This is a genomic window from Paenibacillus polymyxa M1 (assembly GCF_000237325.1).
Classification (GTDB): Bacteria; Bacillota; Bacilli; order Paenibacillales; family Paenibacillaceae; genus Paenibacillus; species Paenibacillus polymyxa_C.
On record NC_017542.1, the window covers coordinates 1,168,186 to 1,225,856 of the forward strand.

At 46.7% G+C, this 57,671-nt stretch carries 36 protein-coding genes (2 of these 36 only partly in view); 26 read left to right on the forward strand and 10 right to left on the reverse strand.

Translation table 11 applies throughout. From position 1 onward, the window contains the following. Window positions 1-1,105, reverse strand: partial view of an erythromycin esterase family protein gene (locus tag PPM_RS05075; RefSeq protein ID WP_013369655.1) — the 5' portion only. The gene continues 212 nt to the left of window position 1, outside the view; only the first 1,105 of its 1,317 coding nucleotides appear in the window; the start codon lies at window positions 1,103-1,105; its stop codon lies beyond the left edge, outside the window. A 276-nt stretch (window positions 1,106-1,381) separates the two neighbouring features. On the opposite strand from PPM_RS05075, the gene PPM_RS05080 reads away from it, so the two are divergent. The 4 genes from PPM_RS05080 (at window position 1,382) to PPM_RS05095 (ending at window position 11,572) form a co-directional block, all read left to right on the forward strand. Next, on the forward strand, window positions 1,382-5,407 hold the full coding sequence (locus PPM_RS05080; protein ID WP_013369656.1) for a DUF5695 domain-containing protein: 4,026 nt from the start codon (window positions 1,382-1,384) through the stop codon (window positions 5,405-5,407). 135 nt (window positions 5,408-5,542) lie between these two features. Beyond that, a complete protein-coding gene (locus tag PPM_RS05085; RefSeq protein ID WP_043886092.1) occupies window positions 5,543-6,841 on the forward strand; it encodes an alpha-glucosidase/alpha-galactosidase in 1,299 nt (432 codons plus the stop codon). Between the two features lie 481 nt (window positions 6,842-7,322). Next, window positions 7,323-8,255, forward strand: a complete 933-nt coding sequence (locus PPM_RS05090) for a copper amine oxidase N-terminal domain-containing protein (protein WP_013369658.1) — start codon at window positions 7,323-7,325, stop codon at window positions 8,253-8,255. 17 nt (window positions 8,256-8,272) lie between these two features. Beyond that, on the forward strand, window positions 8,273-11,572 hold the full coding sequence (locus PPM_RS05095) for a DUF5704 domain-containing protein (protein ID WP_043885886.1): 3,300 nt from the start codon (window positions 8,273-8,275) through the stop codon (window positions 11,570-11,572). 278 nt (window positions 11,573-11,850) lie between these two features. Here the strand turns inward: PPM_RS05095 and PPM_RS05100 are convergent, their stop codons facing one another. From PPM_RS05100 to PPM_RS05110, 3 genes are all read right to left on the reverse strand, one after another. Continuing rightward, on the reverse strand, window positions 11,851-12,852 hold the full coding sequence (locus PPM_RS05100; RefSeq protein WP_014599517.1) for a DUF5643 domain-containing protein: 1,002 nt from the start codon (window positions 12,850-12,852) through the stop codon (window positions 11,851-11,853). Between the two features lie 62 nt (window positions 12,853-12,914). Then, window positions 12,915-14,117, reverse strand: coding sequence for a DUF4179 domain-containing protein (locus PPM_RS05105; protein WP_013369661.1), 1,203 nt, complete (start codon window positions 14,115-14,117; stop codon window positions 12,915-12,917). After that, complete coding sequence (locus PPM_RS05110; RefSeq protein ID WP_013369662.1) at window positions 14,089-14,673, reverse strand: RNA polymerase sigma factor; 585 nt, start codon at window positions 14,671-14,673, stop codon at window positions 14,089-14,091. The genes PPM_RS05105 and PPM_RS05110 overlap by 29 nt, the downstream gene beginning before the upstream one ends. A 366-nt stretch (window positions 14,674-15,039) precedes the next feature. Here PPM_RS05110 and PPM_RS05115 point away from each other — a divergent pair, with 366 nt between their 5' ends. Further along, the gene (locus PPM_RS05115; protein ID WP_013369663.1) at window positions 15,040-17,571 is read left to right on the forward strand and encodes a rhamnogalacturonan lyase; all 2,532 of its coding nucleotides are present in this window, start codon (window positions 15,040-15,042) and stop codon (window positions 17,569-17,571) included. 344 nt (window positions 17,572-17,915) lie between these two features. Here the strand turns inward: PPM_RS05115 and PPM_RS05120 are convergent, their stop codons facing one another. Next, entirely contained in the window at window positions 17,916-18,956 is a 1,041-nt protein-coding gene (locus PPM_RS05120; RefSeq protein ID WP_013369664.1) for a substrate-binding domain-containing protein, read from the reverse strand. 512 nt (window positions 18,957-19,468) lie between these two features. Between PPM_RS05120 and PPM_RS05125 the strand changes: the two genes are divergently transcribed. The 10 genes from PPM_RS05125 (at window position 19,469) to PPM_RS05170 (ending at window position 34,800) form a co-directional block, all read left to right on the forward strand. Continuing rightward, entirely contained in the window at window positions 19,469-20,431 is a 963-nt protein-coding gene (locus PPM_RS05125; protein ID WP_013369665.1) for an ABC transporter permease, read from the forward strand. A 15-nt stretch (window positions 20,432-20,446) separates the two neighbouring features. Continuing rightward, complete coding sequence (locus tag PPM_RS05130; protein WP_013369666.1) at window positions 20,447-21,328, forward strand: carbohydrate ABC transporter permease; 882 nt, start codon at window positions 20,447-20,449, stop codon at window positions 21,326-21,328. A gap of 62 nt (window positions 21,329-21,390) precedes the next feature. Beyond that, window positions 21,391-22,980 carry an ABC transporter substrate-binding protein gene (locus PPM_RS05135; RefSeq protein ID WP_013369667.1) on the forward strand — a complete coding sequence of 530 codons (1,590 nt, stop codon included), beginning with the start codon at window positions 21,391-21,393 and terminating at the stop codon, window positions 22,978-22,980. A gap of 26 nt (window positions 22,981-23,006) precedes the next feature. Beyond that, window positions 23,007-24,464 carry a glycoside hydrolase family 32 protein gene (locus PPM_RS05140; protein ID WP_013369668.1) on the forward strand — a complete coding sequence of 486 codons (1,458 nt, stop codon included), beginning with the start codon at window positions 23,007-23,009 and terminating at the stop codon, window positions 24,462-24,464. 41 nt (window positions 24,465-24,505) lie between these two features. Then, a complete protein-coding gene (locus tag PPM_RS05145) occupies window positions 24,506-27,763 on the forward strand; it encodes a GH32 C-terminal domain-containing protein (RefSeq protein WP_013369669.1) in 3,258 nt (1,085 codons plus the stop codon). Between the two features lie 285 nt (window positions 27,764-28,048). Further along, a complete protein-coding gene (locus PPM_RS05150; protein ID WP_013369670.1) occupies window positions 28,049-29,731 on the forward strand; it encodes an ABC transporter ATP-binding protein in 1,683 nt (560 codons plus the stop codon). Beyond that, window positions 29,712-31,550 carry an ABC transporter ATP-binding protein gene (locus PPM_RS05155; protein ID WP_013369671.1) on the forward strand — a complete coding sequence of 613 codons (1,839 nt, stop codon included), beginning with the start codon at window positions 29,712-29,714 and terminating at the stop codon, window positions 31,548-31,550. The genes PPM_RS05150 and PPM_RS05155 overlap by 20 nt, the downstream gene beginning before the upstream one ends. 355 nt (window positions 31,551-31,905) lie before the next feature. Beyond that, window positions 31,906-33,105: an MFS transporter gene (locus PPM_RS05160; protein ID WP_014599519.1), complete on the forward strand. Its 1,200-nt coding sequence runs from the start codon at window positions 31,906-31,908 to the stop codon at window positions 33,103-33,105. Then, window positions 33,098-33,742, forward strand: a complete 645-nt coding sequence (locus tag PPM_RS05165; protein ID WP_013369673.1) for a TetR/AcrR family transcriptional regulator — start codon at window positions 33,098-33,100, stop codon at window positions 33,740-33,742. The genes PPM_RS05160 and PPM_RS05165 overlap by 8 nt, the downstream gene beginning before the upstream one ends. Window positions 33,743-33,888: 146 nt before the next feature. Continuing rightward, window positions 33,889-34,800 carry a helix-turn-helix domain-containing protein gene (locus tag PPM_RS05170; RefSeq protein ID WP_013369674.1) on the forward strand — a complete coding sequence of 304 codons (912 nt, stop codon included), beginning with the start codon at window positions 33,889-33,891 and terminating at the stop codon, window positions 34,798-34,800. 108 nt (window positions 34,801-34,908) lie between these two features. Here PPM_RS05170 and PPM_RS05175 read toward each other — a convergent pair whose 3' ends face one another. From PPM_RS05175 to PPM_RS05195, 5 genes are all read right to left on the reverse strand, one after another. Further along, window positions 34,909-36,309 carry a sugar porter family MFS transporter gene (locus PPM_RS05175; protein WP_013369675.1) on the reverse strand — a complete coding sequence of 467 codons (1,401 nt, stop codon included), beginning with the start codon at window positions 36,307-36,309 and terminating at the stop codon, window positions 34,909-34,911. A gap of 225 nt (window positions 36,310-36,534) precedes the next feature. Beyond that, entirely contained in the window at window positions 36,535-37,872 is a 1,338-nt protein-coding gene (locus PPM_RS05180) for a response regulator (RefSeq protein WP_013369676.1), read from the reverse strand. Continuing rightward, entirely contained in the window at window positions 37,847-39,298 is a 1,452-nt protein-coding gene (locus PPM_RS05185) for a sensor histidine kinase (protein ID WP_013369677.1), read from the reverse strand. The genes PPM_RS05180 and PPM_RS05185 overlap by 26 nt, the downstream gene beginning before the upstream one ends. Next, the gene (locus PPM_RS05190; RefSeq protein ID WP_013369678.1) at window positions 39,295-40,293 is read right to left on the reverse strand and encodes a substrate-binding domain-containing protein; all 999 of its coding nucleotides are present in this window, start codon (window positions 40,291-40,293) and stop codon (window positions 39,295-39,297) included. The genes PPM_RS05185 and PPM_RS05190 overlap by 4 nt, the downstream gene beginning before the upstream one ends. Window positions 40,294-40,346: 53 nt before the next feature. Continuing rightward, window positions 40,347-41,192 carry a Cof-type HAD-IIB family hydrolase gene (locus PPM_RS05195; protein ID WP_013369679.1) on the reverse strand — a complete coding sequence of 282 codons (846 nt, stop codon included), beginning with the start codon at window positions 41,190-41,192 and terminating at the stop codon, window positions 40,347-40,349. A 267-nt stretch (window positions 41,193-41,459) separates the two neighbouring features. On the opposite strand from PPM_RS05195, the gene PPM_RS05200 reads away from it, so the two are divergent. From PPM_RS05200 to PPM_RS05250, 11 genes are all read left to right on the forward strand, one after another. Further along, complete coding sequence (locus PPM_RS05200) at window positions 41,460-42,974, forward strand: alpha-glucosidase/alpha-galactosidase (protein WP_013369680.1); 1,515 nt, start codon at window positions 41,460-41,462, stop codon at window positions 42,972-42,974. A 585-nt stretch (window positions 42,975-43,559) separates the two neighbouring features. After that, window positions 43,560-45,713: a glycoside hydrolase family 6 protein gene (locus tag PPM_RS05205; RefSeq protein WP_013369681.1), complete on the forward strand. Its 2,154-nt coding sequence runs from the start codon at window positions 43,560-43,562 to the stop codon at window positions 45,711-45,713. 175 nt (window positions 45,714-45,888) lie between these two features. Then, a complete protein-coding gene (locus tag PPM_RS05210) occupies window positions 45,889-46,824 on the forward strand; it encodes a nucleoside hydrolase (protein ID WP_013369683.1) in 936 nt (311 codons plus the stop codon). A 165-nt stretch (window positions 46,825-46,989) separates the two neighbouring features. Beyond that, window positions 46,990-49,665: a PAS domain S-box protein gene (locus PPM_RS05215; protein WP_013369684.1), complete on the forward strand. Its 2,676-nt coding sequence runs from the start codon at window positions 46,990-46,992 to the stop codon at window positions 49,663-49,665. A 163-nt stretch (window positions 49,666-49,828) separates the two neighbouring features. Then, window positions 49,829-50,218 (forward strand): GntR family transcriptional regulator, encoded by a 390-nt coding sequence (locus PPM_RS05220; protein ID WP_013369685.1) that lies wholly within the window; start codon window positions 49,829-49,831, stop codon window positions 50,216-50,218. Further along, window positions 50,211-51,113: an ABC transporter ATP-binding protein gene (locus PPM_RS05225; RefSeq protein ID WP_013369686.1), complete on the forward strand. Its 903-nt coding sequence runs from the start codon at window positions 50,211-50,213 to the stop codon at window positions 51,111-51,113. The genes PPM_RS05220 and PPM_RS05225 overlap by 8 nt, the downstream gene beginning before the upstream one ends. Beyond that, window positions 51,088-53,184 (forward strand): multidrug ABC transporter permease, encoded by a 2,097-nt coding sequence (locus PPM_RS05230; RefSeq protein ID WP_013369687.1) that lies wholly within the window; start codon window positions 51,088-51,090, stop codon window positions 53,182-53,184. Before PPM_RS05225 ends, PPM_RS05230 begins: the two co-directional genes overlap by 26 nt. A gap of 176 nt (window positions 53,185-53,360) precedes the next feature. Next, window positions 53,361-54,125, forward strand: a complete 765-nt coding sequence (locus PPM_RS05235) for a class I SAM-dependent methyltransferase (protein ID WP_013369688.1) — start codon at window positions 53,361-53,363, stop codon at window positions 54,123-54,125. 151 nt (window positions 54,126-54,276) lie between these two features. Next, window positions 54,277-55,731, forward strand: a complete 1,455-nt coding sequence (locus tag PPM_RS05240; RefSeq protein WP_013369689.1) for a PstS family phosphate ABC transporter substrate-binding protein — start codon at window positions 54,277-54,279, stop codon at window positions 55,729-55,731. Between the two features lie 157 nt (window positions 55,732-55,888). Continuing rightward, on the forward strand, window positions 55,889-57,181 hold the full coding sequence (locus PPM_RS05245; RefSeq protein ID WP_013369690.1) for a WD40/YVTN/BNR-like repeat-containing protein: 1,293 nt from the start codon (window positions 55,889-55,891) through the stop codon (window positions 57,179-57,181). A gap of 13 nt (window positions 57,182-57,194) precedes the next feature. Next, window positions 57,195-57,671 carry the 5' portion of an aldo/keto reductase gene (locus PPM_RS05250; protein WP_013369691.1) on the forward strand. The gene runs 387 nt beyond the window's last position, so the window shows 477 of its 864 coding nt (coding positions 1-477); its start codon is at window positions 57,195-57,197; its stop codon lies beyond the right edge, outside the window.

Sequence of the window (57,671 nt, forward strand, 5' to 3'; positions counted from 1 at the left end):
TTATCATGCCATCTCGGCCGCCTCCCGCCTGGTGCATGTAATACTCCCAGCTTTCTGGCTGTCCGGGCGGGACGGTCATTTTCTCAACCGGAGATCCCCAAGCTCTTCCAGCCAGTACCTCGCCCTGATAGGTCCCGAAGCCAATGGCAAACACCCGATGTTCTGGATCCTCCCGCAGCAGCTGACCCACATTAACCATGCCATCCGCCATCATATCCGTTGCCCGCGCATCACCGATATGCGTATTATGCTCCCAGACAATGGCTTTTGCCGAGGCCCCGTAATAGGACATGATTCGCTTCAGGGATTCAACCATATGTTTGTCCCGTATATTCCAGGACTGTGGGCCGCCCCGGACCATCGTACGATAGTAGGCCTCCGAGCTGGAGGTGACGAGCATGTTCACCTCTGCATTCAGCTCTTCCTCACTTCCCGGATACGCCATGCGCCGGCTCTGCATCTGCTGTAGCAGCTCAACCACTTCTTTCTCACAGCTCTCCGAGAGCAGTCCTGCCGCAATGCCATAAGACTGATGGTCCCTGCTATATGGGTCGAAACAGGCGTATGTCTTGCGGGCCTGTTTCAGTTGGGGAGAATTGGTCTCCTCCAAATAACCGATAATCTCTTCCATAGATTCCCATAACGAGTACATATCAATGCCATAAAATCCAACCTTCGCACGGACACTGCCGCCGCCGTGATTCGCCTCATTGTACTCCTTGAGCCACTCCGTGAAATCACGAATGTCCGTATTTGCCCACATCCATGTCGGCCAGCGGGTAAAATCACCCAGTGCATCGGCTGCCGAGGAATCGGCCCCCTCCATCCCTTTAACATACCGGTTCACCCGATAAGCAGAGGGCCAGTCTCCTTCCACACCGATAATGTTAAAACCCTTGCTTGTAATTAGCTTCTTCGAAAGCTCGGCCCGAACTCGGTAGAAATCAGAAGTCCCATGGCTCGCCTCACCGAGCAGCACAATATCTGCATCTCCGATGGCCTTAACCATGCGGTCCAGATTCTCCATTCCATCCAATGGGATAAATAATGCATTCAGCTCTTTCAAATAAGCGTTTTGCTCTGGTGGATTATCATTCGAATTCATGAAGTTGTTCCCTCCTACAGACGGTATGAGTGAATTATTTCCGATTTGTCCATTCATTAATCCAAAACATGGTGTCTGTTGGTATGAATGATTTATCCCCCGATTAGGTTGAAATCCTATATAAATCGGTTGAAAATGTTGATTTTACCAATGGACAAGGCTTTGTACAATAGAGTTGTAGCGCTTACATTTCCAAGGAGGTTGCGGCGAAATGAAGAGACTTCAGCTGATTGACAAGCAAATCAGGACCCCGAGATCGAAAAGGAGGCCGTGTTGATGAAATTTAAGGGAATATTGGCGGCGTTTTTGTTTTTAACCACAGCGTCTGTGTTGTTTGGGACGCATACAGCAGAAGCCCATGAACTATCTAATGACAAGCTGACGATTCATACAGGCGAGCATGGCGAGATTTCATCTATCCGTATCAAGGGAGATGCTTTTCCGACCGAATATGTCATGAACGCAACGGTGACACCTGAGCAGAACACGGCAGATCATCAGTGGCTAGGGGAGCTGATGTTCACGTATCGACTGGATGGAGGTAGCTGGACGAAGGCATGGACGAATAAGTCGGCAGACGCGCGTAAGATCACGACCAGCGGCAACCGCGTTACGGTCACGTACGAGAACTCAAGTAACGCAGAAGGCATACGCAATTTTAAAGTTATTGAAACCTATTCGGCGGAGTCGAATGGTTCGGTACTGTGGAATATACAGGTACAGAATACCAGCGGCAAAAAATTGGAGATTGGCGATTTTGGATTGCCCCTACCTTTTAATGAACAGTGGACTTATGGTGATGCAATTTACGAAACGAGAGTCGTGACGCATTCCTTTGTCGGCAATAACAGCTCCTATATTACAGCTGGGCGTCCCAGCGGCATCGGGTCTTCCCTGCTATTGATCCCTGATTCCACAACAGGCGCTGGGTTTGAGTATCAGGACCATTGGCGGGATGAAGAGCATCCGGGTAGCAAGTGGGCCTGGAACCCGGCCAACGAAGGCAAGTGGTTGGAGGGATTGAATGTATTTTATATTCATTCCAATGTCATCAAGTCTACCAACCGTGGGTATTTGCCCAATACAAGCCTGATCCTGAATCCAGGACAAAGCAAAAACTATGGCTTCAAGTTCCTGGCCGTAAAGGACGAGCATGATGTAAAAGATACGTTGTATCAAGAAAACTTGGTGGATACTACAGTTGTACCAGGCATGATTGTGCCTACGAATCAAAAGGCGAAGGTGGATCTGCGTACCAAGCAAACGATCAACAAGGTGACCTATCCAGACGGAACCGTTATTCCGCAGACGGATAGCAAGGCTGGAGGACATCAGATTTATGAACTGAAATTTACTAAGCTGGGCCCGAACTTCATAACGGTAGAATACGGCAATGGCAACAAAACGGTTTTACAATTCTATGCCATTGAGCCGATTGATCAGGCGCTGCAACGGCACGCTACCTTTATGGTAGACAAAACCCAGTGGAACGTGCCAGGTGATTTGCGCGATAAGGTATTTGACGATTGGATGATGCATACCAAATCCAAACGCAACATTTTCAACGGCTATTGGGGCTGGGGGGACGATTGGGGTCTGACCCACGGACAGTTCCTGGCTGAAAAAAACACGCTCTCTCCAGTCGCCAAAGAGGTGCGGGCTGTAGACGATTATTTGGAGACGGCGATTTGGACGAATCTGATGAATGGACATCATGAAGATTATTTAATTCATGATTTCCTGATGCCGGAGCCCAATGATACACCGACCTATCGGGGATATGCATACCCGCATGTATACAACACGTATTTCAGCATGTATAAGATTGCCAAGGAATACCCGGACCTAGTCACTTACAAGCATCCGAAGGAAACCTATTTGCTGCGGGCTTATAACATTTTCAAAGCATTGTATGAAGGACCCGTTGCGTACAACTGGGAAACAGGTTTGATGGGCGAGCTGACCACACCGGATATTATTCAGGCCCTTCATGATGAAGGCTACGATGATGAAGCGAACGATCTCAAGGAAAAAATGGATCGCAAATATAACAATTTTAAAAATACAAAGTATCCTTATGGTTCTGAATATAGCTACGACAATACAGGCGAAGAGGCTGTATATACGTTAGCCAAGCAGAATATAGATACAGAGGGCGAACAAAGTAAAGCCCTGGAAATGATGGGTAAAATCAATGCCAAAACTCGTGCATCACGCGGTCATATGCCTGTATGGTACTACTATACCGATCCGGTGACGATTACCGGGGAGAACTGGTTTAACTTCCAGTACACGACTTCACTTGCGGGATATGCGATGGATGACTGGATTCGTCATCATGAGGACAATCATCGTGAGGAACAACAACGGTTGTCCTATGCTGCCAAAATTGCCAATGTCGGAGCGATTAATTCCGGGCAAATCAGCTCGGACCCTGAGGACATCGGGGCGGTCGCATGGACGTATCAAGCAGAAAAAGGCAATAACGGTACAAACGGTACCGGCGGCGGTAAAAATGTTCCGCTCTTTAACGGCTGGCGCGGCATGAGCGGTGAGGCTGACCTCGGATTGTTTGGTGCACTTAAAACCTTAAGCGCGGATATCGCGATTGATCCAATTTTTGGATTGACGGGCTACGGTGCAGAGGTGAGTAAAAGCGGTAACGTGTATACGATCAAGCCGCTGGACGGTTTGTTCAAACGAGTCAACCTGATTACGGAAAAGCTGTATATCGAGCTGGAAAAGGACCAGTATACAGAAGCCAAGCTGGCAACATCCAAGGATTATGTATGGCTCCAATTGAAAAATCAAACGCCGGGCCAAGCTCATTCTACGTACGTTACATTTGATGGCTTAAAGAAAGGAACGTACCTGGTTAAAGTGGGTGGTCAATCACAAGGCAAGTTTAATGCGTATGCACCAACCAATAAGCTTAAGTTGGAAATGGGTACAGCATCCTCTTATACAGTAGAGCTGACACCCACCACACCTGATCCCAACAAAGCACCTGTCGTTGATGCAGGCAAGGATTCCAAGGTGAAGCTGCCGGATCAGATTATTCTGAAAGGTACAGCTACAGATGATGGACTTCCGCAAGGAAAGGTGACCAGCGAGTGGAGTCTGGTTGAAGGACCACAGAACGCGAAGGTCACATTCAGCAGCAAAACATCACTACGCTCGAAGGTGAACGTTTCTGAACCAGGAACGTATATATTCAAGCTGACAGCCAGCGACTCCCAGTTATCAGGAGAGGCTAAAGTAACTGTGATAGCTGAACCGGCGGCACCGTTACCTGAACAGCTTGCCGTTTACAAGTTCGACGAAACCAGCGGTGCTGTTGCTGCGGATTCATCGGAAAGCGGCAATGATGCTACCGTTAAGGGAACTGCGGCATGGGCTGCGGGGAAAAGAGGCAACGCTGTGAGCCTGAACGGCAAGGACAGCTATGTGCAGCTTCCGGCGGGGATTGTCAGCCGGGCACAGCAATTGACCGTATCCGGCTGGGTCAAAGCGAACAGCCTGAGCGACTATGTGCGGATTTTTGACTTCGGCTCCGGGACCAATGAATATATGTTCCTGACTCCTAAAGCCGGGAACCGGATGCTATTTGCCATTACGAATCAAGGTAACGGGCAAGGACAGGAGCAGACGATTGATGCCCCTGTATTGCCGACAGGCGTATGGAAGCATGTTGCAGTCACGCTTTCGGGCTCCACAGGTATTTTGTACGTGGATGGGAAAGAAGTGGGACGCAATACCAACCTGACCTTGAATCCAACCAGTCTGGGACAGACGAAAAATAATTTTATCGGTAAGTCCCAGTACCCTGATCCGTATTTCAATGGTCTGGTGGATGAATTCCGGATCTATAGCCGTGCTTTGAATGCAAACGAGGTGGCAGGTCTGGCCTCCGGTACAGCACAGAGTCTGACGGCAACTGAGAACATCACTGCGTTAAAAGAGGTGAATGTAACAACTCATGTTGGTGAAAAACCTGAACTGCCAAGCGTAGTGGAAGCTACGTATGGAGAAGGCTCCACCAAATGGGTGGCTGTGGAATGGGAGGATATAGACCCTGCACAATATGCTGCTCCAGGTTCGTTTGAATTGAAGGGCAAAGTGGAAGGGACAGAGTTAAAGGCAATGGCCAAGGTGACTGTGATTGAGGCAGGGGCAGTGGCTTCACCGGTAACTCCGATTAGCCCGGAGACTTCAGTAACCCCGCCAACTACGACATCCCCGGTAACATCTGTCTTACCGTCTCGGCTTATCAGCCCAGCTAAATCAGTGGGAGTATCCTGAATAAGAGGCAACAACGCATAGTCATGGCTAATCTTTCCCATCGTCACTTTCTTCCTGCAAAGGGGGAGAGGGGCGATGGGTATCCTTGCATTTGAGGTGCACAGCTGCGAACAAAATGTGAATGGGGGACAAAGTATGAGCAAGATTACATTTTTGGGTGCAGGCAGTACGGTGTTTGCTAAAAATGTGCTTGGCGATTGTATGTTGACACCTGCTTTGCAGGGTTTTGAACTGGCGTTGTTCGATATTGACCCTGTTAGGCTGAAGGATTCGGAAAATATTTTATCCAATTTGAAAAAAACAACGGGGAGTACCTGTGTGATCCGCTCCTACACTGACCGCAAGGAAGCACTGCGTGGAGCGGCCTATGTAGTAAATGCCATCCAGGTGGGCGGTTATGATCCGTGTACGATTACAGATTTTGAGATTCCCAAAAAATACGGACTGCGCCAAACGATTGCTGATACGGTTGGTATTGGCGGTATTTTCCGCAATTTAAGAACGATTCCGGTGATGCTCGATTTTGCGGCAGACATGCGCGAGGTGTGCCCGGATGCACTGTTTCTCAACTATACCAATCCGATGGCTGTGTTGACGAACGTGATGAACGTACACGGTGGTGTCCGTACAGTAGGGCTGTGTCATAGCGTACAGGCGTGTATACCCGAGTTGTTCAAAAGCCTCGGCTTGGAGCGGGAAGGTGTAAAGGCAAAGATCGCAGGCATCAATCATATGGCGTGGCTGCTCAAAGTGAGCAAGGATGGGGTGGATTTGTATCCTGAGATTAAAAAACGGGCTGCCGCCAGGCAGCGGGAAAAGCATCATGATATGGTACGCTTTGAAATGATGCTGAAATTCGGCTATTACATTACGGAATCGTCCGAGCATAACGCAGAGTATCATCCGTATTTTATCAAACGGGCATATCCTGAGCTAATTGAACGCTTCAATATTCCTTTGGATGAATACCCGCGCCGCTGCGTGAGCCAGATTGAACGCTGGGAGACAATGCGTGAGGAACTTTTGGGCGATCAGGATCTGCGCCATGAACGGTCGAATGAATATGCTTCTTATATATTTGAGGCAATCGAAACCAATCAGCCCTTTGCCATTGGCGGGAATGTGATGAATACAGGTTTGATTACCAATCTGCCGAAGGAAGCCTGTGTAGAGGTACCTTGTCTAGTCAATCGTAATGGGGTTACACCGACCTTTGTCGGGGATTTGCCGCCTCAATGTGCTGCACTGAACCGGACGAATATTAATACCCAGCTGTTAACGATTGAAGCTGCAATGACGGGAAAAAAAGAACACATTTACCACGCCGCTATGCTGGACCCGCACACCTCGGCTGAATTATCCATGGATGATATCGTTTCTCTGTGCGACGACCTGATTGCAGCGCACGGGACGTGGCTTCCAGCTTATGTGTAAGGGAGGCAGATGAATGGGGGGCAGGGGGCGCCAAAAGTTCGCCGGGATTCCTGCTTTGTGAGAAAAAAGTAACGTTTGATTTTTAGTCTGTTATGATTTATGATGTAAGAAATATTGGATGATGCTAGAACAATCCATAGGATATGAACTGATATTTACATAGTTTTTGCGCGTGAAGCACACGGGCTGTTTCTTCCTTCATAGGGGAGAGGCAGCCCTTTTTTGTTGAGATTTTGCGGAAGATATAAGTTAAATAAGGAGGCCATTCTATGATTTAGAGGGAGAGGTTTCTCATAGGAAATGATTTTTAGAGTAGTTATATTAGTTATTTTTCTTATAGATTTTGTAATTGGGAAACCCTATAATATATAAGTTGTATCCAGTATTTTCCGAAAGTGGGGATGCGATAAGTTTATAAGTTTATGAGATTAGAGATGATATACATAGTTTGAAAGTTTAAGCAGACAAAGGGGATCGAGAGATGAGTATGAAAAAATGGGTGTTGAGTTTGACCGCAGTCGCGTTGCTATGGGGCGGGACAAGTACGATTCCAACGACGGAGGCGGCAAGTAGCACCAAACCAATTGAAGTCTTATTAAATGCAAAAAAAATACAGTTCCCGGATGCCAAACCTTTTCAAGATGGTAACGATTATGTAATGGTTCCAATCCGGTTTGTATCCGAGGCATTGGGTGCTAAGGTGGGCTGGGAGAAAACAGGCGGCCAATTAGCTGTGTCGATAAAAAATGATGCACATGCCGTTAATATGACAGTGGGGCAAAACACCGCTACCGTGGATGGGCAAACCAAAACGTATGAAACGAAGATTATTTTGAAGCAAAACCGTACTTTTGTACCACTGCGGTTAGTGAGTGAGGGTTTGGGACAGACGGTAGAATGGGATAAGGTCAGCCACTGGGTCTGGATTGGGAAGAAGGAAATCGCTGCGTTAGAGGATACAGGGCATCAGGCAGTGAGTATTGAGCCGTATAAAAAGGCGTTTACAACAAAATCGTATCTTTTAGAAAATGCAGATGGCGAAAAATACAGTAAGGTACTAATTTTTAAATCATCTGACTTACCAGTGAGGCTTCTGCGTGATTTATATTCCATTGAGCCGTATACTAACGACAAAGGCACAACATATATGAAAATGAGGGTTAGAACTACTTCTTCAGCAGGTGGAATTTTTTATATCACAAACAATAATGAAATCAGATATCGCTATCCTGTACTTGATCTAACTAGCAACAATGGAGATGGAACAAAAACGTTGTATTACCCTATTTATTCCTCAAGAGATGAATTGTTTGATAAAGTTAAAAATTATAAATCATTCAAAATAAATGATATTAAATATATTGGGTTTGATGGCTGGTCAGATAAATATATCCCGTTGATGGTGAATTCATGAGAAGGAAATTAGATTGTATGAAGAAGACCAAACACCTTCTGATTGCACTTTTGGTGGGGTTACTGTTATTTTTTCAGTTCCCACCATTCTCTTTTCCTACTAACATGGTGGCGGCAGATACAGAAATCACGCCACTCTCTTATTTTCCAGATAAGAACAATCGTTACTTTGTTGGGATGATGTACTTTGATATGTGGAAGAACACCGCTGGGGAATGGGTAACACAAAAAAAACAACCGAATAAACATATGTATGGGGAAGCTACCTTTACGTACAAATTTCAATTTCCAGGTCGTAAAATTAAAAGTGTCGAAGCGAGTTTATATGAACCTAAAATAAATAAAGAGAATCTTGACTATAAAAAGTATTTCTCAAAATCAAGATCCGATAACTATGAAGATTATCGACGAGCTATCAGTGGTGATTCAACGAGCAATAGTAGCAAAACAAGTAATGAAATTCGTCCCTTTCAAAAACAAGGTATTGGTACCGACACTACAGTTATCCCCGTAACCGTAAATATGCTTCTGGATGCGGAAGAACCTTTAAATATTAAAGACGAGTCTTGCCCTACCTGTGCCAAAGAAGTAGAAGCTTGGCGCATTTACCAGCCCATCCTGTTCAAAATCGAACTAGAGAGCGCACTCATCGTCAAGCATTTTACAACTGACGGAAAGTCACTTAACAACGTATTTAAACCAATAGAAGATGAGCTAAAACCTAATCAACCGTATGATTTCACCCCGCCAACCAATCCGAAATATGAGTATGTGGGTTACAAGAAAAGCACGACAGGTAAACCGCCAAGCGGAGATATTTTGCCGGGGATTGTACCTGGGTTTACCTATGACGGTTCTTTTGAACAGTTTACCGCTTACTTGTATTACAAAGAAGCTCAGGGCTGTCCGAAGCCTGGAGAAAGCCAAGAGGGAGCGCCCTCAAATTGCCAAGATAATGAACAGCCAACGAAAGGTGTTGTCTGCTCCCGTCCCGTTCCAGGTCTGCGCTTGGAAACTGCCGAGTTGGACCCAGTAGTATCTGCCGTGATCAAAGCGGACCAGCGTGGTCGGGAACGATTTGACGTATCCAAAGGTATTCCTACCTCTGAAAGCCTGTACGGTCATGTGCAAGCCAAGAGATACCTTTTTCAACATAAGTTTGTGAACATGACGGGTCAGTGTACATATACGGTGAACGTAAAACGGGAATATCGGTTGACCTGGCGGCCTAAGAAAAAATCTCGCCGGAATGAGACGGTGAAGCGAACTTATACTTACCAAATCGTCCGTCCGTACTCCTATTGGAAAATAGACAATTTGGAGGTATATGGTATCAAAGAGGCTACGCTCCGAAACTATGCGTTACCCAATGAAGCAATCACCCTGCGTCCGCAATCCTATACTCCCCCTTCTTATATTGCGGCGACCCAGGGTAACTTTTATCCGCTCCCTGCACCAGGGACAGTGGATGGAGGTAGTCGTAGCAAAAACGGCGGCAGCAGCAAGCCCAGTGTGCCTGATGATCGCAGTGTACTGAAATCTAAGGCAGAGGAGGCAGTTAAGGAAATCGAAGTGGAGAACGATACTTTGACCTTTGAAAACAAGATCATTATGAATCCAGAGCGCGTCAAGGTAAATGGCCCTAAACCAGGTGTGATTCCCTCTTCCGGAGCAATTGGGGCTGATGTGCTGTACAGTCCGAATCATGTGATTGATAAGCATAAGATGAATAAGCCCAACACGCCCAGCAGTGGTGACATCACTTACGCTATTCTCAAAGGAAATATCAATGGAGGTGCGGATAAAACGTTGCCGATACAGGGGATCAATACAGTGACTGTCCACACTCCCGTAGTGAATCTGTCTACAGTGTCGGATGATGCTGCTCATAATCAGAAAACCCAACCTACGAAGGGACGATCCGCACTTATTTTGGAGCGTCCTTTCCGAGTCACGATTTCGACAGCAGGTCCGCATTTGAATATTCCCGGCTATGGTGATCGGGAGTATGCCAAATATGTACGAACCAAGCAGGTGCGCTTTCCATTCGATGTGTACGACAAAGGAAAGACGCATTTTTATCCGCGAGGTACCTGGATCGACATTCCGGTACTACAGCTGGACACAGACTTTTATTTGCCCGTATGGGTCGATGAAGGCAATTATACAGTCGAGTTCCGCACCATTGCCGAAAATGCACCGGATGGATTCACCGAGCAGCACCATGCCAACACAAATCTCGCTCATCATGTTGCCAATGATGTGGTGAATATTGAGGTCATCGGACGGATGTATGATTTTCATATCACGGATATTGCAGATTACCATTGGGAGCGTGTATTTCGACTGCAAAAAGGAAGCCCACTGCATAGTGGCCTGTCCTATTGGACAGGGCTTGGCAATATTGACGGGTTGCCTAGAGGGAACCCGGAGCCCTTCACATTGCCCATTCGCCCCGGCAGTCATCCATTTGAAGGTTACGCAAATGTGGCGGTCAAGACAGGCTATCATTTCAAGTTTGACCTCAAAACCAAAGGCAATATGTTCAGCGCCCGGGATGGAATTCGCATTACCCCTTCATTTTATTGGGTGAGCAAAAATGGGCGACAGCGGGAAGAGGTAGATCTGTATACACATGCAGGCAGTCAAAAATTTATCCGTGTAGGATCGGCGGAGGACCGGGAGAAGCGATATGTTATTTTGAATGAACGACTACGCAATGTCCCTATGGAGGAAATGCAGAATACAGCAGCCTACCAATATCAACATGGACTGAGTGAAGCAGAGCGGAGTCAGTTAACGCTGGAACGTTATGTGGCGCTGTATGCCCAGCGTATCACACGCAGCAAGACCTGGGTTGGACGCTACGACTGGCTGGTGCTGCCTGCGGCTGTACGTACCTTGATCGGTCCTAAGACAGACCTGCCGGAGGGGGTGGATGCCGATCGTGCGAATGCGGCGATTCAGCGCTGGTATGGCGAGTATAGTCTGCCTGCCGATGTGTACGCGGTCACCAAAGGGACGGATTTACGTAATGTAAGCCGAGAGAGGGAGTTAAACGAACATACAGATCTATTCAAGAAGACAGGCTTTATAGTGGTTCGTTTTAATTTGGAATCGCTCCGTCAGGGGGACACCGAGCATCCACATTTGCAATATATCAATGGCCCGCTTTTGAACCAATGGCAACTGGAAGGATATCGCAGAGAGATAAAGGACCCATACGGACACACCTTTCATTTACAGGATGGGGATATAGTATTTTATCATGCAGACCAGTCTAGTCGGGACGACTTCAATTCCTTTGTCCCTCACTAATTAGGAGATATACCAATTAAGGGTAAACTAAACCTATCCTTGACGATGTTGTACAAGCTTGACAAGCTCCTGTGTAGAGCGCTCGGTCGCTTTCCAGCTTTTTTACCGATGCTCCCTTACTGTGCAGGTGCAATGTGAGCGGATAATTGAAGCCACTCAGCACTAGTATAATCAGTAGAACCAGTAAAGTAAGCAGGGGAAGGAATGGCTTAACGTAAAGTAAACAAAACGAGCAAGCCTGGATTCTCTTTTAGGCTTGCTCGCTTCTTGCATCGACGTTATTGGGCTGGCACGGGAATGGTCATTTCGAGTTCCTTAATGTATGTTTTATCTCCGTTTTTATATTTCCCGTCGGCTCCCTTGCCTTGACCGACAACACTCCAATTAGAGGGATCGACTGTAAATGTATATGGTTTGATCGTCACATATTGGGGTTTGCTGCCTATAGCACTGTACAGCTCATCAATATGATACTTCGTTCTAGGCTTGCTATGATAGAAGCCGACTCTCCGTTGCTGAAGCGTTTTCCCCTGATCATCTACGATGTCATAATACATCATGGATGGAGCGTACTTTCCTGTCTGCTTGGTAGATGCAGGCACTTGACCTTCGCTGTCTAGCACCAGCCGGGTTGTACGGGAGGTAAGATCGAGCTGTTTGACTGTATAACTGAAATCCCCACTCTTTTGGGTTTTATTTGGCTTGATACTCACCATATTACCGTCCTTTTTAACAGGGACTTTAAACTCAAAAGGCTTGCTGATTCTGGTAACTCCTACCTGGATAGTCATTTCAAACTCGTCTGGAAGTGCATCCAACTGATTGTATTCAGCTTCTACGGCGTTCTTTTGAGATACTTTATCTCCGAACATGCCCAAGCTTTTAAATTCCTTTCCATCGATCAGAATTTCAGGCCTCTTGATATAGCCCTTCTTTTGATCTTTCTCAGGAACCATATATTTCTTGAGGTTTTTACTGGCCTTGGCATCTTCTGGGAGGTACAGGCTCATGACTCCCTCAGGTAAATTTTTGCCTTCACGTTCGATGGAAAAGGACAAGCGTGTGCCATCATACAACACATCGCCAAGCTTCAGTGTAACCCCGTCTTGCGTCAGGCTCAGATTGGAAGAAGCGGCTTGTGCGGGTTTCGTGTTACTAGCGGCTGCTGCAATGGGTGACATATATATTGGTATTGCTGCTCCCGTTCCCAATATTGCGAAAGCCGATGTTGTAAGTATTACTCGTTTTAGAAATGCAGATTTTAAGTTTGTCTGTTGCATTAGACACATGTTCCTTTCGTAGAAATTGGTGTTATGTGAAATTCTGTATGAATCATTTGTAATTAGTTATTCAGAGGAATCTTCATTTCGAGTTCCTTGATGTACGTTTTATCACCTCTTTTAAGCTTTCCATCAGCTTCCTTGCCTTCACCAACAATGCTCCAATCAGCCGGCTTGACGGTCAAGGTGAAGGGCTTAATCGTTACGTATTTCGTATTCGGCTTAAGAGCATCATACAGCTCATCCACATGGTATTCTGTCTTAGGCTTGCTGTGAAAATAACCGAATTGGCGCTGCTTAAGCATGTCGCCCTGATCATCTACAATGTCGTAATACATCATTGTTGGCGCATACTCTCCCGTTTGCTCCGGGGAAGCAGGTACTTCACCTTTACTGTCCAACACCAGACGAGTCGTTGCTGAGGTGGATTTCAGCTCCTTCACGGTATAGCTGAAGCTGCCGCTGTTTTTTGTTTCATTCGGCTTGACAGTAATCATGGTGTTGTCTATTTTCACCGGAACCTTGAATTCATAGGGTTCATCAACACCCGTCATCGAAGTTCTGATTGTCAACTCAAACTCGTCCGGCAGGGAGTCCAACTTCGTGAACTCCCCTATGACTGAATTCATTTTTTTCGGATCATCACCATACAATTTTAGGTGAGAGTCTATATTTTTTCCATTAATCAAGACTTCGGGGAAGTATTTAAAGTATCCCTTAAGCTGATCCTTCTCAGGCACTTTATGCTTCTTTAACCATTCCTTATCGCTACTTTCAGTTTTGACATCTGTAGGCAGATAGGGACTCACAGAGCCTTCCGGCATATTCTCGCCTTGACGTTCAATAGAGAAGGACAGGCGTGTACCGTCGTACAGCACATCACTCAAGGTCAGTGTAATCCCGTCATGAGTTACAGTTTCATTAGGGTGACTGAGAATGCCCTTATCTACAGCAGTCTGAATTTCATCTGCACTCAAACCATAAAAAATACCGCCGATTCCGGGAATTTGCTTGAGTGTGGCCGCCATTGTGGGTGATACAAACCCGGCGCCTACCACTCCTGCCCCTAATATGCCAATTACGGATGCCGCCAGAACAGCCCGTTTTGCAAATTTCGATTTCGTCGTCTTTCTTTGCATGGCTCTTTTTTCAATCTCCTTCATAATTTGATCACTCATACTGCCTCTGGGCATGACTGATTCATTGATCCAATCCTCCAACTGGTCCATTTCGCGCTCATAAGGTGGTGTTGGGCGTTTGTCCATTAACAAGTCCTCCTTTGCTTCTGTGGTCCAGCAGCTTGCGCCGAAGCCGCTCATATTTTTTGCGGATGGTTGCCGACTTCAAACCCATGATGTTGCTAATCTCCTCAAAGCTGTATTGCTCAACAGCCTTCAGCAGCAGAATATGACGCTCTTCCGGTGTAAGATAAGTCAGGAGTTCTTCAATTACGCTTTTATAAGGTGATACTTGGACGATTGGATCTTGTTCCTTAACTTGTTGAACCAGTCTGAGCCAGCGGCTGTGCTTCTTTTTGATGTTCATTAAGTGATGGTAGGCCATTTTGTATAGCCATGCCGAGAAGCTGGTTTGTCTGCTGTATTGATGAAGATTCTCATAGGCTCTGATGAAAATGTCCTGAACAGCGTCCTCTGTGGCTTCATGATTCTTCAAAATATAGAAGCAGTAGGTGTACATCTGCCGCTCGAATTGTCGAATAATGATTTCGTAAGCCTGCTGTTCACCAGCCTTGACGCGCTCTACGGCCAGCTCAATCTGGCTGTGTTTATCCTGTTGATCCCCGGGGATGGTTGCCTGCAAGAGCTCACCTCCTTGTATTTATGTCTATATAACAATCGCAACGGGGCGTTTTGTGACATCATTTTTGTGAAACCTTGATAGGTATGTATGTTTTGATCACAGCTCGTCCATTTTATCATCTTATGATATTCGGATATATTCACTTCAACTAACATAGTCGGTTCACGAAATGGACTGTTAGTAGTGGTTAATGGGGACATTTTATTGAAACGAACAACAACACGGATTTGTGTAGAGAAATGCACGGATATTTAAACGCGTTTGGAGGAACGGCAAAACTATAATAATAAGGAATTTAAATTATGTAAGCGCAATCATTTTGGGTGTTTGCTTGTCATCACAATACAATTGAGGAGGACGAATTGGATGGCTCAAAGGAAAGGCGCATGGCGAAAGGGAACCTTGACCGCCGCGTTGGCAGCAATGCTGGCGATGACGGGTACGACTGGGGGAGTGGCTGCAGAAGACTTGTCCGAACCCACGCTGCAGGCAGAATCATCAATCGCAGTAGAACAGAATCGTAGCGGCAGCATTCAGTTGGAAAAGCTGGATCGCGGACTGGTGGCTGCGGCGACGCAAGAGGGTGTATTTTTAAGCTGGCGGTTATTGGCCCAAGAAGTGAACGGCTACGGTTCAACAGGGCTGACAGGAGCGGACTTTAACGTATACCGTGATGGCAAGAAAATCGCAACGGTGACGGACAGCACCAATTATCTGGATAAGGAAGGAACCGGAAATGCGGTGTACAGGGTCGCTTCAGTCGTTAAAGGGAAAGAGAAGGATCGCAGTGCCAAAGTGAAGCCATGGCAGCAGGGTTATTATGAGCTTCCTCTGCAAAAGCCTGCTGATGGCGTAACACCCGCAGGTGAATCCTATACGTATTCGGCCAACGATATGAGTGTGGGGGATGTGGACGGAGACGGCCAATATGAATTTTTTGTAAAATGGGACCCATCCAACTCCAAAGATGTATCTCAGAAGGGTTATACCGGAAATACGTATGTCGATGCGTATACGTTCGAGGGCAAGCTACTGTATCGAATTGACCTCGGTGTGAATATTCGCTCAGGTGCGCACTATACACAGATGATGGTGTATGATTTTGACGGCGATGGCAAAGCCGAGCTGATGTTCAAGACGGCTCCAGGGACCAAAACGATTACTTTTGATAAAAAGGGCAAACCCAAGAAAGAAAAATATATTACCCTGCCCCGTGAGGATCGCAAAGCTGGAATTACACATAAGGATGATTATCGTTTGAGCCGCACGGATTATTATGAGCATGTGGTGAACATGTTTATGAATTGGACGAAGTATGAAGAAGTGGTCAAGGGGCAGTGGCCTGCTACGCTGGAGGAGTGTTTTGGTATTGCTCCAAAGTACAGCTACCCGTTATCCCGAAAGGATGCGGAAAGCCTGACGGATTACTTTATGGATGTGTATGCTCCTGTGCGGAGCGACAAAAACAAGCTGAGAGAATTTGAAGGCTTCATTGTGGATGGGCCGGAGTATTTGACCATTTTCAAAGGAAAAACGGGGACTGAGCTGGAGACGATTCGCTATGAGCCAGAGCGCCATGACGACGGTCTTATGTGGGGAGACTATGCTATGGCCCGGATTGAACCTGCTAACCGCGTGGATCGGTTTCTGGCAGGGGTAGCATATCTGGACGGACGTAAACCATATGCCGTATTTGCACGTGGCTATTATACGCGTTCCACCTTGGTCACTTACACGTGGGATGGTCGTCATCTCCAAAAACATTGGATGGTGGACAGTGGTTGGGCGCCAATGACCAATCCGTTTAATGATAGCCCACACGGACGGGATGGAACGGACCCGAAATTCGGCACTTTGACTACACAAGGAGCACATTCGCTGAGTGCGGCAGACGTGGATGGAGATGGCAAAGACGAAATTGTATATGGCTCCGCCACGATTGACCATGATGGTAGCCTACTGTACAGCTCATTTGATGTTATGCCTCCTGAAAGCGCAATTCCGGGCCAAACCGCCAGATTGGGACACGGCGACGCGCTGCATGTGACCGATATTGACCCTGATCGGCCAGGAAAAGAAATCTTTATGGTGCATGAAGGCGGCACCTATGCTCCTTATGGTGATTCGCTGCGGGATGCCAAAACGGGCAAAGTCCTCTACGGTGGATATTCCGGCAAGGATACAGGCCGTGGGATGGTCGGTGACATAGACCCGGATCAGCGAGGACTGGAGACTTGGGCCATAGGCTTGTGGACCGCTGCGGGCAAACAATTGGATACGAAGATGCCGGGTACCAATATGAGTATCAAATGGGCGGCTGATATGACCACACAAATCGTGAACGGGGCGATCGACGTAACCCCAACCATTGAAGATTGGAAACGAGGCACATTACTAACCGCATCAGGCACCAAAACGAACAATTATACCAAAGGAACGCCATCGTTGGTCGCTGACATTTTCGGAGATTGGCGTGAGGAAATGCTTGTCCGTACAGCGGATAGCTCAGCGATTCGTATCTATTTGAGTACCGAGCCCACAACGCATAAATTGTACACGTTGATGCATGACCCGCAGTATCGTGCGGATGTGGCGCGTCAAAATACCGGCTATAACCAGCCGTCCTACACAAGCTTTTACTTTGCATCCGATATGGATTGGGCGAACGTGCCCATTCCCAAGCTCTACACACCAAGAGCCTTGATGAATGAAGAGAGCAGTGACGAAGCGGATGAGATAGAGGCAACGGAGGTAGATGAAAAAGAAGTCGATGAAATGAAAGTTGAAGAAACGAGCATCGATGAAACGAAAGTTGATGAAACAGAAATAGGAGCGAAGGAAATAGAGGGAGAGTCAGTAGCTCCAGTAGTTCCTGTAGTTCCAGCAGAGGGTCTATAAACGACTAGCTGAAAACTAAGACTCTATCTCCGCATCCATCAGTTTAATAGACTTTGAAAAATGGCAAGTCTCTGATGATTTAGAGGCTTGCCATTTTGTATTATTAAAGTTGAAGAGTATAGACGGTTTATCTAAGGTCTGTATGGATGGTTTTTAGAACATCTTCAAAATAGCAATCTGCTGAAAGCAGCGGAGAGGACGAACGATTGCGAAAAAGCGTCAGGGTCGCCTTTGTATCCAGATTTTTACCACTAAGCTATTCAATAAAATCCAGATACAACAGCGATTGGAGCAACGTTCCGTTCGCGGAGCGTTGCAAGAACACCTTTTTTTACACTCACCAGCTACTGCAATGTCGGAGTCGATTCTCTAAATATCGGCTCTGTTCTGATATGCGTAATCTGATAAGGTCTGGAAGGATCTTTGACCCGTGCCAATAGCATCTCAGCCGCCGTAATCCCCATTTCGTTGTTGTAGATATGCACAGTGGATAAATGAGGCTCCACAATCCGGGATTCAGGAGCGTTATCAAACCCAAACACAGCAATATCTTCAGGGATTTTCAAGTTTTTATTTTTGAGCGCTTTCATGACACTGACGGCGATAAAATCATTGGCGCATACGAACGCGGACGGAAGCGCGCTCATACCCTCCAATTGTTTATCCATCCAATCTGATTCGGAGAAAAAATTTCGGTCCTGATCAACGATGCAGCAAGATAAATCCACACTTAGGCCTGCTTCGATTAAAGCACGGTTATATCCAACCCACCGCTCGTTGAAGCTTTTGCAATGTTTATAATCCCCAGCAAAACCGATCCGCGCAAATCCACGATCAATCAGGCTTTTGGTAACAAAATAAACGCTATGTTCATTTTCCATCAACAATAAATCCGCTTTCAAATCAGGACAAAAAATGTCCACCGAGCAATCAATAAAGATTGTGGGCAATCCCAAACTCGTAACGAGCTCACTATACTGTGGATCGAACATTTCAATACAAATGATTCCGTCAACCTTGGAGGCTTCAAAATTATTAGGAAGTGTTCCCGCTTGGGTTTCGTTTTCCCGCACAATATGAATCGACAAATTATACCCTTCTGCACTTATTCTTTTTTCCAGCCCACTGATCAGAAAGGAGCCAAAATGCGAGCTGTTCGGCAGATTGCATGTAAACAGGGCAATGTTACCTTGGTTCCTAGGGATGATGCTGTCTGTTTCCACATAGGCAAATTGCTTATATTTGAGCTCGATCGCTTTTTTAATGACCTTGTTCCGAGTATCAACCGGGATGCTGTCACTACCGTTAATCGCTTTGGATGCGGTGTTTCGGGAGATTCCCAAAGCATCAGCAATGTCTTGAATGGTGACTTTTTCTTTCTTCATAGACAGGTTCCACCTTCACTTAATAAATGGATTGCCTGAGAGGTACAGTTGCCTCTGACAGCTCTCCGTTCAGACCTAAAATGTATCCTAAATGTATAATAGTTCGCATAAAATAGCAATGTTAACATTGCAAATGAATAAATTATTTTTACATTTGTGAAGTTTGCTTAATAGCCTATATTTATCTTCACCGGATCAACAAATGAACTGAAATTCAAATTTATATAAGCTGGATAAAAAAATGCTCATTGAAACAGAGAGGGGAGATTAGTGCCGTATAAGTGAAGCGGTCATTGTGAATGGGGAAATTTCATATTTGGATTATAGGGTGTGATTATTTTGTTTTTTGTTACAAAGGTTCAAATTGACAATATTATTTTGGTCAAATGTAAATAAATTATTTTACAAAAGTTGTTGACGAATGATAATTCGATTTGGTAAATTGAAGATGAAAATTGTAAGCCTTTTCAAATGTGTTATACAGACGGCTATTACAGATGGGGGGAAGGCAAATGGCCAACTTGGCTAAGGCAGCTCAGAGAAATGTCGCACTGGGGGAGCAAAGGACCATTCGCAGTAAATTAGACTATATTCGCAAGAACTATTTTCTTTACGTACTGCTGGCGCCTGCGCTGATTCTTACGATTCTTTTCAAGTATGTTCCGATGTACGGGGCGATTATTGCTTTCAAGGATTTTAGCCCGCTCAAGGGGATTTGGGGAAGTGACTGGGTTGGACTGAAATACTTCACTAAATTTTTAGACTCGCCTAATTTTACAGATATTTTCTTTAATACGCTGAAACTGAGCTTCTATGGACTTGTACTCGGATTTCCTGTACCGATCCTGTTGGCGGTCATGCTGAATCAAATCCGCAAGGCGGGATTGAAAAAGAATATCCAGCTTGTTTTGTACGCTCCTAATTTTATTTCGGTCGTTGTCATTGTGGGTATGCTGTTTATTTTCTTGTCTCCGACAGGGCCCCTGAATCAAATCATTGCGTCGGTGACCGGCAATCCTGTGATCTTTATGACAGAGCCTGAATATTTTCGCTGGATTTATATCCTGTCTGGAATTTGGCAGGGGGCGGGGTGGTCTTCAATCATTTATGTAGCTGCGCTAGCTAATGTTGATCCCGAGCTGCATAATGCAGCAAGTCTGGACGGAGCCAACCTGCTTCAGCGCATATGGCATATTGATTTGCCGACGATTAAACCCATTATGGCGATTGTTTTTATCTTGGCAGCAGGAGGAATCATGTCGATCGGGTTTGAGAAGGCGTATCTCATGCAGACATCCATGAACTTGCCTACTTCTGAAATCATTCCTACCTATGTGTATAAAGTCGGCTTGCAATCCGGCAATTACGCCTATTCTGCAGCGGTCGGGCTGTTCAATTCGGTGATTAATGTGGTTTTGCTGCTGACTGTTAACTTTATCGTCAAGAAGCTCAATGAGGGAGAAGGGCTTTATTAGGAAAGGAGCCTCTTTATGCATGTCAAACATTCTAATCTGGACCGCTTCATCCTAGGTGTGAATTATATTGTGCTCACTCTAGCTGTATTGATTATCGTAGTTCCCTTAGGTTATATCGTCATAGCATCGTTTATGGACCCGACCGTTTTGTTAAGCAAAGGGCTATCCTTCCGTATTTCGGATTGGAGTGTGGAGGGTTATCGGAAAATTTTGTCCAACCCGGCGATGCTCCGTGGATTTGCCAATTCGGTGTTCTATTCTTCATGCTTCGCCTTGATCTCTGTGACGGTTTCGATTTGTGCTGGCTATGCCTTATCGGTGAACAGCTTGGTAGGGCGGAATTTCTTTATGACATTGTTTATCATCACCATGTTTTTCAGTGGAGGGCTGATTCCAACTTACCTGCTGGTCAAAAATTTAGGGATGCTGGATACCGTATGGGCCATTCTTCTTCCCGGTGCAATCAATGTGTGGGATCTGATTTTGGCCCGAACGTTCTTTAAAGGTGTACCCAATGAATTAAAAGAAGCTGCCAACGTGGACGGAGCCTCGGACTGGACCATATTTTTCAGAATCGTGCTCCCGCTGTCCAAACCCATTATTTTTGTCATTGCGCTATATGCCTTTGTCGGTCAGTGGAATTCTTATTTTGATGCCATGATTTATCTGGATAATGCACAGCTGCATCCACTTCAATTGGTGCTGAGATCCATCCTGATCCAAAATCAGACGATGCCTGGCATGATTAGTGATCAATTGGCAATGGCAGAACTGAAACGTCTTTCGGAAATGATCAAATATTCATCAATTGTCATCTCCAGTCTTCCGCTACTTGTGATGTATCCCTTTTTCCAAAAGTATTTTGAAAAGGGCGTTATGGTCGGCTCCTTAAAATAAAAGATGCCGCGCACTTCATTGCTACACGTGCATTTTACCTTTATCCGATGGAGGTCATCCAGATGAAAACAGTCAAAACTGCCTCATTTGCCGCACTGGCGGCGATCTTAGTTCTTTCCGGCTGCGGCAGCAGCAATTCCTCTAATGAGAGCGATGCAACAGATGTGAATGGAAAAGTGACGCTCAACTTTTTAACCCAAAGCTCTCCACTCGCTCCGGCAGACCCGAACGACAAGCTGATCAACAAACGGCTGGAAGAAAAAACAGGCATTCATATCCGTTGGAAGAATTTTACCAGTGATCAGTTTGTGGAAAAAAGGAATCTGGCTATTGCCAGCGGTGATTTACCGGATGCAGTGTTCGACGCGGGCTACTCGGATTACGATTTGCTCAAGCTGGCCAAAGACGGTGTCATTATTCCGGTGGAGGATTTGATTGAACAACATATGCCGAATTTTAAAAAGGTATTGGAGCAATCCCCGGAATATAAAGCGATGTTGACTGCGCCGGATGGACATATTTATTCCTTTCCGTGGATTGAAGAATTGGGAACAGGAAAAGAAGCGATCCAGTCCGTAGATGATTTGCCATGGATTAATGTGGAGTGGCTGAACAAGCTGGGCTTGTCCATGCCGACAACGACCGAAGAGCTGAAGCAGGTCTTGATTGCCTTTAAAACAAAGGACCCCAACGGCAACGGGCAGGCGGACGAGATTCCGTTATCGTTTATAGACAAACCCGGCGGCGAGGATTTGGCCTTTTTATACGGGGCGTTTGGGCTTGGAGAGAACTGGGATCATACAGTAGTGACGAACGATGGGAAAGTCGTTTTTACGGCAGCGGATAACGGATATAAGGAAGCCATCAAATATATTCATGATTTATACAAGGAAGGGCTGGTGGACATAGAGTCTTCCCAGCAGGATTGGAACACTTATCTGGCCAAAGGGAAGGATCACCGCTATGGTCTGTACTTTACATGGGATAAGGCTAATATTACAGGCCCGAATAAAAAATACGATCTCATGCCGCCGCTGGCTGGACCGGATGGACGTGTGAATGTTACACGGACGAATGGCATCGGCTTCGATCGCGGGCGCATGGTGATCACCAGTGCTAATAAGAAGCTGGAAGCGACCGCCAAGTGGATTGACCAGCTGTATGATCCGATCCAGTCCATACAGAACAACTGGGGAACTTATGGGGATACGAAGCAGAAAAATATCTTTGAGTATGATGAGGCAAAGGGAATGTTGAAGCATCTGCCGCTGGAAGGCTCGGCTCCGGTGGAAATCAGACAAAAGACGAACATTGGCGGACCGTTAGCTGTATTGGATGAATACTACGGAAAATACACAACCCAGCCAGAAGATGCGACATGGCGATTGGGTTTGCTCAAAAAGGTGATGGTTCCCCATATGCAAGCAGATCATAATTACCCTAAGGTGTTTTTCTCTATAGATGAGCTGGACCGCTTATCGACCATTGAAACCGATCTATTCGCCTACGTTCTCCGCAAACGTACGGAATGGTACCAGAATGGCAAGGTCGAAGAGGAGTGGCCGGAATATTTGCAGGAACTGAACAGTCTGGGATTACAGGAATGGTTGCAAATCAAACAGGCGGGCTATGACAGAAACGCAAGTAAATGATTCTTTTTTCGAGGGAGATGGAATATATGAACGTTGTTAGGCAAGAGAAATACCGCCCATCCTATCACTTTTCACCGAAAAACGGATGGATGAATGATCCGAACGGAATGGTTTATTTTGAAGGACGTTATCATTTGTTTTATCAGCATCATCCATTCGGCACAACGTGGGGTCCTATGCATTGGGGGCATGCGGTCAGTACTGATTTGGTGAACTGGGAGGAGCGGCCGATTGCTTTGGAGCCGGATGGGCTAGGAACGATTTTTTCCGGGAGCGCCGTGGTGGATGAGCGGGATACGTCCGGTTTTTTTGAAGGCAAGCCGGGTTTGGTAGCTATTTTCACTCATCATTATTCGCTTCCAAACACGGATCAGATACGCCAATACCAGAGCCTCGCCTATAGTACAGATTCAGGTGAAAGCTGGATTAAATATGCGGGCAACCCGGTACTGGAGGATGAGCATTGCATTGATTTTCGTGACCCCAAAGTGTTCTGGCATGAGCCTACAGAGCAGTGGGTGATGGTGCTGGCCTGCGGTCAGACGGTTCGAATCTATCATTCTCCGAATCTGAAGGAATGGGTGTTTGCCAGTGAATTTGGACACGGCATCGGTAGCCATGACGGTGTGTGGGAATGTCCGGATTTATTTCCGTTATGGGTTGATGGGGAGAGGTCACAGGTAAAGTGGGTTATGCTCGTAAGTATCGGTGATCATCCGGAGATTCGGGAAGGGTCCAGAACACAGTATTTTACGGGTGAATTTGATGGGACGACATTTGTGGCAGATGTGGAAAGTGAAAAAGTCCGCTGGCTCGATTATGGCAGAGATAACTACGCAGGTGTGTGCTGGTCGGATATCCCGGCAGAGGACGGACGACGCCTGTTTATGGGCTGGATGAGCAACTGGAGATATGCCAATCAGACCCCGACGGAACGCTGGAGAGGTGCCATGTCCATTCCGCGTGAACTCGCACTGGAAACGAGAAAGGGCACAGTGGCACTTATTCAGCGCCCTGTTCGGGAACTGGAGGGATTAAGAACTCCTGTCCTGTCACTCACAGAGCCATCTTGGGAGGAAGTGCGGAACGCATTGTCTGCCCTGCAACTGGATTGCTACGAACTTGTGGCTGAATTTGCAACTACCGGAGACTTTGGCTTTAAGGTGCGGGTATCGGATGAACAAGAGACACTCGTCGGTTATACTTCCGCCGCGCAGGAAGTATACGTCGACCGGACACGGTCAGGCTGTTCGGATTTTCATGAAGACTTTGCAGTCAGACATGGGACCTCACTAGGAATCTTACCAGATCGAATGGACATCCGCCTCTATGTGGATCGCTCGTCTATTGAAGTGTTTTTCGATCGCGGACAGGTAGCCATTACCGATTTAATATTTCCTGACGCAGAAGCTAAGGGGCTTGAAATATTCCCATCGGAAGAGCAGGACACTTTATTTTCGCTGGAGCTTTATGCGCTGAAATGAGATTTTCTTCATAATCCATACTGGAAGGTAGGAAATTGGCGATGAGGATAAAGCTCACAAACACGCGAATGAACCTGACGGACTGGCAGATTAAAGGACAGGGACATATTGAAGATAACGTTCAGGGACTTTTACTAAGATCGGAGCCACAGGAAAATGTGATGGCTATGTCTGCAACCATGTCTGAGGATTTTACTTTTGAAGCAGATGTAATGGTCACAGACCTACAGGCGGATGCTGCCCTAGTATTTCGTTCCAGTAGGGATGGATGGTTTTCCTATATGCTTCAAATTGTGCCGTCCGCCGGGTTGGTGCGGCTACGGGATGCTGCTGGAGATATCGAAAGGCTCAAAGAGGAACGGCCAATAGAATTACAAAAAGGAGATATTTATCATCTCAAGGTGAAGGTGGAAGGTCCTCATCTTAAAGTGTACTGGGATGAAGGATATCACCCGATTATAGATGTGGTCGATACGACGTATACATCAGGATATTTGGGACTGAATGTCTGGAATGGGGCGGCATTATTTCAGAACATTCAAGTCAGTGATATGGATACGAATGTAGGTGAAATGCTTTTGATCCGTGGGAAATGGCAACCGGACCTAAAAGGGCAGAGAGCCGAGGAAACAAGTATGGAAGGTGCGCTCAAAATATACGATACCGCAGCTGCTGACCTGGTGATGGAAGGCAGTGTGACGCTGAATTCTTCTCAACCGGGAATGGAAGCAGGACTATTTTTCAGAGGGAATCAGAAGGGAACAGAGGGATATGTTGCTTCTGTGCAAGGTGAGGATCATCAGGTTCGGGTACATCTGAAAAAGGCGAACGGAACGTTGGTTGCAAGCTCGGCTATGCCGTATCTGGATACATCGGGCAGTAAACACAGTTTGGAAATCATCGCACATGGAGAGCGGATTCGCGTGTTTGTAGATGGCTACACGCCTGCGGCGATTGACATCGTGGATAACAGTTATTCCAGTGGTTTTATAGGTATAAAGGCAACTGGGGGAACGGCATATTTTCAGGATCTCTACCTTACCCCTGTCTCGAATTACTATACAGAAAAATATCGTCCGCAGTATCATTATTCTCCTGCCAGAGGTTCAGCCAGTGATCCGAACGGATTGGTTTATTTTGAGGGGGAATATCACCTGTTCCATCAGGATGGTGGACAGTGGGCACATGCGGTCAGTCTGGATTTGCTGGATTGGAAAAGGCTTCCCTTGGCATTAAAGTGGAATGATTTGGGCCATATCTGGTCCGGCTCGGCTGTAGCTGATCTCACCAATACTTCCGGCTTGTTCAGCGACTATGGCGGGAAAGGGCTGGTTGCTTATTACACCTCCTATAATCCCGATCAGCCCAAGGGAAACCAGAGAATTGGCCTTGCTTACAGCACAGACCGAGGACGGACATGGCAATACTCAGAAGACCGTTCGATTGTAATAGAGAATCCGGGCCAAAGTGAAAATGATCCCGGTAACTGGGATTTTCGTGACCCGAAAGTAGTATGGGATGAAGCGCATCAGCGCTGGATTATGGTCGTGTCGGGAGGTGACCATATCCGTTTCTTTACCTCCGCCAATTTATTAGATTGGAGCTGGACGGATAACTTTGGCTACGGTGATTATATACGGGGTGGGGTATGGGAGTGTCCTGATTTATTCCCGCTTCCGGTAGACAAAGGCAACACCTCTAAATGGGTGCTGATGATTAGCACTGGAGCCAGCACGAACACTCAAGGCTCGGATGCGGAATATTTTATCGGTGAACTGACGTCTGATGGAAAATTTCAAAATGATCTTCCGCCGGGGAAGGTGCTGAAAACCGATTGGGGCAAGGAATTCTATGCCTCGATGTCCTTCACCAATATACCCGGCGGGCGGCGTATCATGCTGGCATGGATGACGAATTGGGACTACCCGTTCAGCTTTCCGACTTCGTCCTGGAAGGGGCAGTTCAGCATCGCTAGAGAGTTATCGCTAAAAACGACCCGTGAAGGTATCCGCTTGATACAGCATCCGATATCCGAACTGACTTCGCTGCGTTCCCATTTATTTTCATTAGACCATGAGAGTATCACGGAATCTTCTCCGAATATACTGGAAGGCTTGAATGCGGGGGCCTATGAGATTGAAGCGGAGTTCGAATTCCCTTCCGTTGGGATGGCATCGACTTTTGGATTTTACGTACGGGAAGGCGGTGAGCAAAGAACGGCAGTCGGCTATAAAACAGATGTACAACAGATGTTTGTAAACCGTGCTGATTCAGGGTTTGCCGATTTCTCTCCCCTGTTTTCAACGTTTCATGAAGCATCGCTGGCACCCGTCGGGAATCGGATTCAAATGCGTATATTTGTGGACGAATCCTCAGTTGAGGTGTTTGGTAATCATGGGGAAGTCGTATTTTCTGATCTCATTTTTCCAGATTCGGCGCGTAGAGGGATGAGCTTCTATACCCAAGGTGGTGAAGTAAAAGTTGTTTCTCTTCGAGTGTATGCGCTACGCAATAGCTGGAGGGTTACAGAGGCTTCACCCATCAGACTGATGATGGATTACACTCAGCTGGAGCTTGCGGAAGGACAGTCCAAACGTCTGTATGCGAGTGTGGAGGACCATTCCGGGAGAAAAGGACATTTGCTGAATTGGGAATCCAGCAATCCCGCAGTCGTCAAGGTGATCGTGTCAAATGAGGGCTTTGCGACCGTGGAGGCACTTTTCCCTGGAGAAGCTGTTGTTACAGCCTCCATCCCGGGAGATACGGTAAGAGCAAGTACCTCTGTTACCGTACACGGCGGGATGTTTTATACCAACCTTTCAGGTTGGAAGCCGGATGTCTCTGCATCCCGCTGGATGGTGACGGCAGATGGTATGCGCGGAAGCTATATCAGCGATGCGAATTATATGGCTTCTGAACAGGCGAAAGATTTTACGTATGAGGCTGATATGAAGCTGGATGGGAATGGGAGTGCTGGTTCCATGATTTTCCGTGCCAACGCGGACGGGTCGAGTGGCTATTATTTGAATTTGGATCCGAACATGAAATCTATTCGCCTTTTTTATAAAAAAGAAGGGCGATTCGAGGAACAACAGGTGCTGACCAAGGTTCCAAGATTTGTACTTCCGGGAGTAACCTATCATATCAAAATCCAAGCAAAAGGATTACGCCTTCGTATAGAGATAGACGATGAACAGGTAATTGACTTGGAAGATGGTACGTTTGCCGCAGGGCATTTTGGCATTAATGTATTTGGAGGGCAAGCTTTTTACCAAAATGTAAGGGTCGAAAAAGTCTGATTTGAATTTCGTATTTTTGAAAGAGAGCTGTATTTTACGAGCTCTCTTTTTTGCGTCTTTTTTAGCCGGAGCCTGCAAATTGCTGGTTAAACGAAGACCTGCAGGAGGGTATAATAAAATATAGTGCTATATAAAGTGCGTATATATGGTGTTACAGCAGGTTTTGATTGATATAACCATTAGACGCTGATCTGGAAGGACGGCTAAGGCAATTGGAGGAATGCTTGTGGGGATGATGTTCTCTTTTCTAAAAAATATCGGGTTCCAGCCATCGCGGCGCTCGTGATGATGTTGCTGGAATTGACGGTAGAGTTATCGCAGCCGTATTTGATCTCCAAAATCATAGATGAGGGCATTCGGCAGCAGAATTTGCCTGTCGTCTGGTTATGGGGCGGTGTACTGGTGGGCAGTGCCATTATCGCTTTTATGGCAGGGATATCGAGCTCCTTTTTTGCTTCGCATGCAAGTCAGGGTTTTGGCTATGATGTGCGGGAAAAGCTGTATCAAAAGGTGCAGTCCTTTTCTTATCCGGTATTCAAACGGTTTGCTACTTCGTCGCTGATTACGCGCCTGACGGGAGATGTCACGCAAGTACAAGATACGGTGTTTATGAGCTTGCGATTTATGACACGGGTTCCGCTGGTGGTCATCGGCAGTATTGTGATGGCCTTGGTTGTACATTTTAGGCTTGGGCTGCTACTGGCGGTTATGGCCCCGGTGCTGTTCGTATTTGTGCTGGTGACGATGCGGAGGACTGTCACTTTGTTTAAGGGTGTCCAGCGGCGCTTGGATGATGTTAATGGAGTAATTCAGGAGAATCTGACAGGCATTCGGCTTATCCGGGTTTTTGTACGGATGCGGCATGAAATTGAACGCTTTGCCCATTATGGAAGCGAATTGATGAAAGGGACGGTGTCCGCTTTACGGTGGACAGAAACGACGATGCCGTTCATTTTGTTTACGATGAATGCAGGGATCATTGCAGTACTTTGGTTTGGGCGCGGTCAAATTTCCACTGGAGATGCCAGTGTTGGACAGGTGGTGGCAGTCGTCAATTATTCCTTGCGGACGATTGGAGCTTTGTCTGCCTTGTCCGGTATCGTTGTGGTATTTTCCCGGGCTACTGCATCCACAGGACGGATTCGAGAGGTTCTGGAAACACCTAATGTAGAGGGGCGAGGGCTGGAGGCTGTTCCAACACAGAACACACGAATGGAGGGACAGGTGGAAATGGATCGGGTGAGCTTTCATTATCCGGGCAGTGATTTGGCTGTATTAAAGGATATATCCTTTAAGGCACGACCGGGTGAGCGAATCGCTATTATGGGAGCTACTGGTTCGGGCAAATCCTCACTTGTACAGTTGATTACACGTCTGTATGAAGAAGATGAAGGTCATGTGCGCTTTGACGGAAAGGACGCTCGTGAACTGGATGGAGCCATACTACGTGAGGCGATTGGCTATGTCCCTCAAGAGGTACTGCTATTCACCGGCTCGATTCGGGATAATATTGCGTGGGGGCTGGAGCATGCGAGTCTGGAGCAGATTCAGGAAGCCGCGCGCATGGCGCAAATCCATCATATGATTGAACGCTTGCCACAAGGCTATGACACCATGCTCGGACAGCGTGGCGTTAATCTGTCTGGCGGACAGAAGCAGCGGCTTTCGATTGCCCGCGCACTGGTGCGCCAGCCGGCAGTGCTGATTCTGGACGATAGCACAAGTGCGCTGGATGCGGGGACGGAAACAGCATTGCTGAATGCACTTGATGGCCTGTCCTGCACGACATTTCTCATCACGCAGAAGATCAGCTCAACTGCATCAGCAGATCAGATTTTACTGCTGGATGAGGGGCGTCTGATCGCAAGTGGAAGTCATAAGCATCTCATGGATAGCTCGGATCTGTACCGGCGTATCTATGAATCACAATACGGAAAGGAGGAGTCGCATGTTCAAGGAACTCATTGAACCGTTCCGTCAGTCTACACCAGAATCCGGTGTGTTGCGAAATCCGGCAGGTGCTGAGGGACGAAGCAAGGCCAAAGCGAAGAACTGGTCTGGCACGGTAGGGCGAATATGGGCTTATCTGGCCCGTCGCAAGGCCAAGCTAATGCTGGTACTGTTCATGGTGTTGCTCAGCTCCGGGCTGTCGCTGCTGGGACCATATTTGGTTGGCGTAGCGGTGGATGATTTTCTCGAAGGTCCGGGTGGACGCACGTGGATTTATTTTCTCATAGGTTTAGGGGCTGTATATTTACTGAACTCGCTGACCTCCTGGCTGCAAAATATCTGGATGATTGAGATTGCCCAAGAGACGGTATACCGCATGCGTTTCGATCTGTTTTCACATTTGCATCGACTCCCCATTCCTTTCTACGGCAAACGTCAGCAGGGAGAAATTATGAGTCGTCTGACCAATGATATCGAAAATGTCAGTTCTACGCTGAACAGCTCGGCCATTCCGATTTTTTCAAGCATATTGACGCTCATCGGTACACTCACAGTGATGCTGTGGTTAAGCCCGTTGATGACTCTGCTAACCTTTATCGTGGTGCCGTTAATGGCAGCCGGGATGCGCTGGATTACACGCCGCACCGGGCCTTTATATAAGGAACGACAGAAGAACTTGGGCGAACTGAACGGATACATCGAAGAAACGCTGTCCGGTCAGCAGATTATTAAGGCATTTTCACAGGAGAAGAGGGTTATTCGTGATTTTCGTGAGCGTAATGACCGTATTCGGCTGTCAGGTTTCTGGGCACAAACGATTTCAGGCTTTATCCCTAAGCTGATGAACGGACTGAATAATCTCAGCTTTGCTATTGTAGCAGGGATCGGTGGCATTTTGGCCATTCGCGGCTCGATTACGATAGGAACGATTATCGTCTTTGTAGAATATGCTCGCCAGTTTACTAGACCGCTGAACGATTTGGCTAACCAGTGGAATACACTGTTGTCCGCCATTGCCGGAGCTGAGCGCGTATTTGAAATATTGGACGAAGATGAAGAGTCCAAGGATGAACGTGGCGCAGTAAAGCTGAAGCATGTAGAGGGAGCTGTGCGGTTTACGGATGTTTCCTTTGGTTATGATGAGGGAAGCGCTACGCTAGAAACGATCTCTTTTGAAGCTAAACCTGGTGAGATGATCGCGCTGGTCGGCCCGACCGGAGCAGGAAAAACGACACTGATCCAGCTTCTTTCCAGGTTCTATAGCCCAGACAAGGGAACGATTACACTGGACGGGCGTGACATTACGACCATAGAGCGTGAAAGCTTGCGCTCCCGTATGGCGTTTGTGCTACAGGACACCTTCCTGTTTCAAGGGACCATTCGTGAAAATATCCGCTTCGGCAGGCTGGATGCCACTGATGAGGAGGTTGAACAAGCATCGAAGCTGGCTAACGCCCACTCTTTTATCATGCGGATGAAGGACGGGTACGACAAGGTGCTGGAAGCGAACGGCAGCGGTATCAGCCAAGGTCAAAAGCAGCTGCTGGCGATTGCCCGTGCGATTTTGGCCAACCCTTCCATCCTGGTACTCGACGAGGCGACCAGCAGTATCGACACCATTACCGAGATGAAAATCCAGGAAGGGCTGGAACGGCTCATGCAGGGCCGAACAAGTTTCGTTATTGCGCATCGGTTGAATACCATTCGTCAGGCTGACCGGATTTTGGTCTTAAAGGACGGCCGTCTGGACGAGCAAGGCTCCCATGAGGAGTTGCTGGCTCACAAAGGCTTTTATAGTGATTTATATTATGGTCAGTTGAGAAAACAAAGCTCATAAGCTGGCTTGATCAACAGATTTACAGGCATATTTAGAAAGGACTACGCTGAAACTCCTTTTCTAAGTATGCCTTTTTTACAGCTACGTAACGTTAAATATACCCATACCCCATAGATGTATGACGGGTTCACCCAAGAAAAGCATCTGCTATATTAGTAGAACAAATAAGAGGTATATTACAAGAGTTCGCAAAAAGGGAGCCTCATGTGTAAGTCCTGCATAAAAAGGTCTCTTTCCGTATTAGCTTGGCTCAATTAGGTTTGTATTTTTATTTACAATGGCTCCTATTTCAACTAAGATGGTTTACACATAGTAAAGGGTTACATAGTGTAAATAGTTGAAGGGGGTTACAAATATGAGCAGCTTACCTAAGTCTGCTAAATTTCCACTTTTCATTTTGATGCTGAATCTGTTTATTGCTTTATTGGGTCAAGGCATGGTAATTCCCATTTTGCCTGAATATCTGAAACAATTTAATGCGGCAGGAGCTGCTGCGGGGTATCTTATTGCCGCTTTTGGAGCAGCACAGTTTATTTTTTCACCTCTAGGTGGTCAGCTTTCGGATAGATACGGGCGAAAATCGATGATTATTATTGGTCTGTTTTTAACCGTCATTTCGGATTTGATGTTTGCGGTATCTACGACATTGCCCCTTCTATATATTGCTCGATTTATTGGGGGGATGGGTATTGGATTAATGGTACCTTCCAATATGGCCTATGTCGCTGATATTACCACTCCTGAAACCCGCGCTAAAGGAATGGGGTACTTGGGTGCTTCCATGAATTTGGGGATGGTGCTTGGTCCGGGGTTAGGCGGTATGATCGCTGAGTTTGGTATAAGGGTGCCCTATTTTTTTGCTGGTGGACTTGGACTTGTAGCAACGCTGCTTAGCTTATATATGCCAGAGACACTGCCTAAGGAACAACGAAAATCCGTTGACCAATGGGTCCGACGGGAGCCCATTCGAAAGCAAATTCTAAATTCATTTCGGACGTCCTATTTTCGTTATCTTCTCCTCATATTGATCATGACATTAGGTTTGATGAATTACGAAACGGTGTATGCTCTTTTTGTGGAACGAAAATACGATTTTGATGCCACTAAAATCTCAATGATCATTACGGTTGGTGCCATAATAGGCATCGTGGTGCAAGTATGGCTACTTGATTATCTCATCAAGAGACTTGGCGAGATGAAGCTCATACGCCTCTCTTTGATTATGACAGCCATTGCTTTACTGTTCATGCTCATTAAGATCAATTTAGGTTATCTGCTGGTGGTATCGGCTCTGTTTTTTGCCTTTAATGCTTTCTTAAGGCCAACAGTAAGTACAATGATCGCTAACTCGGCTGGAGATCGTCAAGGATATGCCGCCGGACTGAATACGACGTATACCAGCCTAGGCAATATATTGGGACCCATTTTAGCAGGTTTATTGTTTGACAAACACATTCAAATTCCTTATATTTTTGGTGCACTAATCCTTGCACCTGCCCTTTTCTTAACCTTTCAAAAATCAAAAAATGAGAAACGGATGGTTGCTAATGACTGAGAACTGGCACCAGAATTTGAAAAACAAAAATCGGGAAGAACTCATTGCGGCTGCGAAGGAACTTTTTATGAAGCAGAGCTTTCTCAAAGTTAATATTAAGGATGTATGCCATGTGGCCGGTGTAAGTCGGGTTACATTTTATAAGCACTTTCAGTCCATGAACGAACTGATTTTTGAGGTCCAAATGGAAATCCTTGAGAGTATGACCGAATTTGTTAGAAGAGCACCTTCAGCCGAAATGAATGGTAAGCAGATGCTTACTTCGATGCTTGATGCATGGATTGATTATGCTTGGCAACATCCAGATTACATCAAGTTTATTCTATTATTCGATCTACATTACGAAGCTTATGATTCAAATCAAGAACTCAAAGAACAGTACAAAAATTTTGTTAGCCGGGAAAAGGAACAACATTTCCTGATAGATGCTCTGGAAGCTGGAATCCAGGATGGATCATTAAAGTCGGATGCTGAACCCTTAAAGACTGCGCATTTTATCTTTACGTCTATGATGGGTTTACTCCAGAAAATGAGCCTAACTTCCAAGGAAGATTGGAATAGTGAATTTCAGGATGTACAAATTGCAAACCGATTTGTAGGGATGTTGGTTCAGTATTTAAGTCCAGAAAGTGATTAGGTAGGAGTCGCTCACCGTATTCCAAGGGATTTCAGTGTCCGATAAAGCGAAATAGAATACCATGGCTCAGTCTGTTAAACTGTGAAAATAGAACGGGTACATATACGTCGCCATATTAGCTTGATCTATTTCGCGGAGGTGCGGGGATGAACGGAAGTCTGTTTGAGCCAAGACTGCGGGACGGGGATTATATTCCCCGTTTTTTTGCTTACTATTACAAGCAATGGCGTGACTATACGATGTCTTACCACGATCATTATTCCACTGAAATTATGTATATGATTTCTGGTTTGTGCAGGGTAGATGTACAAACTGGAGAAGATACGGAAGAAAGCATTACGCTGCGCAAAGGCGAGTTTATTATGCTGGATGCAGGCATCCCACATCGATTGGTGGTGGAAGGTGAACAACCGTGCCGGATGCTGAATGTAGAGTTTGGATTTAAGGAAGGGGTGAGGGTAGGACCGTCTATCCAACAAATAGCAGCGGAGGAACAGGAGGTCACGGCCTTTATGTCGCGTCCATTCCCTTATCTGGTGCTATCGGACCCGGAAGAGGTATATTATGCGCTGAAAAGTCTCGTGCTGGAGCTGGATCAAAGAAAAGAACAGCCGGGTGCCATGGCAGAAATGCTTTTTATGCAATTGCTAGTACGAATTGCACGTCTGCGGGAAGAGGCAGAGCGCAGCAATACGCAGCAAACAGATGTGTACATCAAGCGATGCATTGAATTTCTCCATCTGAACTATGACCGGGATATTGCAGTCAAGGACATGGCCGCAGCCGTCAATCTGCATCCGGGGTATTTGCATCGAATTTTCAAAAAACATACGGGGCTAACGCTTACCGCGTATTTAACGATGTTGCGAATGGACAAGGCCCGTATGCTGCTTCAGCAAACGGACATTCCCATTCAAGAAATTGCCGATTATGTTGGCGTGGCCAGCAGACAGTATTTTCATATGTTGTTCAAAAAGCACACTGGTCAAACCCCTGTTGAATACCGCTCTGCTGTGGAGCGCGATGTGAGGAACTATGCGGAGGAGGGTGGGAGCTGATCATAAAAAACCTCTGAACCATTGCCGATTTAGGTCGGTATGGCTTCAGAGGTCGTATATTTTGAAGCATTATAACAAGTGCTGGGCTTCTTGAGAGCTAAAGTTGGATTATTTTCCGAGCCACATATTTTCCATTTGTTCAAGTGATCTCCCCTTGGTTTCGGGAACCTTGCGCCATATAAAGACTACGACGAACAACGAGATGGCTCCGAATATCCAAAAGGTATTGGAGGGACCTGCTGAACTTAGCAGGGGAGGGAATGCCTGGGAGACCAGATAATCACCGGCCCATAGTGCCATCGAAGCAATGGCGACAGCTTTGCCGCGAATGCGGTTCGGAAAGATCTCCGAGATCATGACCCATACGATTGGCCCAAGCGATATAGCGTAGGAGGCCACGTAGATCAATATCATGATCAGCACGAGCGGTCCGGTAGTTAAACCCATTTTGAATGCGGCTCCAATAATGACCAAGCAGAGGGTCATCAACGAGGTACCGATCATCAGCAGAACTTTTCGTCCCGCTTTGTCGATCAGCCATACGGATACGATGGTAAACAACACATTGATCAACCCGATCCAGATGGTCTGGGTCAAAGAAGCGTCCGTACCGAGCCCCATTCCTTTAAAGATAACCGGCGCATAATACAAAATGGCATTGATGCCGGTAATATGCTGCATAATGGCGAGCATAATACCGATAAAGAGAGCGACCCGAATACCGGGAGCGAACAATTGTTTTAATGAGTCGTTCTCATTTTTGAACGATTCCTTGATATCAAGTACTTCCTGTTTAGCGGCTTCTTCACCGTGAATTTTCAGCAGAATTGGCAGCGCTTCATAAGGCCGATTCTTTTTGATAAGCCATCTTGGGCTTTCGGGTATGAAGAGCATCAAGAGCATAAAGATTAGTCCGGGAACAGCCCCCACTCCGAACATCCAGCGCCAGGCGGTTGAGACACCCCAGGCTTCATCCCCCAAGCTGACGATCCACGAATTCTGAAAATAAACCAGGAAAATGCCCGTTACGATCGCCAGCTGATTTAAAGCAACCAAACGGCCTCGGTATTTGGCGGGAGCGATCTCTGCGTTATACACCGGACAAATGGTGGAAGTGATTCCTATGCCGACGCCGCCGATCATGCGAAAGATAACATACCCGGTGAACGAATCTTGAATCGCAGAGCAAATCGAGCCGACGACGAATAAAAATCCGGCAGCCAGCAATACCTTTTTTCTGCCGATTCTTTCACTCATGTAGCCAGAGAGAGCCGCTCCTGTGATACTCCCTACAATCAGACTCGACACCGCCCAACCAACCTGAAATTCGCTCAGCGAAAAACGCTGCTGTAGGAATTCGACTGCCCCCGAAACAACCGCGATATCAAAACCGAACAGTATGCCTCCAAGCGCGGCTACGATGGATACCAGCGTCACAAACAGCATACTGGGTTTTTCTGATTGAAGCGCTTTCTGTTGAGCGCTTTCATTATGGATGATTACTCCCATATGATCATCTCCCCTCAGATTCCAGAACCTCATTCCGTTCTTCGAGGAGAAGTATAACATGCACCTGTAAAAGAAAGGTCGGTGATCGTCTTCAATAAACGGACCTTTTCATGCACGATTTTGACTTCGATTCCCGAATTCGAGATGAAGGGGCTAAACCTAGCATTACCTTGTCATTCGAGCTTAAAAAAATCCATGTCGATGGTCGACATGGATGAATCTCTGCTATTTTTGGCTTTTGAACTCTGTGGGAGGAACGCCCGTGATCTTCTTAAAGACGCGGCTAAAATAGTTCGGATCCTTATAACCCACTTCAAAGCTGATTTCCTTCAGAGCAAGGTTGCCCTCCTTGATCAGAGAAATAGCTTTATTAATCCTTAGCCGGGTTACGAAGTCGATGAACGTTTCTCCGTATTCCTGTTTGAAGATTTTGCTGAAGTAGTGGGGATTCAAATGGACGAAATCAGCCACCTCTTCCAACGAAAGTTCATCGTTGAAGCGTTCCTCGATATACATTTTTGCTCTGCCTAGCATAGTCAGTGTTTGAACCTCCCGCTGTTCGCGTATCCGTTGCAGTGCTGATATGACGTACGTCTGCTGAAGCATTCCATTCTCCGCTTTGACGGCAAGCTCAGAGGCGTTTCCAGCCTCTGACGACTTCAGTTCGTCAAAGTGGCAGTAACCTCCATCACGCTTGCGTAGGGTGGAGGCAAAAACGGCTTCAAAATAGGACTTGCGAAGTCCTTCCTCGCCGCTATGCAGTGAGCCGATTCCAATAGCCGTTTTCATGCCAAATTGCTGCTGGGCCAGCTCGGAGAGCTGCTGAACAAGGTGCTTAATCAGTTGGCGCCAGTCGTTTTCGCTGGTGGCAGCTGGTTTTTGTAAAAAAGTGGCTACATGATGGTCAATCAGGGAGCTCACAATGGAATTTGGACCATGTGTTTTTACATAGCTTCGGAAATGATCGTAAATTTTCTTTTTGTCCTGCTCGTCTGCATATCCTTCAAAGGCAGCAATGATGGCGCTTCCCTGATCAAGAGGAAAGTCCAGCCATTCCGACAGTTGGGAAGCGCTCGAATCCACCGTCTGGTCGACCATAAGCATTAAAGCCAGCTCATTTTCTGCGAGCGGCATTAGCTGTGAGATTTTGTGCCTAAGCTCCAATTCTTCCGTGCGTGCTCGCTTCTCGCATTCAATTTCTTCAATCAGTCGTTTCAGTGTACTGATGATTAGTTCTCGCTTCGCTGGCTTCAGAATGTATTCTTTTACGCCCAAAGAGAGCGCCTCACGTGCATAAGCAAAATAATCATATGCGGTGACGAGCACGAAACGGGTATCAGGAAGACGCTCCTTTAATTCACGAAGCGCTTCAAGCCCATCGATTCCGGGCATATTGATATCCAGAATGGCAATATGGGGACGGTGCTCTTCTGCGCATTCGATCGCCATGCGGCCGTTGTCGGCATGAATAAACCGAAATACCCCCGGCATCGCCCGTTCCACTATCAATTCAAGTCCTTCCCTCTCTAAAGCTTCGTCATCCGCGATCAACAACCGATACATTCGTCTGCTCACTCTCCTTCTTGACTGGGATTCGTATTGTTATGGTAGTACCTAGTCCGGTATGGCTACGGATTTCAACCATTCCTTCCTTTTCGTAGAACAACTGCAGCCGCCTAAACACGTTTTGCATTCCAAGTCCCGTTGAACTGCTGCTTTCAGCTCCGCCTTCAAGACGGAGCACGGACAGTCGGGTTTCTTCTGTCATACCCTTTCCGTTGTCCGAAATTTCAATTTGCACATCCTCGCCCGCTCTCGACAGCGTCAATGTGATAATGGCCCCGTTTTCCATATCTGCTACACCATGAAGAAAGGCGTTTTCAATAAACGGCTGAATCGTCAAGGCCGGAATTTGCTGCTGAAGTACGGAAGCGTCAAAGTGAAGATCAAAGCAAATTCTGTCCCGGAAGCGCGCCTGCTGGATGGTCACGTATTCGTTTATATGATTCAGTTCCTCCTGGAGCGTTACGGGTTTGTCCAGCTTTTGCAGACTGTACCGTAGTAGATTGGACAGCGAAACGATCAGGTCGCTGGTCTTCTCCGCCCCTTCCAGGATCGCCAGTTTGGAGAGCACATTTAAGGTATTGAATAAAAAGTGCGGGTTAATTTGATTTTGCAGAGCCAAAAGCTCTAGCTCCTTCACAAGCCGCCGCATTTCCAGACTCTGTTTATCTTTTTCGATAAGGATGCTCAAATCAGCAGACATTTGCGAAATGGCGTCCGCCAATACGCCTAGCTCGTCATCCCGTCGCGGTTGGGGTTGGGGCTCGATATTCAGATCACCTGTGGCGATTCGCTTCGCCAGTCTGACAAGTCTGCCGACAGGGCCAGTAATGCTGCGCGAGATCCAGATGGCAAGCAAAACACCCATCAGCGCGTTCATGCCGAACAACGCCATTCCCAATCCGTTCATTTGCTCATTCTTGTTCCGGATGTTCTCGATGATCGGTCGGTAATAAGCCAGTTCAGCATCGATCAGTCGCTGGCCCTCCTCATGAATATAGCTGACGGTTTTCTCCGCTTCAATATAATGTTCAAAAGCCGATTGAGGATCTTGTGCCTTTGCATCCAGAACTGCGGCTTGTTTCTGTTCAAGAAATGTGGCTAACAGATTCATGTAGTCCTCCTCGGCAAAAGAGGGATCGGTCGAGTCGGAGACTTCCTGGATTCTGCCTTTTAGCTGTTTCAATTGGTATTCTGTTAGGCCCTGCACATCCTTATCGTCTCTTGGATTGAGCAGATAGGCATATAGGAGATTTAAGTTGCCCTCCGCCGATTCGGAGGTTTGCTCGATGAGAAGAATGCGGCCAAGCATTTCATTGTAGCTCTGTTGTACAACCTTTCCACTTTGGAATACGAAATAAGCGATGATATTGGCAAACACAACTAGAAGAGGGATGAACAGAAGCAGCTTCTTTCTGATCGTCATCGCTTGTTATCTCCAGACATGTCATCGGGAGTGTCTGCATGCACTTCATAAACTCTGGTATATGTTAATTCCTGAGGATGACTCCCCTTTAGATAATCATTCAGCAATTTTATGGCCTTGGCCCCCATTTCCTCTGGCTGTTGCACAATGGTCAGTTCGATTTTGCGATCTTTAATAGCTTTCAACGTTTCGGCCATATCGTCAAAAGCAAAAATTTGCAAGTTCTGCGCTCCACGCCGTTCTGTAGCCTCCAGAATGCCAAGGCCGTCCAGCGCACTGAATCCGACCATGTAGCGAATCTGCGGATAATGGGTGAGCATGTTCTGAGCTTGCTGGGCTGCCTGAAGCCGTGAAATATTTGAGGAGCGAATCTCCACAATGCGGAGCTTGGGATAGCGGCTGATCACGGAACGAAATCCGGCAAGCCTGAGCCGCTGATTCTCGACGCGCTCGCTGCTGATCATCACTCCAATATCGCCACGCTCCCCAGAGGCCTTCGCCAACAGCATGCCCATCTGTTTTCCTGCTCCTTCGTTATCCGTTCCAACGTAAGCTAGTCTCCGGGAGTCCGGCTCATCCGTATCGATCGTGATGACAGGTATGCCAAGGCCGGCCGCTTTGTCGATTAATCGGCGATACTCCGGATCATTTATCCCTTGAACCAGAATCGCATCCGCCTTGGCGGCGATCGCTTTATCCAGCAGTTTGATCTGCTCGGACGGATTAATGCGGTCCGGTCCGATATAATCGAGCCGTATACCGTACTGCTCCGCTTCCTTTCGAGCTCCTTGTTCGATTGAGCGCCAGTAATAATTGTCCAGCTCTTGCGATATCAATACCACTTTTGTATCGGAACCCCTGTCGTTTGGTGAAACCGTCTTCAATTGTTCTGTAAATTGGTGAATTTGAAGAGAAGACAGAGTGAACTGAAAGAGCAGCCAGGCAAATAGCAGGAAGACGGGAATAAGGATAAACGTCCATTTACGGTTTGACATGTCTTGCTCCTTTGGGAATATTTAGAGACACAACTCATTAAAAAATAACATCGCTAAATCAGACTATGCTTTTTAAAGCTGTGAAACAGTCCATCTTCATCCACAGCATCCGTAATGTCATCTGCAATGGCTTTGAGGCCCGGTTTGGCATTTCCCATGGCAATTCCTAGCGCACAATATTCAATCATTTCAGCATCGTTCATCCCGTCTCCGATAGCAATGGTGTCTTCTTGGGATCTTCCCAGATGCTCAATAAGCTTTTCAATAGCTACGGCTTTATGAATACCGGGAACCATTAGCTCACCACTGTCTTGCCCGAAGGCAGATACAGTACATTGAATAACCTCAAATTTCCCTGCGAATTCCTTTTTGATTTGTTCGAAAGGAACATTTTTGTTTTCCAAAAAACATGCTTTGTTCACGTCACTACGGTATAGGTTGTCCTCGCCTATAGTTAGGCCGGTGATAAAAGGATGCGGGCGTTGTTCTTTTTTTTCTCTGGCTACGGGATCATTGTCCACATCTCCATAGATAAGCCGTTCTACATGGGGCAAAAAGTTTTTACTCGCAAACAACCCCCCGTTCGATTCCAAATAAAAGTCCAAATCATGCTCATCAAAGTAATCGACCATATGTCTAACATCTTCATCCGATACTTTGTGGTGATATAACATCTCACCTTCAATTTCTACAAAGCCACCGCCAGCTCCGATGATCCCGTCAAAACCGATCTCCATGATAAAATCATAAATCTCCGCTTTGGATCGGCCAGTGCATAAATAAATCAGATGTCCGTTTTTTCTCGCTTCGATACATGCTGTTTTTGCAGATTCGGGAATCATACCGTCATCATCCACTAGCGTTCCATCTATATCTAAAAAGATAATCTTTTTGTTCATCTTAGGGCTACTCCTTGCTCTCCAATATTTTCTTTTATGTTACTACATTTATCGCACTTAAAGTACATATTGAACTGAAGAAACATTACACAGAAAGAGAGAGAGACGGGATGGAACGAAGTGGAAAAGGGCAACCCTCTGCTAACGCGAAAGTTAGGATTTTAGACACTTAAGTGCGAAACTGGTCATGATTTTGATAACGCTTTCCGCAGGCATATTGCTACAATGGCGGTATATTACAATTCTAATTACCGGAGGTTGAATGCCGTGTCATTTAAAGTAGCTTTTATTGGAGCAGGAAGCATCGGTTTTACCCGTGGAATTTTGCGGGATCTGTTATCGGTACCGGAGTTTAACAATATTGAAGTGGCTTTTACGGACATCAGTCAGCACAATCTGGATATGGTTACTGAACTGTGTCAACGGGATATTCGTGAGAATGGTTTGTCCATACAAATACAGTCCTCTACGGATCGAAAGGTAGCTCTAAAGGATGCCAAATACGTCATTTGTACAATCCGTGTCGGCGGTCTCGAAGCTTTTGCGACCGATGTGGATATTCCGCTAAAATACGGTGTGGATCAATGCGTGGGCGATACATTATGTGCAGGAGGCATCATGTATGGTCAGCGTGGTATCGCTGAAATGCTGGAGATTTGCAAAGATATCCGCGAGTTAAGTGCACCGGATGTACTGCTGTTGAACTACTCGAACCCCATGGCAATGATGACCTGGGCGTGCAACAAGTACGGCGGCGTGCGTACGGTTGGTCTATGTCATGGCGTTCAGAATGGGCATCACCAAATTGCCGAGGCGTACGGTCTGGAGAAGCAGGATGTGGACATTGTATGCGCCGGAATCAATCACCAAACATGGTATATTCAGGCCTCACATAAGGGCAAGGATCTGACAGCCGGACTGCTGGAGGCATTTGAACAACATCCTGAATTTAGCCGCACCGAAAAGGTACGCATCGATATGCTTCGTCGTTTTGGCTATTACAGCACAGAGTCGAATGGTCATCTCAGTGAATATGTGCCTTGGTATCGGAAGCGTCCGAATGAAATTCTGGACTGGATTGACCTGGGCAACTGGATCAACGGAGAAACAGGCGGCTATCTGCGTGTATGTACGGAAGGACGCAACTGGTTTGAAACAGATTTCCCCAACTGGATGAAGGAAGAGCCACTGGAGTACAAGGCAGAGAGTCGCGGTGAAGAGCACGGCTCATACATTATCGAAGGTCTGGAAACAGGACGTGTATACCGGGGACATTTTAATGTTATTAATCATGGGGTAATTTCCAACCTGCCGGACGATGCGATTATTGAAGCCCCTGGATATGTGGATCGGAATGGCATTTCCATGCCGCATGTTGGAGAACTGCCGCTCGGTCCTGCTGCCGTGTGCAATGTTAGTATTTCCGTTCAGCGTTTGGCTGTCGAAGCGGCTGTACATGGAGACGATAAGCTGCTGCGCCAAGCGTTTATGATGGACCCGTTAGTGGGCGCGGTGTGTAATCCAAAAGAAATTTGGCAGATGGTCGATGAGATGCTGGTGGCACAGGAGGCATGGTTGCCGCAATATGGAGCAGCGATTGCCGAGGCGCGCCAACGTTTGGCTGCAGGCGATCTGATTCCGACCCGACCTTATGAGGGAGCAGCGCGGCTTAAGGTGAAGACGGTTGAAGAAATGCAGCTGGACCGGGATGCTGCCAATAAAAATGCAGGACAATCCGACAAAGGCAAGGATCGCGAAAAAGTGCAGAACAGCAAGGCGTAACAGCTACTTGGTACAATTGAAGTAACGCTCATTCTATGGCCTGTTAATAAACAGAGACGGATGGAACAGCAATAAAAGGGTGTTTTCATGACCATAGGTCTGGAACACCCTTTTTGCTGTCGATAGATTTAACGATTTGGCGTAGCTGATAACCTGAGGTTTATCATTGTCGATTTGGGCTGGCGGAAATTAAAGAATACAGTCTTGTTTTTTATGAATCCACTCTTTTACTGTCGACTCTGAATCTCCTGAGAGCTTGTCATAGCAGGGAAGTTCAACAAGTGATAGAACCGATCTTAGAAAAAGAGGCACCCTGCCGGACCGTCGTTGTGGCAATTCAAATACCTAATTAATAATTGTAGTCCTTAATTTATTCAATTTACAGCAGATTTCCAGCTCACTATAATCTAACATAGGAGGTGACAAAAAGGGGAAAATGTGAGCGCATGAACAAATAGAAAGCGCTTACCTTTCACAACTATGAACGCTACTTTTTCTAGGGAGAGAGTAGGCGTAACACACATTTAATCATATAACAATCAGGTGCCGACATAGGAAGATTCAATAAAATCTACGGAAAGATAGGTGAAGCAATTGAAAACAAAGCAAGTGCTTCGTAAAGGAATGAAGTATGCTTTTGCGCTATCACTCGTCGCAAGCAGCTTTCTACCAGGTGCAGGATTTACGGATAAAATACATGCAGAATCCCATGTCGATAATCCATACCAAGGAGCGACAAAATACGTTAACCCTGATTATGCGGCTAGTGTCGACACATCGATTGCCAAGGTTACGGATGCGAACCTGAAGGCAAAAATGCAAACGGTCAAAACGTTCCCGACAGCCGTATGGCTTGATCGTATTGCTGCTATTAACGGCGGTGGGGGCAAGCTTGGCTTGGAAGCACATTTGGACCAAGTATTGGCGCAAAAGAAAGGCAACACACCGATTACCGCGGAATTCATTGTGTATGATCTGCCCGGACGAGATTGTCATGCCTTGGCTTCCAATGGTGAATTGCCGTTGACCCAGGCAGGTCTGGAAACGTACAAAAAGGATTATATTGACAAAATCGCTTCTATTTTTGCGAATCCCAAATATAAGGATATTCGCATCGTAGCGATCATTGAACCGGACAGTTTGCCAAATCTGGTAACCAATCTGGATACTCCCCAATGTGGACAAGCCAAATCTACAGGAATTTATGAGGCTGGCGTTAAATACACAATGAATAAGCTGAACGAGATTCCGAATGTGTACAAATACGTGGATATCGGTCACTCTGGCTGGTTAGGTTGGGATAACAACCGTGCAGCAACGGTATCTCTGTTTACAACTATCTTCAAAGATACTAGCAAAGGTCTGGCCAGTGTGGATGGCTTTATCACGAATACAGCCAATACTTCACCGTTGACAGAACCGAATCTGCCTGATCCCAACCTGAATATTGGCGGGCAGCCGATCAAATCGTCCAAATTCTACGAATGGAATCCTAATTTCGATGAATCGGATTTCGCTGAGTCCTTGCATAGAGATTTTGTCAATGCAGGCTGGCCAAGCTCGCTCGGCATGTTAATTGATACCGGCCGTAATGGATGGGGAGGACCTAACCGTCCGACTTCCGCAGTCGGCAATGATATTAACTCCTATGTAAACTCAGGTCGTGTGGACAAACGTTCGCACCGTGGTAACTGGTGTAATAGCAGCGGAGCAGGGATGGGAACACCGCCACAAACGGCTCCAGCTGGCCATATCGATGCCTATGTCTGGGCGAAACCTCCGGGTGATTCCGATGGTTCCAGCTCACTCATTCCGAACGATGAGGGTAAAGGCTTTGACCGTATGTGTGATCCTACCTATACAACCAAGGATGGCACATTAACAGATGCTTTGCCGAATGCACCTATTTCAGGAGCATGGTTCCATGATCAGTTTGTGATGCTGGTACAAAATGCGTACCCTGCAATCGTGCCTTCCAGTGGTGGTGTGGACCCAGCGCCTACAGCTCCAGCTGTACCTTCAGGCTTAAAGGCTACTGTGGGTAATGCACAAGTAACGCTGACTTGGGATGCGTCTACGGGTGCCGACAGCTACACCGTAAAACGTGCCACTAGCGAAGCAGGTCCTTTTACAGCCGTGGCGCCTCTTGTAACAGCAAGAGAATACACGGATAAGGGACTGACGAACGGAACAACGTACTTCTATGTTGTAAGTGCTACGAATGCGAAAGGAACAAGTAAGGATTCAGCAACGGTAAGCGCTGAACCAAAAGGTACACCGACAGATCCAACCGACCCTACAGATCCAGCGGGTGATCTGGTGGTAATGTATCGTGCTGGGGACACGGATCCAGCGAATAACGCTGCCAAGCCTTTCTTTAACCTGAAAAATAAAGGTACAACACCCGTGAAGCTGAGCGAGCTGAAAATCCGCTATTACTTCACGAAAGATGGCAGCCAAGAGCTGCAATCTGCGGTAGACTGGGCGCAAGTAGGTAATGATAATGTGCTGCGCACCATTAAAGACAACTATATTGAAATTGGATTCAGTGCGGCTGCCGGGACGCTTGCTGCTGGAGCGCAAACAGGTGATATTCAGATCCGCATGAACAATAGCGACTGGTCTAATCTGAACGAATCCAATGACTACTCCTTCGATCCAACCAAAACTTCTTATGCTGAATGGAACAAAGTAACGTTGTTCCACAACGATAAGCTGGTATGGGGAATCGAGCCTTAGGATTTGGCCAGAACATGTGCCCTTGAGTGATTAAAAAGTGGTAAAAGAAGGCTACGGCATAACTGTCGTAGCCTTTTTTTTAACGTCTTCAAATAAAGAATTCGATGACCAAGGGAATAAGCATTCAAATTGTGTATAATGAAAAAAAGAATGCTGTTCTACTGTGGAGGTCATCATGAGCAAAAAGTTAATCTTAGATGTAGATACGGGCATTGACGATGCGCTTGCTATTGCGTACGCGGTCCATTCGCCGGAATTGGAGCTACTTGGTATTACAACCACCTTTGGCAATATCTCAGTGGAGGAGGCAACACGTAACTCACTGATCCTGCTGGAAAAACTGGGGGTAGAGGCTCCGGTCGTGTCTGGGGCTCACAAGCCGTATGCCCGTGAGCTGTTCAAGCCATATTCCCGTCATATTCATGGTGAAGACGGCATTGGCAACCAGCTAAAAGGAGCGCCGTCCCGTCAGGCAGCGTCTGGAGATGCGGCTGATTTTATCATTGGACAGGCTCGTCGCTATGAAGGCAAGCTTACACTTGTAGCTGTGGGACCGCTCACCAATCTAGCGATTGCTCTGGATCGTTGTCCGGAATTGCCTCAATTACTTGACCGCCTCATTATCATGGGCGGCGCGGTCACGGTGAAAGGGAATGTAACTCCAACGGCAGAAGCCAATATCTATGCCGATCCAGAGGCAGCAGCCTATGTGCTGGAAGCAGGTTTTCCGCTTACGCTCGTTGGGCTGGACGTTACCATGCAAACCCTGCTTCCCCAGCAGGAAGTGGACAAGTGGCGTGAGCAAGGGACTGAGCTTGGTATGTTTATGGCGGATATGACCGACTTTTATATGGAAGCCTATCGCAATTTCAGACCTGGTATTGCAGGCTGTGCATTGCATGATCCACTAGCCGTAGGGTTAGCTATTGACTCCAGTTTTGTGGAGACGCGTCCAATGCACATTGCCGTTGAGGTAGGGGATTCCACCGAGGTTGGTCGCACCCGAGAGGTACAAAATGAGACTGGAGCTCAAACGCTGACTACGATTGATGTGGCACTTAAAGTAGACGCTGAGCGATTTTTGCGTCATTTTCTTAGCCGGGTGGTATAAAAAAATAATCTAAAGATTGCCGATGAACCTGCATCGGCAATCTTTTGTGCATACATGTTTTAATGGCTTTCATCTAGAGGAGGGCTCTCCTCAATAAAAATCCCATATCATGTTAGAATAGGTATAGTTAGAAAAACTGCCGGACCACAGAGGAGGAGATTCATTGTGTTTTCTGCTGCTCAACGACTGCCTTTGCTGGAACATATGTATAATCATGCCCCGACAGGAATCGTGATTTTGTCGAGGGAGGGGAAGTGTCTGTACGTCAATCCCGCCTTTTGCAAAATGGTCGGATATGAGCAGGAGGAATTACTGGATATCCGATATTACCATCTCTTGTATAATGAGGCTCAGGATCAGCAAGGGTTGAGGGAGGCCTATGCAGGCTGGCTAAAGGCTACGGATCAAGTCTACAAGACAGAGCTGCGTTTAAAGCATAAACGGGGAACAACTGTCTGGCTATCGCTGGAATTAACCATATTTGATGATGAGGCTACCGAACAATCTTATTTGATTGCGTATGCAATGGATGTCACGGAGAAAAAGGACATGGAGCAGGTGCTTTCGGACAATGAGGATTTGTACATGTTGATTACCGAAAATACGCCGGATGTCATCTCTTACAGCACGGCAGACGGCATACTTCAATATATTTCTCCTTCGGTGGAAAAACTCCTTGGCTATACGAAGCAGGAAATGCTCGGCAAAAAACGGCTTCAATTTTACCATATCGAAGATGCCGATTACATGCGTGTACATGGAATGTTCAAGGAAACAGGCATCATGAAGCGGCGTGTACGTCATAAGGACGGGCATTATTTGTGGCTGGAAGTATCGTACCGTATTATTCGGGATGAACAGGGCAAGATCAAGCGAGTTCTATCCATCGGACGAAATATCACAGAGCGCCAGAAGAGCGAGGAGAACCTGGCAAAAGCTCAACAGTTGGCGATGTTCGGCTCATGGGACTGGGATCTGGTCAACAATGTTATGCATTTTTCCAAGGAATTTCGCAGCATATTTGGCTATCGTGTCAAGCCGGTTGAAACAAGTATTGACGCTTTCATGAAGGCAGTTCATCCCGAAGATACTGAACGGATGAAGCAAATTATCAACAACGTGATCTTAAAGGGAATTCACGAAGAAACCTTTTACCGGATTGTATTGCCCAATGGGGAACAGAAGGTACTGCGTTCGATCTGGGAAGCTGAGATGGACGAGCATGCAGGCAAGCCTGTTCAAGTAGTCGGGATGATACAGGATGTTACAGAGCACCGGGAAATCGAGCAGCGTCTTCGTGAAAGTGAAAACCGTTATAAGTCACTATTTCAGCATAATCCACTCGGGATATGCGCCATGAATATGGAAGGTCATATTTTGAGCGTGAATCCGAGTTTGGAGAAGCTTACGGGTTATACGAGGGATGAGCTGCTTGGAACTGAAATACTTGTAATGGCTTCCTCTGAGGAACAGGACAAAATCAAACGACATATCGAAATGGCCAAACAGGGGGAGACACAAACCTATGAATCGGAATTCATACATAAGGAGGGGGAGCGTCTATTCATCAAGATGACTAATATCCCGATTTTCGTGCAAGAAGAAATTGTAGGCTGCTACGGGATTATAGAGAATGTTACCCCTCTTAAAAACTACATTGCTCAGATTGAAAAGCTCAGTAACGAGCATTCGCTTATTTTGAATGCAGTATCCGAAGGAATTGTGGGTTTGAATACCGAAGGACATGTCCGCTTTATGAACCCGGCAGCCGTTGAGATGTTCGGCATAGGATCAGCCAACCCGCTGAACGGTTCATGTATAGACGTGATTCGCCATGCTGACGAAATAGGCAGCCATTTTCCGGACGAGCAGGCTTCTATTCTCCAAGCGATTCGCAGCGGCGCTTCTTATCAGGCAGAGGAAGCTGTATTTTGGAAAAAAGACGGGTCCAGTTTTCTGGCTTCTTATCGAATCAGCCCTTTGATGGATAACGGCGAGCGAAAAGGAGCTGTGATGGTTTTTGTAGACAGGACGAATGAAAAGGAGATTATTCGGGCCAAGGAGTCTGCGGAACGCGCCGACCGGGCCAAGTCAGAATTCCTGTCTGTGATGAGTCATGAGCTCCGTACACCAATGAACGGCATTATAGGCATGGCCGGGTTACTGGCAGACACGGAATTAGATGAGGAACAACGTAGCTATATCGATATTATTACCAGCAGTAGCAACGCTTTAATGCAGATACTAAATGAGATACTGGATTTGAGCAAAATCGAAGCTGGCAAAATGTCGTTGCTGCATGAGTCTTTTGTACTGGAGGATGTGGTTGGCAGTGTAGCTGACCTATTTATGACACAGGCTATGGAAAAAGGCATCCAGCTAGAATGGCATGTAGATCAGGAAATGCCAGGGATGCTGGTCGGTGATCATGTGCGTATCCGACAGATATTGGTGAACTTGGTGAGCAATGCGATCAAATTTACGGAGCGAGGGCATGTAAATATTTTTGTGGAGAGAAAGGCTTACAGCCGCCGTAAAAAGAAATGCCTGATTGAGTTTAGTGTAACTGATACTGGAATCGGCATCCCGGCAGACCGTCAGCATTTGTTGTTTCAGCCTTTTTCCCAGCTTCATCCGGCATTGAACCGGAAATATGGAGGGACAGGCCTCGGCTTGTCCATCTGCAAAAACCTGGTCAAGCTAATGGGAGGTTCCATTGGTGTGGATAGCGACGAGGCCAGAGGAGCAACATTCCGGTTCCAGCTGGATCTTAAACTGCCGGAAGGGCAAACGCTTGCCAATATAAGCCGTGATCAGCCTTATGATTCAAAGGAAGGCTAAAAAGAAATAGCCGTGATGCATCCTGCATCACGGCTATTTTTGTAAGAAATGTTCAAAGAAAAGATTGACAATCTGTTCTAACTGTACTATTAATGATAGTACAGTTAGAACAGTTGAATATGCATAAATGAATTTGAGCCAGTGTTGAAAGGAGGAAGTCCATGTGTTCGAGCTGGATATCCGCAGCCGTAAGCCGATCTACGAACAGCTTATGGAGAAGGTCAAGGAAATGATCATGTACGGATCGCTTCAGCCGGATGAGCAATTGCCTTCTGTACGGGCATTGTCCGCTCAACTTACGGTGAATCCGAATACGATTCAGAAGGCGTATCGCGAGCTGGAACGCGAAGGATATATCTATTCCGTTCAGGGTAAAGGTAGCTTTGTCACGCCTACCCAGCAGCAACCGCAACAAATGAAACGGGATGAGATTCGGGCGGCATTGTTAAAACAGATGATCGAAGCTGTCCATTTCGGTTTTACACAGCAGGAAGTGGACGACATATACGTGGAAGCTATGCAAACAAAGGAAAGGGGGATGTCCCTTGATTGAATTAAGGGAAGTCACAAAGACATTTACAGAAGAAAAGGCTGTCGATCAGCTTGCCCTCACGGTAAAGAAGGGCTCCATTTTTGGACTGCTGGGCTCGAACGGGGCAGGGAAAACGACCTTGCTCAAAATCATTGCCGGGATTTACCGACCGGATACGGGCAAGGTGCTAATCGGTGGTCAGCCAGTGTATGAGCAGCCTGAAGTCAAGCAGCACATTCTGTTTTTACCGGATACCCCTTATTTTTTCCCGCAAGCGACAATTCGTCAGATGGCCCGGTTTTACCGCTCCATTTATCCAAGTTGGAGTGAGGAACGCTACACACAGCTTACGGATATTTTCAAGCTGGACCCGAAGCGCAAACTCCACCGTTTTTCCAAAGGGATGAAGCGCCAAGCCGCTTTTTTGCTTGCCTTGAGCTGCATGCCTGAGCTGCTGGTTTTGGATGAACCCATTGATGGTCTGGACCCGGTGATGCGTAGAATGATCAAAAATCTCTTGTTCCAAGAAACCGCTGCACGTGAGATGACCGTCGTGATCTCATCTCATAATTTGCGTGAGATTGAAGACATGTGTGATCATGTCGGCATTATGCACCAAGGTCGGATGCTATTGGAAAAAGAGGTCGATGACCTCAAATCCGATACGCATAAGGTGCAGGTTGCTTTTCGGGACAGCATGCATGAGGAAGCTGTCTGTAGCCAACTTTCGGTCGTACATAAGGAGCGGAGGGGCAGTGTTCTGCTGCTTATTATTCGGGGTGAGCGAGAGCGGATTGCGGAGACGATTGAAGTGTATGAGCCACATGTATTCGATTTGCTACCGCTGACGCTTGAAGAAATTTTCATTTATGAAATGGAGGACGCAGGTTATGACATCCAACCGATTCTTCTGTAGCGGCGGCGTAATTCGCCAATGCCTGAGACAGCATGGCTGGATCGGTCTACTGTACTTGGCGGGATTACTGTTTACAGTACCGCTGTCATTGTTTATGAGCATTGGTGATGAACAACCACGAGTGGTTTTAAAAAGCTTGTTCGATAGCACAAGCTCAGGTAATGAATTGCAAAAATTAATTCTAGTGACCGTACCGGTGCTGGCAGGAGTGATGCTGCTTCGTTTTGTTCAGCGACAGGGGCCATCCGATTTGTATCACAGCCTACCTTTGCGTAGAGAGCATCTATTAACGGCACATTTAATTAGCGGTCTTATTCTTTTACTTGTACCTGTATGGCTGACTGCGGGAGTAACTGCTTGGGTTAACACGTCAGTCGAACTGCCTTATATTTTTCAAATTAATGACGTTGGATCGTGGGCTTTGGTTGTGTCCGTCCTTACGATTTTCTTGTTTACTTTTACTGTGTTTGTAGGGATTTGTGTGGGACAATCGTTGCTACAGACCGTAGTAGTGTATGTTTTGCTGCTATTGCCTCAGTTTCTATTCATGATGATAGGGCGTTTTCTGGAACGCAATTTATACGGATATGTGCGGGTGCGAGAAACCGTTGTTCAATATATTAACGGCTCGGAGTTTCGCAGCAATAATAATGTTTGGGAAAACTTATCGCCGTTTGTACGCATTATGGACAACTTGCCACAGCGCGCCTTTTCTTACATGGAGCTACTTGCCTATCTAGGTATCTCTCTGCTGTTTGTCGCCTTGAGTTATGGTTTGTATCGTAAACGCTTGGTCGAAAAGGCGACTCAGGCCATAGCATTTCCTTTCTTACAGCCTTTGTTCAAGGCAGGAGTCATACTATGCGCCATGCTTATACTAGGCGATTATTTTAATAATGCAGGTACAAGAGGAGCAAACTGGTCGATTTTTGGGTATGCACTTGGAGCTATTTTAGGCTATATCGTTGTAGAGATGGTCATTCGCAAGACGTGGCAAATTATGCGTGTTCGTGCTTTAGTGGAAATGGTCGTGTACGGTGTGATCATGGGGCTGGTACTATATATCCCGGTTTCAGGTTGGTTGGGTTATGAGGGGCGGATTCCAACAGCACACTCCGTAGAAAAAGTTTATGTCGGGCGAGAGGAGCCTCTAGGGGGAGATGCAGAAAAAGAAGCTTATTACTCCCAAGACAGGGCCTATATCACCTCTGTGCTGAATTTACATCGTGAACTCGTACGCGCACATGCAGCTGGCGAGAAAATGTTGTCCAAAAACCTGGCCGTCGAATCGGCATTCATAGTCTACCGTTTGGATGATGGTTCCACTATGACTAGGCGTTATACATTCCCGGAAAAGCCTTTCAGGACAGAACTGACTAAGGTGATGGAAGCAGAGCCTTATAAAACGGTAAGATACGAGCTGGATAAGCTGCAAGGAAAAGCAGAGACGATTAATATCCAATCCGTAGATGATAGTGAAAGACGAGTGGTTTTAACCAATCCAAAAGAAACTCGTGAATTTGAAGATATACTCAGAGAAGAAGTATTAAATATGAGTTATAGCGAAATGCAGTCACATCGATATCCCCTAGGGAGTGTTTCTATTACAAATAAAGAGTCATCCTCTACCAATAACGAACCGAGCTGGCATCGTGAATTTTCATTTGAATGGCCGGCTTCCTATCACAAGCTTACAGGTTGGCTAGAGCAAAAGGGGTATGCGGATAAGGTGATCATTGATTCCAAGGATATTTTTTCGATACGGGCTGTTCCTATTATTGCTGAAGAGCTTGAACCTTATCAATCCAATCAGTATATTGAAGACTATAAGCTATTTAAAAGCATCCAACAGAAGCATAAAGCAATAACGATTGAAGATCCGAAGCTCTGGAGCACTGTACTGGAAAAGCGCAGACCCTATAGCTATACTCCAAATATGGCGAAAGACACTTACCTGGTTCAGTTCAAGATCAAACCTTTATTTAGTTCAGACCCCCATACACGCTATTGCTATTTAACTCCAAGCGACATGACACCGGAGCTTGCAAAGGCTTTACCGGCAGTTCCTTAAGCTCTAACGAGGGAGAGCGTCTGGTTTAGATGGCAAATGGACGGAGGTAGATGAATATGGGATGGTTGGGACACGACATATAACAACCTGATCGACGGGCAAGAGCTCCTCCACATTAGAACTGATATAAATAGAGACCAAAGCGTGTACAGTTCAATAGTGGAGGAGCAAAAAATATGAAGTATACAGAAGATCGTGAATTTCTACAGTTGTTGGAGCATCATAAACAGTCGTTTTCCGGATGGGATTTTTCATTCATCTCGGATACGGGACGAGTGGCGAGCGAGCCTTTGGACTGGTCTTATGCCAGCAAGGCTTTGGCGTTGATCCATTCCACCAAGGCGATGCTGGATATGGGAACAGGCGGGGGAGAGCTCTTGTCGCAGTTTCGCCCTTTTCCAGAGATCATATGTGCGACAGAGGCATATGCACCGAACATACCTATTGCCAAGCAAAGATTGGAGCCGCTGGGTGTGCACGTGATGGCTATACATGATGACGATTCCCTTCCGTTTGGCGATGCCGGGTTCGATCTTGTGCTGAACAAGCATGAGTCATTTTCGCCAGCGGAAGTGCGCCGTATTTTGCGTCCTGGAGGTACGTTTTTGACTCAACAGGCGGGAGGCCTGGATTGTGCAGGCCTTAACGCTCGCTTGGGAGCACCTGAATACGAGTATGCGGACTGGACCCTTTCTCAAGCACTTGCAGGTTTGAAAAGCAATGGCTTCGAAATTTTAGAGCAGCAGGAACAGTTTCCGATCCAGCGCTTTTACGATATTGGAGCGATTGTCTATTACTTAAAAGTCATTGAATGGCAGATTGCAGACTTCCAGCCAGAGAAATATATAGAACAGCTGTATGGTCTGTATTTGGACATTAAACGTGATGGGTATTGGGACGTGAAGCAGCATCGTTTTTTGATCCATGCCAGAGCGATATAGAGAAGATTCGATACCAAAGAGGCCTTTCCTGTAGGGGAGGCCTTTTTGCCATGTTTACCATCCTTTCGTATACTAATCTTTACCATAATTGTACAATGAAGAAGCAATGGCTTACAGTCTCATTTCATTCATTAGTTATAGGGGGATGTACATGTCTGATCCAAAGGGAGTTATAACCAAGCCGGAAAAGGATGAGTCTGTTCGGACAGCATGGTTTTGGCCATGGTTGGGCGGTACGTTTATGTTTGGATTGTTTTCAGTCATGTTTAATATTATTTGGAGTATGGTTGTAGCACCTCAAGTGCAGTATTTGCTGAGGCATGAAGGTGTGACGGATACAACCGTGATTGTAATATTGCTTCTATATGCATGGATTATCGGTCTCATCTTTGCAGCTTATGGTGCCTTGAGTGCGCGTATGTCCAACATGGGCAAGCTTCCGTTGATGCTGACAGGGCTATTATCATTATTATGTGGGCTGTGGTTGTGGATTGTAGGACTACGAGGATCTGGCGGCCAACTTGCCGAAGTGTCTGGAGGAGCGTGGGAGCTTTTTTCACTCTATCACGCTTGGGCGGAACCTGTACTGGAGGTATTGGGGTTATATACACAGCTCAGTGGAATCTGTTTTCTGCTGACCGCACTGCTGCCCATAATTGGCATGGTAGTCGGTGTTGGGGTAGATCGTTATCCAGCGGTGACAGACCAGAACGGAAAGGTGGACCATAGATGGCAATGGGTTGTAGCCGCGATATCTGCTGCGCTCATCATTGTACTGACGATTACGCTCATGCTTCCTCAACGTCCGTACATTGCGGAAAGGGATTTCCCGGTAGTAGATGGAGCTACAGCGGCCATTCCATTCGCGCAGGATATGCTGCATGAATTGACCGGAATGAGCAAGGTTCGTGCGGCTCACGAACTGAGATTCAACACAACACATCAGGCTTATGTCAATCTGATTGAGAAGAAGGCGGATCTGATACTGGTGGCGGGTCCATCCGATGAGGAATTGCGCCTGGCAAAAAGTCGGGGAATTCAAATGAAGCTTACACCCATTGGGTGGGATGCTTTTATTTTTCTCGTTCATAAAGGCAATCCGGTTAACGGACTTTCTTCGGAGCAGGTACGCAGCATATATGAAGGATCTATTCGTAACTGGAGTGAAGTAGGGGGAAAGAATCAGCCGATCGTTGCTTATCAGCGGGAGGAAAATTCAGGAAGTCAAACCTATATGCAGAAGAAAGTGATGAAAGGTCATGACATGGCTGAACCACCTCGGGAACTCCGAATTGGTATAATGGGTGAAATGATTAATGCAGTTGCTGATTTTAACAAGGATCACAATGCGCTCGGTTATTCATTTTATTATTTCGCAAATGTGATGCATAATCGTCAAGAGGTCAAATTTTTATCTATTGATGGAGTGGAGCCCGACAAAGAGCACATTCGTTCGAAACAATATCCATTCACAGCCCAACTGTTTGTAGTTACACGCGAAGGTGAGAAACCACGTGCTTCGATGCAACGATTACTTGAATGGCTGCAAAGCGAAGTAGGAACTCGGGCTATTGAAAAAGGCGGCTTTGTTCCTGTAAACTCGTAATTCTATAACGATTCGCATACAGGATTCGCATGCAGTCAGTATCGTATATTCACCGCAAGAGTAAAACCAATACAGCAGAGTAATACATAGAATATGCTTTGCTGTGAGTACCATACCCGCGCAGCAAGTATATCAACAACATAAGGGGATGAACAAAATGAAGAAAAAAACATCGGTTTGGGTGCTTTTGCTCGCCGTAGCCCTAGTAGCAGCGGGGTGTGAATCAAATTCACAAACAGGACAAACGGCTCAGAACAAACCAAAGGATTCTGCAGCGTCACAAGTCAATGGTTCGGGAGCCACTGTGGATACACCGGAACAGCAGACTACTTCTGACGGTAAAAATAGCACATCTCCGTCCAGCACTGGCAAAGCAGTGGAGACAGGAGGGCAAGCAACGACAGATGCTAGTATAGCGAAGGTCCGCATGGACAATATTACCGCGCTGCGATTAATCGACGGCCAATCCGGCTGGATCGGCGGTAATGGATGGATTGCCCGAACAGATGCGGCTCCATCCGGTTCAGTCGGTTCAGCTTGGAATGTGCAGTATCAAGGCAAAGGTACGGTTCAACAGATTTTTGCCTTGAATGGACAGCAGGCCTGGGCTGTTATGGAAGATAGCGGTTCACTGCTGGCAACTCTCGATGGCGGCAAGCGTTGGGAAGCTGTCGGGACTGTGCCTGAGCAAGGACAAGCGGGCTTTTTACACTTTGTATCATCCAAGGAAGGATTCAGTGGCAATCAATATACCAAAGATGGTGGACAAAGCTGGTCTCCGCTCCCCGTACCTAGCCACATAGTAGGACAGCCATATTATCATGATCGGCAAAACGGCTGGGCGGTAACTCAGAGCACAGAACGCTCATTCCAGATTTTACACACCATTAACGGGGGCCAAAATTGGACCCCTGTCATGTCACGGACAACCGAGGGGCCTCTGAACGGAGTAACTATTCGTTCGGTAGAACGGGGCAACGCATGGATTGAGCTGGTTGGAGACACGGGGATGAATCAGACGTCGTATTCGCTTTGGCATACGGCTGATAGTGGACAAAGCTGGCGCACTGTACTGGCAAATTCCACCGCTGGTGGCGGTCCGGCACCGGGTATTGGCCAGCAAGACAATCAGGTTCCCAAAAATGAAGGGACGGCACCAGGCATGCTCTATGCAGTTAACAGCAGTACCGCATTGATGGGAGGCTATTGTGCACCGTGCGACAAGCCTAATACGATTGGTTGGACAACTGACGGTGGCAAGACGTGGAACAATGGCAAGCAAGGCTTTGAGGGGTATGGCAATCAGCAAATCGGGATGGCCAATGCCAAGGAAGGCTGGGCTATTTTCTCGGATTCAGAGCAGGCCCCGATCCTATATACCACCTCGGATGGCGGTCAGCACTGGACGCAGAGTCATGTATTTGACAAGCCTGTGACACCTGGCTCCTAAGGGGGGAATGTAGTTGAGTCAACATAAGAAAAGTGCGATTACATGGACGGACGGTCGTGAAGTACCACTCATCGGGCAGGGGACGTGGAATATGGGCGAAAAAGCCTCACTTCGGCAGGAGGAGGTGCGTGCGCTTCAACTTGGCTTCGAGCTGGGTATGACGCTGGTGGACACGGCTGAAATGTATGCGGAGGGCGGCGCAGAAGAGATCGTCGGGGAAGCCATTCGGGGCCGCCGGGATAATGTGTATCTCGTCAGCAAAGCCTACCCTCATCATGCGGACCGTCAAGGATTGGCTCAAGCCTGCGAAGCGAGCCTAACCCGAATGGGAACCGAATACGTGGATATGTATCTGCTGCATTGGCGCGGAAATATTCCACTGCAAGAAACAATACAAGGCATGGAAAAACTGCGTGAGCAAGGCAAAATCCGTAGCTGGGGCGTGTCCAATCTGGACAAGTCCGATATGGAGGAGCTATGGAGCCTGAGT

Excerpts from the sequence above, each read along its gene's own strand:
- PPM_RS05245 (WP_013369690.1), top strand. The coding sequence starts at position 55,889 with ATGAAGAAAAAAACATCGGTTTGGGTGCTTTTGCTCGCCGTAGCCCTA.
- PPM_RS05085 (WP_043886092.1), top strand. The coding sequence starts at position 5,543 with ATGAGCAAGATTACATTTTTGGGTGCAGGCAGTACGGTGTTTGCTAAA.
- PPM_RS05230 (WP_013369687.1), top strand. The coding sequence starts at position 51,088 with ATGACATCCAACCGATTCTTCTGTAGCGGCGGCGTAATTCGCCAATGC.
- PPM_RS05140 (WP_013369668.1), top strand. The coding sequence starts at position 23,007 with ATGAACGTTGTTAGGCAAGAGAAATACCGCCCATCCTATCACTTTTCA.
- PPM_RS05240 (WP_013369689.1), top strand. The coding sequence starts at position 54,277 with ATGTCTGATCCAAAGGGAGTTATAACCAAGCCGGAAAAGGATGAGTCT.
- PPM_RS05130 (WP_013369666.1), top strand. The coding sequence starts at position 20,447 with ATGCATGTCAAACATTCTAATCTGGACCGCTTCATCCTAGGTGTGAAT.
- PPM_RS05115 (WP_013369663.1), top strand. The coding sequence starts at position 15,040 with ATGGCTCAAAGGAAAGGCGCATGGCGAAAGGGAACCTTGACCGCCGCG.
- PPM_RS05155 (WP_013369671.1), top strand. The coding sequence starts at position 29,712 with ATGTTCAAGGAACTCATTGAACCGTTCCGTCAGTCTACACCAGAATCC.
- PPM_RS05235 (WP_013369688.1), top strand. The coding sequence starts at position 53,361 with ATGAAGTATACAGAAGATCGTGAATTTCTACAGTTGTTGGAGCATCAT.
- PPM_RS05120 (WP_013369664.1), bottom strand. The coding sequence starts at position 18,956 with ATGAAGAAAGAAAAAGTCACCATTCAAGACATTGCTGATGCTTTGGGA.
- PPM_RS05160 (WP_014599519.1), top strand. The coding sequence starts at position 31,906 with ATGAGCAGCTTACCTAAGTCTGCTAAATTTCCACTTTTCATTTTGATG.
- PPM_RS05180 (WP_013369676.1), bottom strand. The coding sequence starts at position 37,872 with ATGTATCGGTTGTTGATCGCGGATGACGAAGCTTTAGAGAGGGAAGGA.
- PPM_RS05105 (WP_013369661.1), bottom strand. The coding sequence starts at position 14,117 with ATGGACAAACGCCCAACACCACCTTATGAGCGCGAAATGGACCAGTTG.
- PPM_RS05150 (WP_013369670.1), top strand. The coding sequence starts at position 28,049 with ATGATGTTGCTGGAATTGACGGTAGAGTTATCGCAGCCGTATTTGATC.
- PPM_RS05170 (WP_013369674.1), top strand. The coding sequence starts at position 33,889 with ATGAACGGAAGTCTGTTTGAGCCAAGACTGCGGGACGGGGATTATATT.
- PPM_RS05145 (WP_013369669.1), top strand. The coding sequence starts at position 24,506 with ATGAGGATAAAGCTCACAAACACGCGAATGAACCTGACGGACTGGCAG.
- PPM_RS05080 (WP_013369656.1), top strand. The coding sequence starts at position 1,382 with ATGAAATTTAAGGGAATATTGGCGGCGTTTTTGTTTTTAACCACAGCG.
- PPM_RS05095 (WP_043885886.1), top strand. The coding sequence starts at position 8,273 with ATGAAGAAGACCAAACACCTTCTGATTGCACTTTTGGTGGGGTTACTG.
- PPM_RS05210 (WP_013369683.1), top strand. The coding sequence starts at position 45,889 with ATGAGCAAAAAGTTAATCTTAGATGTAGATACGGGCATTGACGATGCG.
- PPM_RS05195 (WP_013369679.1), bottom strand. The coding sequence starts at position 41,192 with ATGAACAAAAAGATTATCTTTTTAGATATAGATGGAACGCTAGTGGAT.
- PPM_RS05185 (WP_013369677.1), bottom strand. The coding sequence starts at position 39,298 with ATGACGATCAGAAAGAAGCTGCTTCTGTTCATCCCTCTTCTAGTTGTG.
- PPM_RS05100 (WP_014599517.1), bottom strand. The coding sequence starts at position 12,852 with ATGCAACAGACAAACTTAAAATCTGCATTTCTAAAACGAGTAATACTT.
- PPM_RS05090 (WP_013369658.1), top strand. The coding sequence starts at position 7,323 with ATGAGTATGAAAAAATGGGTGTTGAGTTTGACCGCAGTCGCGTTGCTA.
- PPM_RS05135 (WP_013369667.1), top strand. The coding sequence starts at position 21,391 with ATGAAAACAGTCAAAACTGCCTCATTTGCCGCACTGGCGGCGATCTTA.
- PPM_RS05175 (WP_013369675.1), bottom strand. The coding sequence starts at position 36,309 with ATGGGAGTAATCATCCATAATGAAAGCGCTCAACAGAAAGCGCTTCAA.
- PPM_RS05165 (WP_013369673.1), top strand. The coding sequence starts at position 33,098 with ATGACTGAGAACTGGCACCAGAATTTGAAAAACAAAAATCGGGAAGAA.
- PPM_RS05125 (WP_013369665.1), top strand. The coding sequence starts at position 19,469 with ATGGCCAACTTGGCTAAGGCAGCTCAGAGAAATGTCGCACTGGGGGAG.
- PPM_RS05190 (WP_013369678.1), bottom strand. The coding sequence starts at position 40,293 with ATGTCAAACCGTAAATGGACGTTTATCCTTATTCCCGTCTTCCTGCTA.